At 52.0% G+C, this 43,730-nt stretch carries 32 protein-coding genes and 1 tRNA gene (1 of these 33 running past the window's edge); 23 read left to right on the top strand and 10 right to left on the bottom strand.

Annotated elements, in window-relative coordinates:
* A protein-coding gene (locus PLIM_RS07870; protein WP_013109781.1) for a hypothetical protein crosses the window boundary here: on the bottom strand, positions 1-547 show its 5' portion. It extends 122 nt beyond the left edge of the window; 547 of the gene's 669 nt are visible here — the first part of the coding sequence; it begins with the start codon at positions 545-547; its stop codon lies off the left edge, out of view.
* Positions 548-839: 292 nt separating this feature from the next.
* Here PLIM_RS07870 and PLIM_RS07865 point away from each other — a divergent pair.
* Positions 840-914: transfer RNA gene (locus tag PLIM_RS07865), tRNA-Pro, on the top strand.
* A gap of 119 nt (positions 915-1,033) precedes the next feature.
* On the opposite strand, the gene PLIM_RS07860 is transcribed toward PLIM_RS07865, so the two are convergent.
* The 4 genes from PLIM_RS07860 to PLIM_RS07845 are packed head-to-tail and all read right to left on the bottom strand — an operon-like array spanning position 1,034 to position 3,537.
* The gene (locus PLIM_RS07860; protein ID WP_041401376.1) at positions 1,034-1,849 is read right to left on the bottom strand and encodes an SIR2 family NAD-dependent protein deacylase; all 816 of its coding nucleotides are present in this window, start codon (positions 1,847-1,849) and stop codon (positions 1,034-1,036) included.
* 29 nt (positions 1,850-1,878) lie between these two features.
* Positions 1,879-2,328: an AAA family ATPase gene (locus PLIM_RS07855; protein ID WP_013109778.1), complete on the bottom strand. Its 450-nt coding sequence runs from the start codon at positions 2,326-2,328 to the stop codon at positions 1,879-1,881.
* A gap of 2 nt (positions 2,329-2,330) precedes the next feature.
* Complete coding sequence (locus PLIM_RS07850) at positions 2,331-3,107, bottom strand: tRNA(His) guanylyltransferase Thg1 family protein (protein ID WP_013109777.1); 777 nt, start codon at positions 3,105-3,107, stop codon at positions 2,331-2,333.
* On the bottom strand, positions 3,097-3,537 hold the full coding sequence (locus PLIM_RS07845; protein ID WP_013109776.1) for an AAA family ATPase: 441 nt from the start codon (positions 3,535-3,537) through the stop codon (positions 3,097-3,099). The genes PLIM_RS07850 and PLIM_RS07845 overlap by 11 nt, the downstream gene beginning before the upstream one ends.
* Before the next feature lie 455 nt (positions 3,538-3,992).
* On the opposite strand from PLIM_RS07845, the gene PLIM_RS07835 reads away from it, so the two are divergent.
* The 6 genes from PLIM_RS07835 (at position 3,993) to PLIM_RS07805 (ending at position 10,807) form a co-directional block, all read left to right on the top strand.
* Positions 3,993-4,310, top strand: a complete 318-nt coding sequence (locus PLIM_RS07835) for a DMT family transporter (protein WP_013109774.1) — start codon at positions 3,993-3,995, stop codon at positions 4,308-4,310.
* Between the two features lie 184 nt (positions 4,311-4,494).
* Positions 4,495-6,357 (top strand): SLC13 family permease, encoded by a 1,863-nt coding sequence (locus PLIM_RS07825; protein WP_013109773.1) that lies wholly within the window; start codon positions 4,495-4,497, stop codon positions 6,355-6,357.
* 110 nt (positions 6,358-6,467) lie between these two features.
* Positions 6,468-8,039: an AbgT family transporter gene (locus PLIM_RS07820; RefSeq protein ID WP_013109772.1), complete on the top strand. Its 1,572-nt coding sequence runs from the start codon at positions 6,468-6,470 to the stop codon at positions 8,037-8,039.
* Positions 8,040-8,136: 97 nt separating this feature from the next.
* Complete coding sequence (locus tag PLIM_RS07815; protein WP_013109771.1) at positions 8,137-9,345, top strand: M20/M25/M40 family metallo-hydrolase; 1,209 nt, start codon at positions 8,137-8,139, stop codon at positions 9,343-9,345.
* A gap of 213 nt (positions 9,346-9,558) precedes the next feature.
* A complete protein-coding gene (locus tag PLIM_RS07810; RefSeq protein WP_013109770.1) occupies positions 9,559-10,053 on the top strand; it encodes a DUF1269 domain-containing protein in 495 nt (164 codons plus the stop codon).
* 274 nt (positions 10,054-10,327) lie between these two features.
* Positions 10,328-10,807 (top strand): hypothetical protein, encoded by a 480-nt coding sequence (locus tag PLIM_RS07805; RefSeq protein WP_013109769.1) that lies wholly within the window; start codon positions 10,328-10,330, stop codon positions 10,805-10,807.
* Positions 10,808-10,872: 65 nt separating this feature from the next.
* Here PLIM_RS07805 and PLIM_RS07800 read toward each other — a convergent pair whose 3' ends face one another.
* From PLIM_RS07800 to PLIM_RS07785, 3 genes are all read right to left on the bottom strand, one after another.
* Positions 10,873-12,480, bottom strand: coding sequence for an MFS transporter (locus PLIM_RS07800; RefSeq protein WP_013109768.1), 1,608 nt, complete (start codon positions 12,478-12,480; stop codon positions 10,873-10,875).
* A gap of 85 nt (positions 12,481-12,565) precedes the next feature.
* Positions 12,566-13,558: a glutaminase A gene (gene glsA, locus PLIM_RS07795; RefSeq protein WP_013109767.1), complete on the bottom strand. Its 993-nt coding sequence runs from the start codon at positions 13,556-13,558 to the stop codon at positions 12,566-12,568.
* A gap of 362 nt (positions 13,559-13,920) precedes the next feature.
* Positions 13,921-15,510, bottom strand: coding sequence for an Hsp70 family protein (locus tag PLIM_RS07785; RefSeq protein WP_013109765.1), 1,590 nt, complete (start codon positions 15,508-15,510; stop codon positions 13,921-13,923).
* A 515-nt stretch (positions 15,511-16,025) separates the two neighbouring features.
* Here PLIM_RS07785 and PLIM_RS07775 point away from each other — a divergent pair.
* The 3 genes from PLIM_RS07775 (at position 16,026) to PLIM_RS07765 (ending at position 19,523) form a co-directional block, all read left to right on the top strand.
* Complete coding sequence (locus PLIM_RS07775; RefSeq protein ID WP_013109764.1) at positions 16,026-17,588, top strand: HEAT repeat domain-containing protein; 1,563 nt, start codon at positions 16,026-16,028, stop codon at positions 17,586-17,588.
* 64 nt (positions 17,589-17,652) lie between these two features.
* Entirely contained in the window at positions 17,653-18,465 is an 813-nt protein-coding gene (locus PLIM_RS07770) for an enoyl-CoA hydratase (protein WP_013109763.1), read from the top strand.
* 98 nt (positions 18,466-18,563) lie between these two features.
* Positions 18,564-19,523 (top strand): phosphate acyltransferase, encoded by a 960-nt coding sequence (locus PLIM_RS07765; RefSeq protein ID WP_013109762.1) that lies wholly within the window; start codon positions 18,564-18,566, stop codon positions 19,521-19,523.
* A 50-nt stretch (positions 19,524-19,573) separates the two neighbouring features.
* On the opposite strand, the gene PLIM_RS07760 is transcribed toward PLIM_RS07765, so the two are convergent.
* Positions 19,574-21,184, bottom strand: a complete 1,611-nt coding sequence (locus PLIM_RS07760; protein ID WP_013109761.1) for an arylsulfatase — start codon at positions 21,182-21,184, stop codon at positions 19,574-19,576.
* A 535-nt stretch (positions 21,185-21,719) separates the two neighbouring features.
* On the opposite strand from PLIM_RS07760, the gene PLIM_RS07755 reads away from it, so the two are divergent.
* The 13 genes from PLIM_RS07755 to PLIM_RS07695 all read left to right on the top strand — a co-directional run bounded on the left by PLIM_RS07755 (position 21,720) and on the right by PLIM_RS07695 (position 42,454).
* Positions 21,720-25,286 carry a transglutaminase family protein gene (locus tag PLIM_RS07755; RefSeq protein ID WP_013109760.1) on the top strand — a complete coding sequence of 1,189 codons (3,567 nt, stop codon included), beginning with the start codon at positions 21,720-21,722 and terminating at the stop codon, positions 25,284-25,286.
* A gap of 179 nt (positions 25,287-25,465) precedes the next feature.
* Positions 25,466-28,159 (top strand): circularly permuted type 2 ATP-grasp protein, encoded by a 2,694-nt coding sequence (locus PLIM_RS07750; protein ID WP_013109759.1) that lies wholly within the window; start codon positions 25,466-25,468, stop codon positions 28,157-28,159.
* A 47-nt stretch (positions 28,160-28,206) separates the two neighbouring features.
* Positions 28,207-29,121 carry a transglutaminase family protein gene (locus tag PLIM_RS07745; protein ID WP_013109758.1) on the top strand — a complete coding sequence of 305 codons (915 nt, stop codon included), beginning with the start codon at positions 28,207-28,209 and terminating at the stop codon, positions 29,119-29,121.
* 84 nt (positions 29,122-29,205) lie between these two features.
* On the top strand, positions 29,206-30,711 hold the full coding sequence (locus PLIM_RS07740; RefSeq protein ID WP_013109757.1) for a circularly permuted type 2 ATP-grasp protein: 1,506 nt from the start codon (positions 29,206-29,208) through the stop codon (positions 30,709-30,711).
* Positions 30,712-30,815: 104 nt separating this feature from the next.
* The gene (locus tag PLIM_RS07735) at positions 30,816-31,823 is read left to right on the top strand and encodes an alpha-E domain-containing protein (protein WP_013109756.1); all 1,008 of its coding nucleotides are present in this window, start codon (positions 30,816-30,818) and stop codon (positions 31,821-31,823) included.
* A gap of 465 nt (positions 31,824-32,288) precedes the next feature.
* The gene (locus tag PLIM_RS07730; protein WP_013109755.1) at positions 32,289-34,043 is read left to right on the top strand and encodes a HAMP domain-containing sensor histidine kinase; all 1,755 of its coding nucleotides are present in this window, start codon (positions 32,289-32,291) and stop codon (positions 34,041-34,043) included.
* A gap of 288 nt (positions 34,044-34,331) precedes the next feature.
* A complete protein-coding gene (locus PLIM_RS07725; RefSeq protein WP_013109754.1) occupies positions 34,332-35,348 on the top strand; it encodes a PstS family phosphate ABC transporter substrate-binding protein in 1,017 nt (338 codons plus the stop codon).
* A 219-nt stretch (positions 35,349-35,567) separates the two neighbouring features.
* Positions 35,568-36,599: a phosphate ABC transporter permease subunit PstC gene (gene pstC / locus PLIM_RS07720; RefSeq protein WP_013109753.1), complete on the top strand. Its 1,032-nt coding sequence runs from the start codon at positions 35,568-35,570 to the stop codon at positions 36,597-36,599.
* A gap of 41 nt (positions 36,600-36,640) precedes the next feature.
* Positions 36,641-37,660: a phosphate ABC transporter permease PstA gene (gene pstA / locus PLIM_RS07715; protein WP_013109752.1), complete on the top strand. Its 1,020-nt coding sequence runs from the start codon at positions 36,641-36,643 to the stop codon at positions 37,658-37,660.
* Positions 37,661-37,668: 8 nt separating this feature from the next.
* Positions 37,669-38,550, top strand: a complete 882-nt coding sequence (gene pstB, locus PLIM_RS07710; RefSeq protein WP_013109751.1) for a phosphate ABC transporter ATP-binding protein PstB — start codon at positions 37,669-37,671, stop codon at positions 38,548-38,550.
* Positions 38,551-38,624: 74 nt separating this feature from the next.
* On the top strand, positions 38,625-39,299 hold the full coding sequence (gene phoU, locus PLIM_RS07705; RefSeq protein WP_013109750.1) for a phosphate signaling complex protein PhoU: 675 nt from the start codon (positions 38,625-38,627) through the stop codon (positions 39,297-39,299).
* Positions 39,300-39,613: 314 nt separating this feature from the next.
* Complete coding sequence (locus PLIM_RS07700) at positions 39,614-40,321, top strand: response regulator (RefSeq protein WP_013109749.1); 708 nt, start codon at positions 39,614-39,616, stop codon at positions 40,319-40,321.
* A 663-nt stretch (positions 40,322-40,984) separates the two neighbouring features.
* The gene (locus PLIM_RS07695; RefSeq protein ID WP_013109748.1) at positions 40,985-42,454 is read left to right on the top strand and encodes a hypothetical protein; all 1,470 of its coding nucleotides are present in this window, start codon (positions 40,985-40,987) and stop codon (positions 42,452-42,454) included.
* A 608-nt stretch (positions 42,455-43,062) separates the two neighbouring features.
* Here the strand turns inward: PLIM_RS07695 and PLIM_RS07690 are convergent.
* Positions 43,063-43,548, bottom strand: coding sequence for a hypothetical protein (locus tag PLIM_RS07690; protein ID WP_196349544.1), 486 nt, complete (start codon positions 43,546-43,548; stop codon positions 43,063-43,065).
* Positions 43,549-43,730 lie beyond the last annotated feature (182 nt).

Raw genomic sequence — 43,730 nt, 5'->3', positions numbered from 1 at the left:
GCGGAACGCCATTGCTGTAATAAGCGTTTGATGAATTCAAAGATCTGGCCATCACGGGCTGCGACTGATTTGACCAGTTGGGCTGGTACTGGGGAACCCCTCTCGAAACCTGTCCGCCAGCTCCAAAACGATCATTCTGGCCCCAGTCCACAACAGTCGAAAGTCCACCCGACGGGTTCTGCATGCCCCAACCACCGGTATAGACCTGTTTCTGATCAGCCGACAGGCGATCCCAGGCCGGATTTCCAGTCTTTCCCGGCTTTAGACCAACCACGCCTGGCTGTGCCGGAAACAGCCCTGTCCGCCCCTGTTGTTGAGCTTGTTGAGCTACACGCCGCAGAGCCTGTTCGCGCACAACTCCAGTAGCCTTCTGGTCGGTAACCGTTTTATTGGTTGAAGTTGTAGCTGTCGCCGCAGCCTGACTCTTTGATTGTGAAACACTCGGAACCGATTGCCAGTAAGGACTTTGCGCCAACACTTCAGGCGCAGCCAGCAGATATCCTGCCAACAGCAGGCAGGCGAATTCTGAAATCTTCGATGACGACATGAAAACTCCTCTGAGCATCAGGAGGCCAGCTTCTTCACCAGATTATCTGGCCCCCTGCACATCTGCTGCAGACGATTTCATCGACAGACCAGGACACCCGGCAACTCACGTTTTCTCCAAGAACTGCACAGCCCCCCTGTCCTTAAAATCGACACCACCCTTTCGATTGATGAATCCGAAAGAATCGATACGATCGTTAAGGAGTGGGAACCCGACCGATTCACTGGCCCCGAACTGAAAGCGAATCCGGTTGTCCAATTTCCCGAGCATCGGGAAAGTTCCCCCAAGAAAACGGGATATAGCTCAGCTTGGCTAGAGCGCTACGTTCGGGACGTAGAGGTCGCAGGTTCAAATCCTGTTATCCCGAGTTGCTGCGCGCATAAAGACGAGAGCGTCAGAATCCGTGAGTAGAAAGAGAACGCGTTATTTGATCTCCATGGTCTTTTCACAACATTCTCCTCTCATCTTAAACTTCTGAGAATCGCTTTATTCGCAGTTAGAACCAAACGCATCTGAGATCAATTTTGGCAGCAGATCACCCGCTTTGCCCTTCAGCCAACAGCCTTCCATTGGCTGAGGATCGATACTAATCACGGTCGCACCAGAAGCGGCAGCAGTGCCGGGAAGCAAAGCGGCTGGGTACACAGCGCCCGAAGTCCCGATTGACAGCAGCACATCGCACTCCCGGGATGCTTGACAGGCCTTTGCCCAGGCTGGCTCCGGAAGATCATCGCCAAACAAAACCAGATTCGGTCTATGCCGCCCGAACCAGTCAAATGGATAATGCTTTCGAAGATTCCACAAGAATCTGATGACTGATACCTGATGATTTGCATACATATGGACGATGTCGGCGATTCGTGCGAGATCATTCCTGTCCAATTTCTGTACGATCTCTCCCGATGTGACATCGACCACTTCCATCAGTGATCCATGGATTTCCAGCACGGATGTCGAGCCTGCCGATTGATGCAGTCCATCAATGTTCTGGGTAACGACGGTCGTGGAAACTCGTTGCTGAATACTGGCCACAGCAGCATGCCCTGCATTAGGCTCAGATTTGGCGATGGGTTCAATCACGTTGAAGATGAACTGCGCCACGGAATGCCGATCGGTAAGCGCTGTCTGCAATAGCCCTTTCCATGTAGCAAATCGTTCCGGAGGAAACCGCTGCCAAAAGCCATCATTGTCTCGAAATGTAGGAATGCCACTTTCCGAAGAGATCCCAGCTCCCGTAAAAACCACGATCCTGTGAGCTTTACGCAATGCGAGCACAGCAGTAATCCAGTGGTCAGTATCCATTATTGACTTTCTAATCGAGCGTGCCTGTTTCAAGTAGGCAGTATCAGACGATGACACTCTATCCACGTCGGCGGCTCGCATTTTTCAGCCAGCCTGCGGATCACAGGCTCAGGAACAGACTTGCTTCGAGCTTTATTTTGTCGCAATAGCGTGTCAAACGCAGGTTCTAAGTAGACGATTTCGATACAGGCGTTGTAGTCGGCAAACAAATCTAACCAGCGACTGCGGGTCTGTCGCATCGTGTTTGTGGCATTGAAGGCAAACGATGTCCCTGCTCTCAAAAACTCTCGACAGCGTTCCTGGGCTTCCTGCGCCACTCGTCCCTGATTGTTAGTCGGGTCAACGCCAAGCTCACCTCGGATGTCGTACAACCAGACGACCGGTAACTCGCTGCGGTTTCTGGAGAGCCATGTCCCCTTCGACCCGAACAGATGGGGCGTGCGGGGATATTTGGTGAAATCACCGTGGGAAGTACCCATCGTCAGGCTCCTGGTGTTTGAGGTTTGGAAACAATCAACCGCACGAATTGGCTGTAGTCGTCTTGCATCGGTAGATCGAAGTCGGTGTGAAGCCGGCGCCGACGTGCCGTGACTTTTTCCTTTGTAATCGGGTTCATGGCAGGCCGATCGTACTCTTCCCAGTAAAATCCGACGCCCCGCTTCTGCCAGTTCGGGAGATCATTGAAGTTGATGCCGCTCTGGAACAGCAACTGGTTCTTCTGACTCACGGACAGGCCAAGCAGCCGTTTCGTGGCCTGCTGTTCGTTCTGGCCATCCTTGCGAAGCGTCCAGTAGCACCAGGCACTCAAGGCATTGCGAGCGGCGTCTTCGTTGCGCCAGCGGAAGTAGTCCACGACCAGTTCTGAAGTAGGCAACTGGGAAATCCGACAGTCGAAGCACGCGGGTTGCCTCAGCTTCAGTGAGAACTGGGCACTGGCTTCACCTGCCAGTAGCGAGTTGTATTTCCGCAGCTTCCTGCCGAAGAGTTGTTCTTCCAGATCGAAGAGCAGCGAGATCTCATCGCTTTGGGTGTAAGCGTACAGCACCCGGAAGCCGCAGTTCATCAACGACTCCGTGGTGGAGACCATCAGGTCACGGAATCGCTCGTCGAAGGGAGCCTCAAACGGGCAGACATCTTTGGTCAACCGGGTGAAGCTCCGACCATCGAGACGAGCGACCATGAACATGCCGGGCAGCACGCACAGGTCGGCAGCGGTCTCGAAGACCCTCATCTTGTTGTCGAGATCATCAAATTTCATGGTTCCACTCCTCGACGACGAAACCAGCTTGTGTCAGTCGCACATATTTCAGGGTGTCGAAACCTTCTCCAAATGCGGGAAGTTCCAGCTTCCTGGCTGTGGACAGGATGCCGATATCGGGCACAGGTTCGCTGCGCTGCTGATTTCGAGCCATGCATTCATCCGTTTTGGATCGGAAGTAGTATCCAACCACAGAAAAGTTGGCCGACTTTGCAGCGTCGATGTACTTCGCTCGCTCATCCCGAGTCGGGTTCGTGTTGTCGATGACAAACGGCTGCTGTGTCTCCAGACACATGGCCATCAGTCTGCGTTCTCGATTCCGAGTCCGCAAAAGATCAAGGCTGATGCGAACGTGCGTGGCGAAGAACCGTTCCTTGTAGAAGGAAGATTTTCCCGACGCTTGCAGGCCCATGAAGATAACGGCTTGCACGACTGACTTCCCGAAGCATCAATGCACACTCGGCTACATCCAACTGAGTGGGCCTTCCCTAGCTTCTTGATACTGTGTTGGGATGCCTATAGAAAATGTGAAATTGTTCCGTTCCGCAGACACGGCTTTTCTGGAGAGGTTCGCGTTAGGGAACATCGGGAAAATATTCGATGTGGAAATCGCCGTCCCTTCCGAACTAGATCAATCGGCAACCTGTGATCTGAACGAAGTAACCCACACAACCGGCCGCCATCGTTTTCCGGATAACATCCCGGTAGCGATGTTCACCCCTCTGACTCTGTTGAACGGCAGCTACTACATCCGAAACTGAAAGCTCGAGCCCTTTCACGACAGGCAGCGCCGGGATCGTTAAGCTCGCCTTGGCGATGATTTTGTCGGTCACTTCTTGAACATCAGCGCAGACTGTCTCAACACAATCGAACAGGAGAACAAGAATGGCCTGGTTGTATTTGATCATGGCTGGCTTACTGGAAATTGGCTGGCCTGTGGGTTTGAAAATGTCACAGGCACCAGAATCTCGCTGGACGGGGCTGATCACAGCCGTGCTGCTCATGGGTTTAAGTGGCTGGATGCTGTGGCTCGCGCAGAGGCAGATTCCGATTGGGACAGCTTATGCCGTGTGGACAGGCATTGGAGCAGCGGGCACATTCGCCATCGGAATTGCCTGGTACGGCGACCCCATCTCTTTTGGCAGAGTGCTGGGAGTCATGCTGATCATTGGTGGAGTCATCATCTTGAAGATGACCCATTAATGATCAAAGAGCATTTCAAAAGTATTTTCGATCGGCTGAACTCTGGCTTCTCCGGCTTTCGATTCACAGGCGGAAAGACTACCTTTGTGTCAGCCCTCAGTTTTTGTTTCAGTCCGCAGTCTCACAGTCAGACTGTCTTCACCTTCAAGTCCACAAGTTTCGTCGCATCCTTTGAGCTCCTCCCATGACGATTGAACTCGCAATAGTTTTAGCGCTGTTGATTGCCGCCATCGTGATGTTTGCCATCGACAAACCACGGATGGATGTTGTCGCCTTACTGATGCTGACACTGCTTCCCCTCACACAAATCATTACGGTCAATGATGCCCTGCGAGGGTTTTCTGACCCTAACATTGTGCTGATTGCCGCACTGTTTGTGATTGGAGATGGCTTAGTTCGAACAGGAGTTGCTCGAAATCTGGGCGACTGGCTCAGTGCGAAAGCCGGCAGCAGCGAAACCCGCATGATGGTTCTGCTGATGCTGGTCGTTTGTGGCTTAGGATCGACGATGAGTTCCACAGCCGTGACAGCGATTTTTATTCCTGTCGTTCTGAGAATCTGCCAAAGCACGGGAACTCCACCCAGCCGGTTAATGATGCCACTGAGTTGTGCGGCCCTGATCAGTGGCATGATGACCCTGGTGGCGACCGCCCCCAATCTGGTAGTCAACAGCGAACTCATTCGCTTTGCCGAACAGCATCAGACCGACAGCACTGGCTTTCGATTTTTTAGTTTTGCTCCCTTTGGAATCCCTATACTACTGGCAGCGATTGGCTACATGCTCATCGCTAGAAAATGGCTCCCTGCAACCAACCCATTTGATTCCAAAGCCGATACCAGGCAGCCCACGCTGGCCGGTTGGGTTGAGCAATATGAACTGGCCACACGGGAACAGCGAGTCCGCATCAGTCACTCATCGCCACTGGTTGGAAAGACGATTGAGGAAGTGGGCTTAAGAAATGCCGCCAGTGCCAGTCTGGTCGCCATTGAACGCGAACGCTCCGTCCTCCAACCCACGGCCAAAACAATCCTCCATGCAGGGGATGTTCTCCTCGTCGATTTTTACGGGCCCCCGGCTGACTCAGATGCTCTGAAGACTCAATTCGCCCTCGAACCCATGCCACTCAGTGGGCTCTACTTTACCGATCGTGCTCAGGAAATCGGGATGCTCGAAGTGATCATTCCTGTGGATTCCGAACTGGTCGGACAATCACTTGTTTCCAGTGAATTTCGCAGCCGCTCGGGATTAACTGCGATTGGTTTGCGTCGCAGCAAGGCGGCTGTCACTGAAAAACTGCGTGAAGAAACCCTGAAAGCAGGCGATACCCTGCTGCTGATCGGCCCCTGGAAAGCCATCCGGCATTTGACGAAGGACAGCAATTATATTGTTCCATTGAGGTATCCTTCGGAATACCATGATCTGCTGCCAGCACCGGGTAAAGCCCCTTATGCAGTGGTGAGCCTGCTCATTGTGATTGGATTGATGGTCTCCGGCGTGGTTCCTAATGTCCTGGCGGCACTGATCGGTTGTCTTATAATGGGTTTATTCCGCTGCATCACGATAGAAACTGCCTACAAATGCATCGACTGGAAGACATTGATCCTGATTGTCGGCATGCTCCCCTTCTCGATCGCTCTGCAGGAAACGGGGGGAGTCGAATTGGCAGCTGAAAGTTTACGAACAGTCACCAGCAGTATGGGGCCGCGTGGAGTGCTGGCGATCCTGTTTATGATCACCGCCATTTTGGGAATGTTCATTTCTAACACCGCGACAGCCGTCTTGATGGCACCTGTTGCATTAGCCATGGCTGCCGATATGCAAGCCTCGCCGTATCCTTTTGCGATGATCGTGGCCTTAGCTGCTTCAACAGCATTCATGACTCCCGTTTCATCACCTGTGAATACACTGGTGGTCACTCCCGGTAATTATTCATTCAGCGATTTTGTCAAAGTCGGTATCCCTCTAAGTATGATCGTCCTCGTCATCAGCGTCGCCATGGTTCCCTGGTTGCTGCCAATTTATCCGGCAGCTTCAGTCACGCCTTAGCAGCCGACAGAAGTTGACTGCTTTTTAGACATTGCGAATTTCGTTTACCGTTCATACCTATCGACTTGGTGTGTCATACGAATCTAGAACAACCGATACGGAACGTCGTCATGCAGCCATCAGGTGAAGTCGGCTCGAATCCACAAACAACACCTGAAAGCACCAAGAAAACCTCTTTACTCCAGCGAATGCTCGATATCGTTGAAGCCGTAGGAAACCGGGTCCCTCATCCCGCCGTGATTTTTCTGTTGCTGATTGCTGTGGTCGTGGTCGTTTCGCACATCATGGAAATGGCAAACGCTTCGGTCAGTTTTCAGGTTATTAATGAAAAGACCGATCAACTTGAAACAGAAACCTCGGTGGCCCGAAGTCTGCTTTCCAGTGACGGCATACGCTTTATCTACACCCAGTTGATTCCCAACTTCATGGGTTTTTCCGCTGTGGGACTCATGATCGTGGCCATGGTGGGTGCCGGGGTTGCTGAGGAATCGGGCTTGATACAGGCTCTGATTCGCAAACTCGTCATTCTTTCCCCCAAAGCCATTCTGGCCTACATCCTGGTCTTTGTCGGGATTCTTTCCAGTGTGGGTGCTGATGCTGGATATCTAGTTCTCATTCCCTTAGCTGGTACTGCTTTTCTCAGTATTGGCCGACATCCACTCGCTGGCCTGGCTGCGGGTTTTGCGGCAGTCGCGGGGGCGTTTACTGTCAATATGCTGATCAAGCCCCTCGATGCCGTCCTGACGGAGTTCACGAATGATGCCATTCATCTCGTGGATCCTTCACGGTCGATTGGATTGACAGCGAATCTGTGGTTCTCACTGGCTTCCGTCCCCCTGCTGACAGTCATCATTACATTAGTCACAGAACGAATTATTGAACCACGGCTGGGTGCTTATACGGGCGAAAAGCCCATAGAAAAGAGTGGCTCATTAACTCCGCAAGAGTCTACAGGGCTCCTCTACTCGTTATGGGCCATGCTGGGTGTCCTGATTTTTTTTGGACTGCTCACCATTCCGGCAGAAGCCCCGCTGCGAGACCCTGCCAGCGGTGCCATCATTGGCAACTCTCCGTTTATGAACGGCTTGATTGCCGTCATTATGGTCATGTTTCTTGCCACAGGCATTGCCTACGGCATCGGTGCCGGCACGATTGCTAAAACCAATGATGTTATCAATGCCGTCGGCAAATCAATCAGTAGTCTGGGCGGAACAATCTTTCTGCTGCTGATTATCAGCCAGTTTGTGGCCTACTTTAACTATTCCAATATGGGCACCATCCTCGCGGTGAATCTTTCGAACATGCTCAAGGATGCCAATGTCGGCCCATTCTGGTTACTGATGGGATTGATCGTCGTTGTCGGGCTGCTTGATTTTCTGATCACGGGAGCCATTGCCAAATGGGCGATTTTTGCACCGATCTTTGTTCCTGTCCTCGTCAAATTGAATGTCGATCCCGAAGCAGCTCTCGCTGCTTATCGAATCGCCGATTCGCCGATTAACATGATTACGCCCTTGAATGTTTACTTCGCCATGGTCGTAGGCTTTGCTCAAAAGTACGACAAGAATGCCGGCGTAGGGACGATTGTCTCCTTGATGCTGCCATATGTGATGTTCATCTTCGCGGGCTGGATACTTCTGTTTATTGCCTGGTATTTACTGGGAATCCCATGGGGTATTTAACTTTCCATCAGTTCAAGCCCTCTTTCGACGACATTATTTTCACTTATTGATAAACCATACTTTCATAGTCACATCATCAATCATTAAAGGATTATTCATGGCAAGTTTATCAGCCTACATTGAGCGATCATCGACAATTGACCTGCTCATGCGATTACTGGAAGTCCCTGGCCTGAGTGGTCAGGAAACAGCGATTTCTCAAGCCGTCCAGGCAGAACTGATTGCGGCTGGAGTACCCGCCACGAGCATGTTCAACGACGATGCTCACAGCCGAATTGATCTGCCTTGTGAAATTGGCAATCTGTTTGTCCATCTTCCAGGCACAAAGCCCGGCCCGCGAATCATGTTTTCCACGCACCTGGATACCGTTCCCATTTGCCAGGGTGCGAAACCAATTCTTAAAGAGGGCCAGATTTGTACTGATGGATCAACAGGTCTCGGAGGCGACAACCGAACTGGCTGCGCGGTTCTGATCTCGACTGTAGCCGCTCTATTAAAGCATCGGCTTCCTCACCCGCCGATCACTCTGCTGTTTACGATCCGTGAAGAAAGCGGCATTCAAGGTGCCCGCTACCTCGATACAAAAGCGGTGTCCGATGTCCAGATGTGTTTCAATTTTGATGGAAAAGTACCGGCTGAATTGGTCACTGGAGCCGTCGGCCAGGAAACCTTCTATGTCGAGATCACTGGCCTGGCTTCACACGCTGGAGTTGCACCGGAACAGGGCATTTCGGCCACATTGATTGCTTCGAAAGCCATTGCCGATGTGCATGCTCAAGGATGGTTTGGGAAAATCCAGAAGTCTGACGGCTATGGAACCAGTAACATTGGGATTTTTGGTGGCAAAAAAGGGCTGGCCGCCGGTGATGCCACGAATGTCGTTACGGACTATGTCTATTTAAAAGGCGAAGCGCGGAGTCATGACGCGGAATTCAATTCCCGGATCACTGCGGCTTATCAGGCGGCGTTTGAAAAGGCAGTGAATGAAGTTTCGACGATCGATGGTCAGAGAGCGACACTCAAGTTTACAATCCACAAAGCGTATCCTCCGTTTCATCTGGAAGATCACAGCCCGGTCGTTGTGCGTGCCATCGAAGCTGCCAAATCGATTGGTATGTCGCCGATCACAAAGTCCTCGAATGGTGGTCTGGATGCCAACTGGCTGGTGAAACATGGCGTGCCCACGGTCACCATGGGTGCCGGTCAGCATGAGATTCACACCATCAAGGAGTTTATCAATCTTGACGAATTCATGGATGGGTGTCTGCTTGCGTTGGCCATTGCCACGCAGTGCAGTCAAGAATGACAACACGTTGACGAAATCGATTGACGAGTTCGCTTCCCCTGAAAGGTGAACGATTCTTAATCCATCATGCTCACGCGGCTTGTCTTTTCAAAATCTTCTCTCCACACTGCTGAGAAGCGGCTTAACGCCACGCCGGGATGAGTAATGATCAATGGCATGAATTCGCCTTTGGCGAATTGACCGAGTAACTGACTGAAAACCTGGAGAACATCAATGGCATCATTAGTAGTAATTGGCTACGACGACGAACTGAAAGCTGAAGAAGTGCGTTTAGCCCTTCTGAAAATGCAGAAGGAATATCTGGTTGATCTGGCCGATGCAGTGGTGGCAGTCCGTGACGATCAAGGTAAGGTCAAGCTGCGTCAGATGTATGATCTGACCGCAGCCGGTGCCATCAGTGGTGGATTCTGGGGAACTCTGGTCGGGATGATTTTCCTCAATCCTTTATTCGGTCTGGCAGTCGGTGCTGGTGCTGGTGCGTTGTCGGGATCTTTGACCGATGTGGGTATTAACGATGGCTTCATGAAGCAACTGGCTGAAACTCTCAAGCCAGGAAGTGCAGCCCTCTTCGTACTGATTCGGCACATGACGGCTGATAAAGTACTGGCTGAAGTCGAAAAGTTTGGTGGCACTCTGCTGCAAACCAGCCTGTCGCATGAAAGCGAAGAGAAACTCCGGGCAGGTCTGGCTGCTGCATCAGGCCAATAACCTGCAAATCTTAAACAAGACGTAGTCTTCGAGGAGAGACCGTATAACCAGAGCTTCCCTCGTCCTGCGATCTCGAAACTGAGTCTGACATCTTCATGCCACGTCGCCGAGCGTCTACCTCTGCGACGTGGCTCTTTTTATTCGCCCTGGTTTCTCATAATCATCTCGACAGACACCGCGATATGATCAAGAGAAAACTGATCCTGTAATGATAAGCGTGAACAGGATCATCATCGACAACCCTTCTTAATTCGAAAATCAAGGGAAGGTTGACATGGATTCCAGCACTTTACGAGATTATGCGACAGTCATGGCGGCGCTGACCGCACTGCTCGTATTCATCCTCAATTCTGTTGTCATGGTGCGGAACAGGCGAATTTCCAATCTGGCACGTTTTATTGAATCACATGACCGCCTGTTTTCTCGCGATAGCTATCTGGCAACGAATGTTCTGGCTCTCGAACGCGGAGAACTGGTAAGAGATTTCTCTGACCAGGCCATGGAACGAAGATTCCATCTCATGCTTTTGGAAATTGAGCACATGGCTTTGCTGGCAAATCACCGTGCGGTTCCCAGACACACACAGGTCTATATGTTTGGATCCTACTCACGCCGACTCAGAGTTCTCTTTACAGAGAAAGAACGCCAGAGCATGTTCTGGGAACTCGCCATCAGGTTTCTTGATCAATTGGCAGAAGATACCGATCGATATGAAAAACTGACTCGTGAGCAGCGAGAACGATTTTGGCACTGATTGTTTTTTCGAGAACACATTCTGAACAGTGAAACTCAAGTCTCAGCACAATTGATATCACATAGCTAAGATTTTGCCTGATATCCCGGCAACCAGGCACAAGGAAAGATCGCCAATAAAGCCAGGCCCGAGAGGATAAGAAAACCGGTTTTAATCGCTCGCGTGCGAGCCGAAGCATTGATCACGAGGGCCTCTTTCATTTCTTCAGGAGTTGCCTGAAGGGTTGATAAGCGGTTTTGAAGCTGGACATCACTAAAGAAGTTCATATTGCCGAGATTGATCTGATCCTTTAATTCGGCCGAGATCACGGCATTATCGGTTTTCTCGATTTGAATGACCGACGTGAGCAACCCGACGAGCATGGCACCAGCCACTGCCGTCCCGACGGCAGCAGCCAGATTCTGTGTCACCCCTCGCAATGACCCGACATCGGCCGCCATGGACTTCGGGGCTGATGTCACCAGCACATTAAACAATAACGTGACCAATGCCCCCTGCCCGAGGCCAATAGTGATCAGTCCCAGAACCACAGGAAAAGCACTCCAGTCGTTCTGCACAACAAACGCCAGCCAGCCAGTCCCCAACGAAACGATCGTAAAGGCAACCTGTGCAATCACCCTCGGACTGAATTTCTGATAGAGCCGGACGATGAGAATGGCTGTAAAGAAGACCGTCAGCATGAAGGGCATCATGGCCATAGACGTCATCAGACTGCTGCTTCCCTGGACAACTTGTATGTATAGTGGGACTGTAAAGTTAATAGCGCCTTCCATACCCACAATGACAAACAGGGCAAAGATGGCTGCCCATTCACGGGGCGATCCCATCACTTCCAAAGCGAGGAGAGGTGTACGGCCAAGGCTTCCGCGACGGGATGTCCAGGCCAGAAACCCCAGACCAATCGTGATACCAACCGTAATCATCACGAGAGCTGGCGAGACTCCCAGAATATCAAAAGGAGCTGCAGAACTTGCCAGTAGCAATCCCCATGTGCGAATGTTATTCACACCAAAGCTGATCATGATGATCGCTGTGGCTGATAATAGCACACCAAAGATATCAATCTTCACTTCAGGCCGCGGAGTGGAAGGTTTCAGTTTTCGACTGAGAAAGAGGATTGCACATGCATGCAGGATCAGAATTCCAAATCCCAGCCTCCAGTTGATCGTCGCGACAAACCCGACGGTCACAAACGCCAGAACACCAGCGATCGCCCGGGCTGAGCCCAACCAGCCTACTGCTTCAGCCTGCTGTGCCCCCCGGTAATGATCAGCAATCAGCACGACCAGCGTTGGTACCAGTGCGGCACCTGCCATGCCTGCCATCGCCTGAGCAGCCAGCATGATTTCAGCCGTCGGACTGGAAACCATCACGATCATAGCCACCAGGAATAGAGTGACAGACGCCTGAAAGAAAATCTTCGATCCAAACCGCTGTCCCAACCGAGCACCAAGCATAATGAAGCCGGAAACACCCAAAGAATAGAGCACAATGGCTGTTCCCACTGTGGTCGGTGGTGTCTGAAAACTGGCGATCATCCCTCCCATCGAAACAGGGATGGCTGCCACGTTAAAAGACATTAGTGCCTGCCCCATGGCTATGACAATCATCGGCACCCAGGAATCTCTGACGGTCACCTCAGATACTTCCCCTGCTGCTGATTGTCCTGACATGGCGCTGTTCCTTTGAGAGACATTGATCTCGGAGTTGCAGTGGCGAACGTATTAATAGTACGCATTAAAACCCAATACGATCGGGTCAGACAGGTTTCGAGAGAAAGAGATCCATCCCCAGTTTTTGAGATAAGAACTTCGAAGCCAATTGGCCTCTGACACTGTTTCCCGCTGAATCCAGCCGTGGAGAGAAGGTACCTAATCCACCCTTCCCGGGAGAAACAGTCACAATCCCACCGCCAATCCCACTTTTTCCGGGAAGGCCAATGCTATATAGCCAGTCCCCTGAAGTCTCATAGAGACCTGCTGTCGCCATGACAGCCAGAGCATAATGGCAGACGGAAGGATCGACGACGCGTTCTTTAGTCACAGGATTCACACCACCATCAGCCAAAGTCGCTCCCATGATCGCCAAATCGGTCGCAGTGACATTCAGTGAGCATTGCCTGGTATAGAGATCCGTGGCTTCGGCAGGATCCATATAGATTCGGCCAAAACTTTCCAGCAATCGGGCAATGCCTTGATTTCGATGATTCGTTGCAGAGGCCGAAGCATAAACCTCTTCATTTAATGACAAATCTCTGCCGGCAAAGCGACAGAGTCCTGTGTAGATAAAATCCCACTTCTTATCCAAGTTATCGCCTGGCACCAGGCTTGTTGTCGCAATGGCTCCCGAATTCACCATCGGATTGGTACGACCAGAATTCCCCTGCTCGATTGCACCTAAAGAATTAAATGCCTGGCCTGTGGCGTTGACTCCAATTTTCTCCTGCATCGATTCGGCACCGAGGATTTCGCAAACCAGCGCAAAGACAAACGGCTTGGATACACTCATGATCGTGAAACCGTAGCCGCAATCTCCGACACTGCAGACTTCTCCCTGAGTGCTGACGACAGAGATCCCAAACAAATCGCTCGGCACGCGGGCCAAGGCTGGGTAAACCTGTGAGTTTTCTCCCGAGGTTTCGAGGCCGTAGCGGGAATGAGCCTGCTTCACCCATGATTGAACCGACTCCATCGGTGGTAACTGACCGGTCGAGACGAAGGGTGAAGGATCTGCCAGGTGATCACTGGACATGTGTTTTCCCAGTTGAAAATAGAAAAAGGGGAACCTTCTTGGGAGCAGCAGGAGGTATGGCCACAGGCTCAAGTCAGAGCCAAAGAAACCAAACTTGACAGGTGAAACATGAAATGGACGCTGATGCAAATGGCAACATAGATGCGAAGTCTAATCAATTGGTTTGAGAGAATGTGAAACAATTCTCGACGATGCTTCACAAGCTTTTCAAAATCGCTGTTCCGCATGTGGGCGCGGCTGGTGACAACATGCCTGCTCGCTTGATGGCAAGTTGTCAACGCTCGCGGCGGAGGCATCACCAGCACAAATGGGTTGTGGCGATTAGGCAGCAGCACCATGCTCACTTTCTCGTGAGACCACCCTTAGTCGACATGAAAGCTGTTCACCAACGACTGCATCTGGTCAACAGTCCCTGCTTCACTGTTGGAACTCCAGTGGATTTCGCAGGTTGCCTGGCGACCGCCAGTAAGTTCTTTGGCAACCACTGTAATGCGACGGTTTTCATCGTAACGGTAAGTCAATTCCACTGGTGAACCTACAGGGAGACTCTCTGGCAGACCGGTGATGCGAAAATCGCCAATAAAGGTACAGCCATCAATCTCCTTCGTCTCTCCTTCCAGCAGCCGCACCAGAATTCCTGCAGGATTCGGCGTGTTCGTCACGAACCGCTGCTTGAACTCACACGGCAGGGCTGTGTTTCGAGGGATCATGATGTGATTGAGCTTGCGGTTACGATCTCCGGGAGGAGTGATCTCAATCCCGAGTGAATGGGAATTCACATCGACCGCTTCCACTGATTTTAATCGCGAGACGACGGTCCCTGTTTGCCCAAGCACTTGACCCGTTTCGCGGGCCTGTAGAATGCCTGCATGAATAGCGGCTCCCTGGGCGACTGCTAACTGGGGATCCAGCACACGCACCGGGACACGACCGCACAGCTTTTCGAGCATGGCACTGACGCCGGTCATATAAGTCGAGCCACCGATCAACAAGACTTCATCAAGTTCCTGTGGGGCGACGCCGACTCCATCAAGCACGAATTCTGTGGTGTCTCGCGTTCGCTGCAAAAGATCGGCGGTGAGTCTTTCAAATTCTGCACGTGTGATCACGGGTTTAAGAGTTTTTTCTTTGAATGAGAATTCGAGAGCGGCCTGTGGCAACTCCGAAAGTGCCCGTTTCACTTCATCACATTCATCCGTCAACGCGAGGCGAGCCCGAGCATCATCACGGGGATCGAGCCGATAGTTGAGCCGAAATTGTTCGGCAATATGGTTAACGAGGCGCCGGGTCCAATCGAGACCACCGAGAAATGTATCTCCATCCGTTGCCAGAACTCGAAACTGCATGGCCGAGTAACGCACAACAGTGACGTCGAATGTTCCCCCACCCAGATCGTAGACAAGGATTGTTTTTTCTTTCTCAGGCACCCCTGACTGAAGCTTACCGAGATCCCCTTTTTGCCAGGCATAGGCGAGGGTGGCAGCCGTTGGTTCATTGAGCAGATCAATCACGTTGAGGCCAGCAATTTGACCGGCATTCATCGTGGCTCGGCGGCAGGGATCATTGAAATAATACGGGACCGTAATCACTGCATTTGTGACCGGGCCACCGAGTCTGGCCTCTGCATCCTGCTTTAATTTCATCAGAATGAGGGCCGAAAAGAACTCGGCATTCAGCGGATTCCCGTCGATGATTTTGGAATAGTCGGGATTCCCCATCTGACGCTTGATCCCCACAATGACCCGATCCGGGTTCACGGTGCGGATCCAGTCACCATGCGGGCCGATAACGACTTCGCCGTTGTCATTGATCACCACGACCGAAGGTGTGATCATTTGACCATCGGAATTCGGGATAACGACTGGCTGACCGTCAGCAGCCAAAGTCGCGATTCCAGAGGAAGATGTTCCGAGGTCAATCCCTACGGTCAATCCGTCGACAAATTGTGTCATGATGGTTGTACGTTTATCTGAGGACCCGGATTCGATCTGGCACTGCAATCTGGTTCTCAACCAGACAGAATTCTTTGTCAGAGCTTACAGAGTTCGATGTCCAGCCGAATCGATTCTGCGGGTTCGGCCGCCATGTTTCATCGATTCTTCACACTCTTTGCTGATCAAACCTGAACAATCCAAATTGGCAGGTCAGAATATCCAGAGCACCTTTCAGAAAATCTGCCGGTCGATCTGAGGGATCGACTTCGCGGACTGCCGGTAAGCTGGCGTACATAAAGTGAGAAGTGAGAACCTCTTCCGTGGAAAGATTTGCTCAATGGAACCCCAGACCGTTCTGGCTTTTCGTCCCATGAGAAGTTAACTTATGAGTGGTGTCTGCGTGGTACCGTCACCGTTTGACACTCTCTTTGCTGAAACATCCCGACCACATCTTTGAATTCCTCACATCTTGCGAAATTGGCTCGGCTCTCAGTTCCAGCTCTGAGCCCTATTGATGAGCGGAAAATAAAATCATGTCTCCACTGCTGCAACCACAGAGATTTCCAGCTGTAAATCCTATGACGACATCGTCACAGCCACCGAAACGAAATTCGCATCCGGCAGAGGGAAAGTATTCGGCAAGCGCACTAGCGGTCTTGTTGAGCGGGGCCATATGCCTGGCTGGCATGAGCAATGCCGATGCTCAACATGCGGCCCCCAAGACGAAATCGCGACCGGGACAGAGTTCACCTGCAGGTCATGGGAGTGGTTCGTCTTCTGCACATGGTGCTCCCGGGATGAGTGGGCGTCCATTTACACCGACGCCATCCGCGGTACCGAAGGTGATTCCAGGCTCAGACCGTGACAACCGCGATTGGGTTCCACCCGATCCTGAAAAACTGCCTGCAGATTATCGACCACCACTCAAGGCTCTGGAGATGACCAGGCTGGATAAACCTCTGGCCACTCAAAAAGAACTCGACGACCTCAAAAGAGATTTGAGTAAGTACCGCACAGTCATCACTAATGGTGATCTTGCCAGTGAAGCCGACAAAAACTTGCTGAAACGCGGAATTCGTTTTCGCCTGGCACAGCTTTCAGATCCACTGAATCGCGAAAATCTCCACAAATTCCGCGAAGAGTTGACTGTTCGCGATATGCAGTTTGCTGCCAAAAACAAGACACGTCCCGATGATATCCGGGCTTTTCGCACAGCATTTTGCGATGAGATCGTGAAGCAGGCTGTGCCACTTCTTGACAACAATTTCTACGTCCGGCTGCAGGTTGCCATATTGCTGGGTGAACTCGATATTCTCCCGAACGATCCACGAGGTGGTATACAGATTCAAGCCTACGCGCCGGCAGCCAAACCTCTTGTGGAAATTCTGAAAGACAGCAGCCAGCCGGAAGCCATCAAGACCGCTGCCGCCAATAGCCTGCATCGAATTCTGAAGGTTGGCCAGCCAGATTCCAATCTCAAATCGGAAATTGCCCAGGCGGCAGTCGATCAACTCCTCCCCATGGATACGCATTTCTGGTACCAGATGCGACTAGTTCAACTTCTCTCGGCTAATGACACAATCTACGACCGTGCCGAGCGAAAGCCGTATCTATGGAACACTCTGCTGTCGATCCTCAATGATCCCAAGCGAAACTGGCTGGTTCGTGGTGAAGCCGCACGCGCTCTTGGCCGAATTGCTTACGAACCGTCAGTCCCTGCTGCAAAAGTCACTCAATCATTGGCAAACTTCGGGGTAGAACTCGCTTCGGCAATGCAGTCAACTCCGCAGGATGAAGCGTTGCTTCGCTCAGCTTTCGTGAAGTTGTATCTGGCTTTCCAACCTTTGGACGACAGTGATCGCGACGCACTGAAACGAAACCCCGGCGGATTGCTCGCGAACTCCACTTTAGGCCCACAGGCCAAACCAGTGTATGAGCAGTTGATTCCCATCATCCGTGCCGCCATCAAGAAGCAGGCCATCCCTGGAGATGCTGTCAAAAATCTACAGGCTCTAGGGGGCGAAAAGCCAGCTGCACCACCAGCTAATGCTGCTGCCAGTGCTGCCGGTACTTCTTCTGGTAACACTCGAAACTGAATTGAAATGCTGCCCAAAAATTGTTGCATGACAATTTCGGGCAGTTTCCAGGGGATGGATCGCAATGCTCGGTGCCAGTTCTGGTGATGCGTTTGTCAAAGTTGAGCGCGAAGCGGCTGCACTTCGACTGACGCTCGCAAGACCATCACGTCGAAATGCCCTTTCGGAACTCATGCTGCAAGAACTCGAATTGCATTTGAGTGCGATTGCAGAAGATCGTTCCATTCGCGTTGTCGTACTCGCGGCAGAAGGCCCCGTCTTTTGTTCTGGCCACGACCTTGCAGAGATGCGGGGTCGAACAGAGGAGGAATATCGGCATCTGTTCGCTCGCTGCACGCGAGTCATGCTCGGACTCAGAAGGTTGCCTCAACCGGTGATTGCCCGCGTGCAAGGTTTGGCCACAGCCGCCGGTTGCCAGTTGGCAGCTGCTTGTGATCTGGTGGTGGCAGCGGATACTGCAGGATTCGCCACTCCCGGCGTAAAAATTGGTCTGTTCTGTACCACCCCCATGGTCCCACTCATCCGTGTGGTTCCGCCACGAGTGGCCATGGAAATGTTGCTCACCGGGCGAGTTGTTTCCGCTGCGGAAGCGCACAAAATCGGTCTGGTGAATCGAGTCGTTCCTGCTGATCAACTGGATGAGGCTGTCCAGGAATATGTAATGGCAATCAGCCAGGCCAGTGCGACGGCTCTCGAAATTGGCAAACGAGCCTTCTACGATCTGGCTGAGATTTCAGAAGTTGAAGCATATCACAAAGCCGTCGAGCTAATGACTCAGAATGCTCTCGCCTGCGACGCTCAAGAGGGGATTGGTGCCTTTCTGGAAAAGCGAACTCCTCACTGGCAGCATACCCGGCCTCACTTCCCCGCCGAATAATCTGGTGACAATACACGTCGCCCGTCATCTTACGGCCACAAGAATGCGTAAATCATCCCCAATCATTGACTGAGCGACTTCGAGGAGCGTCTGACTGCATGCCACTGCCATCTTTCGATGTGATGTTCGCTTATCTTGATCAACTCCAGCCTCGTATGCGTGTTGTTGCGGCTGGCGGTGCTGATGTGACTGTGCTCGAAGCCATGTCGTTGGCCAGCCAGCGCGGCTGGATCGAACCGGTGCTGACTGGCCCTGCTCCGAAAATCGAAGAACTGGCCCATGCTGCAGGGATCTCTCTCGATCAATTCCGCATTGTGGATGTGATTGATGCTCCGTCCGATTCTTCCGCTCCTGCTCAGGCTGCCACTGCCGAGATTCGCGCAGGTCGCGCTGATCTGCTGATGAAAGGCCAGATAGCAACCCCGGCGTTAATGAAAGCAGTGCTGGATCGCAGCCAGGGCCTGCGCACAGATCAAGTGATCTGCCAGGTCGTGCTGATGGAACTCCTGGCGGTCGATCGACGTTTTCTGATGACCGATACAGGGATCACCATTACTCCGAATCGAGAACAGAAACGGCAAATGCTCAACCATCTGGCCAGTGCAGCCCGAGGGTTACTCAAGTTCGACTCTCACAAAGCACAATCCAAAGAACCCATTCGCATGGGACTGATGGCAGCAACCGAAAAAGTCTCCGAGGCGATGCCAGATACTCTCGATTGCCCGGAGCTTTGTGAGATGGGGCAACAGGGAGCGTTTTCCGATTGTGTCATAGAAGGCCCGCTCTCTTTTGATATGGCCATGGATGCTCAGGCGAATTCTCGCAAGCAACTCGACCGGCAGATCGTGGGAAATGCCGATGCCATGCTCTTCCCTTCATTACAGGCAGCCAACCTTACGGTTAAAGCCATCATGTACACAGCCCATTGCCGGTTTGGCGGGATGCTGATGGGGACAACTCACCCGGTGGTCTTCATGTCTCGGGCCGATGAAACGTCGACTCGGCTGAACTCTCTGGCCTTGGCGATTTCTTACGCACTTACTCAGCGACGAACGTAATCACTCGACCTTGAGTGCTAACTGTAATTCCATTTCGAAGAGTTTGATGATTACTCTGTCGCCCCAGACTCTTGCTTGGAGCGATTCTTGCCCTGTGTTTTGGCCTTGGGAGCCCCCTTTTCGAGGACAGGCAGGTCACACTCCGGCATAGGAAAAATTTCATTCGGGGCGGTTTGAGCCTTTAAGACTTCGATCGCCTTAGTGACAAGATCAGGCCGGCTGTCTGCCAGATTTGTGCTTTCACCAGGATCAGAAACAAGCTGATAGACTTCCCAGGGCCCGGGCCGGTTGGTGCGAAGGCCGCGTCTGAGAACCTTGAAGTCTCCCAGATGCACACAGACTTGACCCGTATATTCGGCATAAACCCAAACCATCGGGTCGGGACGAATAAACTGATCTGGCGAAGTTTTGCCAGTGAGCAATGGCAGCAGGTTGACGCCATCTAAACCTTCAGGAAGAGGGAGTTGAGTGGCATTACAGAGAGTGGGAAACCAATCGGGAAAATAGCTGGGAGTGTTGATGGTCGTCGCAGGAGGGATCTGCCCGGGCCAGGAAACAATGGCAGGGACACGCAAGCCCCCTTCATAGATGCTTCCCTTAAATCCTTTGAGTTCGCGGGTGCTATTGAAGAAGAGAGGATCAGCTCCACCGACATGAAAATCGGGATTGGCACTGGCATGAGTCGCCCCGTTATCACTGGTAAAGACAATCAGAGTCTTCTCCAGCAGACCATGTTTTTCGAGAGAGGTGATGACGTCACCCACATGGTTATCGAGATCTCGAATCATGGCGGCGTAGGCTGCACGGGGCCTGGGATGTGGTAAATAACCGCCATCGCCTCGATAAACGCGTTCATCCCACTCTACCGGAAACTCTTCCACAATTTTCGGCGGTGGCTGCATTGCAACATGCGGCTCTGTGAACGGGAGATAAAGGAAAAACGGCTGCTGATGATGACGATCAATAAACGACAGAGCCTCTGCCATAATTAACCGGGGAGCGTAATTTTCTCCCTGGTAAGCCTCCATCGTCACTTCGCCTTCAGGTTGCTTTTTATGACCGGGAACCGGCTTTTCATTGTTGACAATACTCTCTGCATTCTTCCATAACGCTTTGGGAAAGTAACTGTGGGCCAGGGCCTGGCAGTTGTAACCAAAAAACTCATCAAACCCCTGTCGATTGGGTTCACCTGTACTGCCGACTGGCCCCAGACCCCATTTTCCAAAGGCACCTGTCGCGTAACCTGCCTTTTGAAACTGTCTGGCAATGGTGAGCGCTTTGTCACTCAATGGATGTTGCCCTTCAGTGAACTGGGGGAGTTTCACTTTGGCCTGCTGATTGCCACGAATTTCTGCGTGTCCCAGATGTTTTCCCGTCATCAGGACGCATCGTGAAGGGGCACATGTTGGTGCACCACTATAGTGGCGAGTCAGTTTGACACCCCGACTCGCGAGGCGGTCAATGTTGGGTGTGGGAATTTTGGATTGTCCAAAGCAACCAACTTCTCCCCACCCCAGGTCATCAGCGAGAATAAACACCACATTCGGCCGAGGAGATTGATGTGAGATCAAAGTCAGTTCATTGGCCCAGAGAGATTCAGCCGCCAACTGGATCAGCAATAACACACTCAGAGCTGCACGAATTTCAGGCAAGACGAACATAAGACACGATTTCCGTGGAGAAGCAATAAATTTTGTAAGTTGGCCGGGAAACAACAATCCAGGATATGCCCAAAATGCGCGCCACTTAATCATTAAAACGCCCGTTTTTATGGCACAGCACGATGCGATCGTTGAAATTTGACGTGGCTTTCACTTCTCATCAAAGTTTTCATGGCGTGAGCCTCATTTCACACCTCACAATGCACGAAAATTGCACTTGTTGCAAACTTTTGTTGGTAAGTGCCGATTTCCCATGACCAGATTTTCAGAAAGTTGATTCAGGAGCAAGTCGGTGCCTGTTTGTGAACTACTCTTACAGCAATCCTGGCGGCGGGCGCTCATTTTCCGTTCACCGCAAACAGGAATTGGATCGGGCCAGAAGATCGTTACGACTGAGTTTCATGTCAATTGAGTGTGGATTTGTACCCGGAACTTTCGCCCGAGCGTTTTCTACTGGGAATTAACTTTAAAGTGGGCCGAAACAACAAGGTTGTGCGGCACTCGAAACGAATACTGTAAGTAAAGCGCAGACCAAATGACGATCCGTGTCGCTCTTCATCACAAAACTGTCTACACCTACGATCGATTGGTATCGATGGCCCCGCATATTGTGCGGCTCAGACCGGCGCCTCATTGCCGGACACCAATTGTTTCCTATTCGCTCAAAATTGAGCCCAAAGACCATTATCTGAACTGGCAGCAGGATCCTCACGGCAACTTTCTGGCACGTCTGGTTTTCCCCAAACAGACCACAGAATTCAGTGTGAGCGTCGACCTGATTGCCGACATGACAGTCATCAATCCGTTTGACTTTTTCCTCGAAGAGTACGCCGAGCAATTTCCGTTCATCTACGAACCATGGCTCAAATCGGAACTGGCAGCCTATCTGGCGGTTCCCACAGCGACTCCAGCTCTCAAGGCCTACATTGAAACTGTCGATCAAAAGCCACAGAGAACGATTGATTTTCTGGTTGAACTGAACCGTCAGCTTCATCGAGACATCTGCTACGTCATCCGCCTCGAACATGGCGTTCAGTCTCCAGAAGAGACCTTAACTAAACGATCGGGTTCCTGCCGGGATTCTGCGTGGCTGCTGGTTCATATTCTGAGGCACCTTGGTTACGCCGCACGTTTCGCCTCGGGATATCTGCTACAACTGACTCCTGATGTCAAAGCTCTGGATGGCCCCTCTGGTGCCGAATATGACTTCACCGATCTGCACGCCTGGACCGAAGTCTATCTTCCGGGAGCAGGCTGGGTAGGACTGGATCCCACTTCTGGCCTGCTTTGTGGCGAAGGACATATCCCTCTGGCTTGTACGCCCGAGCCAGGTTCTGCGGCACCTATCACGGGAGCCATTGATCCTTGTGAAACGAAGTTCCATTTCGAAATGGAGGTCGTTCGAGTTCACGAAGATCCCCGAGTCACCAAGCCTTACACAGACGAGCAGTGGCAACGGATCATGCGGCTGGGGAACGATGTGGATCGTCACCTGAATGCAGCCGACGTGCGACTGACGATGGGTGGTGAGCCGACGTTTGTTTCCATCGACGACATGGAAGGCGATGAATGGAATACGGCTGCCATTGGACCAACGAAACGAATGCGGGCTGACGTCCTTTCTCGTCGTATTCGCGAGCGTTTTGCCAATGGAGCACTGATTCATTATGGCCAGGGAAAATGGTATCCAGGAGAGCCATTACCACGCTGGGCATTTACGCTGATCTCGCGGAAAGATGGGTTACCCGTCTGGCGTGATCGGAATCTCATGGCTGACGAAACGACCAAGTACGACTTTGATTTTGCGGATGCCCGACGGTTTATCGAACTGCTGGCTAAAAATCTCGAAGTCACGACCAGCACTATTGTGGATGGATATGAAGACGTGGCGTATTACGCCATGCGTGAAATGCGTTTGCCGATCAATGTCGATGTCTTCGACAACAAGCTCAAAGACAAGCAGGAGCGCGAGCGTATCGTGCGACTGTTTGAGCGAGGTCTGGGCAAGCCCACGGGTTGTGTCTTGCCATTGCGCCGTAATCGCTGGAACTCGACGCCGCATTGGGTCACTGCCGAATGGCCTGTCAGGCGCGATCAGTTCTATCTGCTCCCGGGTGATTCCGCGATGGGCTTCCGCCTGCCGCTGGATTCGCTGCCTTATATTTCCGATGAACGTCTTGGACGACTGGTCGATCGAGATCCTCTGGAACCATTGCCTCCACTTCCTGTCCCTAAAGCACTCCGGCGGGCAGCTCAGGCGATGATTCCTGCAACTCCGATTGGAGTCGCCTCGACCAGTGGAGCGAATTTGTGGTCGGCTCAAAACCTGGGTGAAGCGGCTCAGGATCGGCCTTCAACGGAACACTGGGGGTTTGGTGAAGGTGCGACAGTCTCTTCGGTCGCTCGCAAAACTCTGGCTCCTGGCAGTGACGGCGCCAGCAGTCTGCCGGCTGATCGATCTGGCGTATACTCGGGGCCACCTTCGAACGGGCATGATGGCCACAATGGTTCAAATGGAAATTCCGACAGCCATCAAGATTCACATTGGAAGCAGCCTGAACCATTCCAGATGAATGACAGCTGGGTGCGCACGGCTCTGATCGTTGAGCCACGCGATGGGCGCATGTTTGTGTTCCTTCCACCCGTTGAAACCGCAGAATGCTTTTTGGATCTCATCGCTGCAATCGAGGAAACAGCGGCAGAACTTTCCATGCCGGTCGCAGTAGAAGGGTACCTGCCCCCTTATGATCCTCGGCTTCTCGTCTGGAAGATCACACCTGATCCCGGGGTGATTGAAGTCAACACTCCACCTACGGAGACCTGGAATGACCTGGCCGAATTGACCACTGGCCTATACGACGAAGCGAGGCTGTCTCGACTGGGGACTGAAAAGTTCATGCTCGATGGACGACACTCGGGAACAGGGGGTGGGAATCATGTGGTATTGGGCGGTAAGACACCGGCTGATAGTCCATTCCTCAGACGTCCCGATCTGCTGCGCAGCCTGATTACCTACTGGAACAATCATCCTTCGCTCTCTTATCTGTTCTCGGGACTGTTTATTGGGCCGACCAGCCAGGCACCCCGCGTGGATGAAGGGCGAAAAGATACGCTTTACGAACTGGAACTGGCCTTCGAACAGATTCCCGATCACACATCCGTCCCTCCCTGGCTGGTGGATCGTATCTTCAGAAATCTGCTGGTGGATGTGACGGGGAACACGCATCGCGCTGAGTTCTGTATCGATAAACTGTATTCGCCAGACAGTTCCACCGGACGATTGGGACTGGTGGAATTTCGTGGGTTTGAGATGCCTCCACATGCCCGCATGAGCCTGACGCAACAGTTGCTGATTCGGGCCATTGTGGCATGGTTCTGGGAGGAACCCTATCGTCATCCGCCAGTTCACTGGGGAACATCGCTGCATGATCGATTCATGCTGCCACATTTTCTGGAAGAAGATTTCCAGTGTGTGATTGGCGAGCTGCAAAATGCCGGTTTTGCATTTGAGAACGACTGGTTCAATCCGCATCTCGAATTCCGTTGCCAGAAGATCGGCGAGATCTCTCTGGGATCGGTGCATATTGAGTTCCGCACAGCCCTGGAACCGTGGTATGTGCTGGGCGAAGAAGGTGCCCCCGGCGGAACAGCCCGGTATGTCGATTCTTCGGTCGAACGACTGCAGGTGAAAGTGAAAGGCCTCACTCCTGGGCGTCAAGTACTCACCGTGAACGGACGACGCATTCCACTCCATCCGACGGGTACAGAATCCGAATATGTGGCTGGCATCAGGTACAGAGCCTGGCAACCACCATCATGCCTGCATCCGACCATCGGGATTCATTCACCGTTGACCTTTGATGTCGTCGATACCTGGCTGAATCGCTCAGTCGGTGGTGCACAGTATCACGTGGTGCATCCGGGTGGTCGCGGATATGACGTCTTCCCAGTGAACTCCTATGAGGCTGAAAGTCGTCGCATGACTCGCTTCTACAAGATGAACCATACGGGCGGAGCCATGAAGCTTCCTCCGGAACACACCAACAGACACTTCCCATTTACGTTAGATCTGAGGCGTCCCACAGCACCCATGTTCATGTGATTCCTGCAGGAGCCTGCCTGTTGGTTGATATTGCACCATTTGGCATATTGACACGCAGGCACCGCTCATGTATCCACGCATCTATGAATTGGTTGTCACGGTGTGCATGACATCTCGTAGCTGCCGGAACAATGCGGCTTCCATTGGTTCGAACTCGTGCAAAAGATTGACATCGCGAGATGACTCAAGCCCCTGGAACAGTTCTGCGAACCGGACTCGCAGAAGGTCTTGTTGAAAGCTATCCGGTTGCCGAAGGAACTCACGACGAATATTTCATGAGTCGTGGGGTTCTTCGTGCCCACACAACTTCGCTGGTTGATGCCATCCAGGAGATGGGGCCGCTGGAATTGCTGCGATCTCGACAGCAGGCCCAGCGAACAATTCATGAAAACAGTGTGACTTACACTGCTCAGGGCGATACCGAACGGCGCAACAGGCCCTGGGAGTTTGATGTCATCCCCTTGATCATCCCGCCCGATCAATGGCAGAAGCTTGCTCGAGGATTGTCGCAGCGGGCCTACCTGTTGAACATGATTATTCGCGACCTGTATGGCGAACAGCGTCTGCTCAGCGAACGATTGTTACCACCACAACTGGTCTACTCGAACCCGCATTATTCGCGGGCTTTACATGATCTGCCAGCACCCGTGCAGCATCAGTGGTTACAGCTTTATGCGGGAGAACTGGCCAGGAATCCCGGTGGAGACTGGGTGATTGTCAGTGATCGCACAGAAGCACCCTCTGGGGTGGCTTACGCACTCGAAAACCGCATTGTGGGTTCGAGTATTTTCCCCAAAGTGTTTCGAGACCAGCGGGTGCAGCGTCTTGCGCCCTTCTTTATTGCTCTGCGTGAACTCCTGCAAAAGATGGCTTATGATCATCGCGATAATCCACGGATTGTGCTCCTGAGCCAGGGGCCATCGAACCCGAATTTTTTTGAAGACGCCTACCTCGCTCGATACCTGGGATATTCTCTTGTCGAAGGAGAAGATCTCGCTGTTCGCGATCAGCAGGTGATGCTGAAAACACTCGGCGGATTACTTCCCGTCGATGTCCTGTTTCGCAGGCTGGATGACCTCGATTGCGACCCTTTGGAACTGAAAGCGGATTCATTTCGCGGTGTGACGGGACTGGTTCAGGCCCTGCGAGCCCGGCAATGTGCAGTGGCCAATGCACTGGGGTGCAGTTTGCTCGAAACACCCGCCATCATGGCTTATTTGCCGCAAATTGCGCGGAACTGGCTGGGAACCGAACTGGATCTGCCATCGACTCAAACCTGGTGGTGCGGAGATCCCAAATCACTGGAGTATGTCAGGCAGCATGCGAATTCGTTGTGGATTCGTCCCGCATTTTCGCATTCGAACCTCCCTTCGGGACGCCCTGCAGAGCTCTCTCAATCTCAAAGAGACACACTGCTGGCAGCCATGAACCACAGGCCGCACCTGTATGTCGGGCAGGAAATCGTGCGTCGCTCGAAAGCTCCTGTCCTGCTCAATGATTCGTGGCAATCATGGCATGTGGGGCTGAGGACTTATCTCGTGGCATCAAATTCCGGGTATGTGGCTATGCCCGGTGGTTTAGTGCGATGCTCCCCATCATCTCACACGATTGATCAATCCGTTTCCTTGGGAGAGGGTGCCAAAGATTGCTGGGTTCAAAGTGATGGCCCGGTACCGCAGATCACATTGCTTTCGCCTCCCGGGGCGGCCATCACACTCAGACGAAGTGGCTCGGAACTTCCCAGCCGTGTGGCAGACAACATGTTCTGGGTCGGTCGATTTGCTGAAAGGGCGGAAAGCACTGCACGCTTATTACGAACCATGGTCAGCCGACTGACTGGTGAATCCGGGGGTAGCAATGTGCCGGATGTCGCGGTGCTGATGCGATGCCTGGCGGAAGGGGGTCAGATTGAACCCAGCTTCGCCCTGCAGGATTTCCGTCAGCACATGCCTGCCATTGAAAGTTTATTACCACCAGCGATTTTTGATGAACGTGAACCATTCAGCCTGAAATCGACACTCAGCCAGCTCAATCATGTCGCATCGCTGGTTCGGGAACGACTTTCTCTCGATAGCTGGCGAACGATCAACCGCCTGTACCGGGAGTTTCATCGCCGGCGCACCAATGCCGCTACCGATTTTGCGGACGTGCTTCAACAGCTCAACCGCTTGATTGGAGATCTGTCGGCCCTGAGTGGGTTATCGATGGAAAGTACGACAAGAACTCTGGGTTGGCGATTTCTGGATATCGGGCGGCGTATTGAACGGAGTATGCAGACTCTGGTTCTCGGGCGAAGCCTGTTAATCCCTGAATACATGAACTCTTCGGCTGTTCTGGAATCGATCGTCGAAGTGGCAGATAGCCTGATCACCTATCGCACACGCTATCTGACCCGCATTCAATTACCACCTGTGCTGGATCTGATTCTGACTGACGAAAGCAATCCTCGCTCGGTCATTTTCCAGATGCAGACATTATCCCAGCATATTGATCAGCTCCCCAGAGACAAAACGACACCACTGAGAACGACGGAACAGCGTTTGATTCTCAACGCCAACAGCCTGCTGCAATTGATCTCTGCAGAAGAACTTTCCAGTGCCAATCAACCCGATGTGCGAGATCGAATTGACCGCCGCCTGGCAAAACTTGCCCGTATTCTCCCGCAACTTTCCAATGCCATTACTCATCGTTATTTGTTGCACGCGGTTTCTGCACAACAACTGACAGATGTCCGGCCGCGAAAACTCAAGCCCGCCGAATGGAATATGAACACCACCTCCCGTGAGAAAACCAACGAGCGGGAGAAAATGATTGAGCGGGAACGAAGATCACTGGAAGACAACGATTTTATGCTGGATAACGAAAGCCTGTGATTTCAGGGTTTCAGGAACCATTTTCTTTTTGAAGATCAGCCAGGCGAATGGAATACCGCATTACCCACACGACCGACTACCGCTACACCGACCCGGTGGCTGTCTGCCATAATGTGGTGCATCTGGCACCACGAAACATGCTGACTCAACGGTGTTTCGATCATCGGGTCATCGTCAGGCCAAAGCCTGCTGCCATTGTTCGACGGACTGATTTTTTTGGGAACGTCGAGCATTACTTTGCCATACAGCGACCTCATCGACGTTTGATTGTAAAATCGATCAGCCATATTGAAGTGATCGTTAAGCCCCCCGTGATCCCAAGTCTGTCACCCTCCTGGGAACAAATGGTGCAACGATTGTGCCGCGCTGACGGGCACGACTGCCTTGATGCCATGCAGTTTTGCATCGACTCGCCATCGATTCACTCATTTCCAGCCCTTCGAGAGTACGCTGCTCTCTCTTTCAGCCCGGGAAAGCCCATTGTTTCAGCAGTTCTTGATCTCACGGCACGAATTTTTCATGATTTCAAATACGATCCGACAGCCACAACAGTGAACAGCCCTCTGGAAGAAGTTCTGGAGAGCCGACGCGGGGTCTGTCAGGATTTTGCACATTTGCAGATTGGTTGCCTGCGCTCGTTAGGTCTGGCTGCCCGTTATGTCAGTGGATACATCCGGACGTTACCACCTCCGGGGAAGCCCAGGCTGATTGGTGCTGATGCTTCTCATGCATGGTTATCGGTCTTTTGCGGTGAGATGGGATGGATTGATTTTGACCCGACAAATAACACGATGGCTTCCGACCAACATATCACCACGGCATGGGGCAGAGATTACACCGATGTCTGCCCCATCAAAGGCGTATTTATCGGTGGGGGTCAGCATACGATGGCAATTTCTGTGGATGTTATGCCCGAAGAAGAATTCGACACCGCGAGCGGTTATGCCGCTACCGCCGGGTAAAGACTTCTTTGCAAGTGATTTCGACTTGCCCATTGCTCAAAATTGTCCTCTTTAATCTTTGGCTAACTTCGCAGGATCGAATTCATGAATCCAGTGCTGGCGTCCGTTCCTGACGTAGCTCTCAGCTTTGCTGAGTACCAGACCGAGGGTTTTCACGACGAACTGTTTCTCGCGGATCAGACGCCAAGACCTGAAGCCGGCCCGATCATCCAAAGAATCAATTCGCTACCGCCGGGTGAGTTAATGCGCCGACAGGCGGCCGCTGAACGCCTTTTGCTGCAACTGGGCATCACGTTTAACGTCTATGGAGACAATCAGGGCGCCGAACGTATCTTCCCGTTCGACATCATCCCCCGAATCGTACCGGCCCATGAATGGGAATGGCTCGAACGGGGCTTAAAACAACGAATTCAAGCTCTCAACCTTTTCATTAACGATATCTATCACGATCAGCAGATCATCAAGGATGGAGTGATACCAGCAGAAATTCTGCTGGATGCGAAGAGTTACCGCGAGCAATGCCACGGGATCAACCCGCCGCACGGGATCTGGTGCCATGTCACCGGGACAGACCTTGTACGTGGAGGCGATGGGCAGATCTATGTACTGGAAGATAACCTGCGCTGCCCATCGGGTGTCTCCTATGTGCTGCAGAATCGCTCGATCATGAAACGGACATTCCCACAGGTGTTCGATCTCAGTCGTGTGCGTCCAGTCGGTGATTATCCGCTTCGATTACTGAGAACGTTAGAGCATCTTTCACCGCGGGATGTCGCCAATCCGCGCGTGGTGGTGCTCACACCAGGCGTCTTTAACTCAGCCTATTACGAGCATTCGTTCCTGGCACAGCAGATGGGTGTCGAACTCGTCGAAGGACGGGATCTGGTTGTTGCCGGTGAAAAGCTATACATGCGGACGACCTCTGGCCTCGAACAGGTTGATGTGATCTACCGTCGCATTGATGACGATTTTCTTGATCCGAAAGCCTTCCGGGCTGATTCCATGCTCGGCGTGGAAGGGCTGATGAATGTTTATCGTGCAGGACGGGTGGCGCTGGCGAATGCACCAGGCACTGGAGTGGCCGATGACAAAGTGATCTATGCGTATGTCCCGAAGATCATCAAGTACTACCTCAATGAAGAGGCTATCATTCCGAACGTCCCCACCTACATTTGCGAAAATCAGGATGAAAGAGCCTATGTCCTCGATCATCTGGATGAACTGGTTGTCAAGGCGGCCAATGAATCGGGAGGATATGGCATGCTGGTGGGTCCCCATTCAACCAAAGAGCAGCAGGCTCAATTCGCTGAACTGATTAAAGCCAATCCGCGGAACTATATTGCGCAGCCGACACTCTCGCTTTCGAGAGTACCAACAATCTGTGGAGATCATTTTGAGGGTCGGCATGTCGATCTCAGGCCTTACATCCTCTATGGTAAAGAAATTTTCGTGCTTCCAGGCGGACTGACCCGCGTGGCCTTAAGAAAAGGCTCACTCGTCGTAAACTCTTCTCAAGGGGGTGGAAGCAAAGACACATGGGTCATTGCCACCAATCAGGAACAGCTGACACCACAATCAGCGACCCCTTAAGGGCAGATTCAGGGTCTCCATGACCCACTCAGCAAACGATGAGACTCACCTTTAGTATTTTCAGAGCCTATTTTACAACTTGAACGCTTGCCGGAAGAACTGGAATGCTCAGCCGTGTTGCCGACGCGATCTATTGGATGAGTCGATACATTGAACGTGCTGAAAACCTGGCACGATTCATGGACGTGACTTTTAATTTAATGCTCGATTTACCGCAGTCTCATCAGAATGCGTGGGCGCCACTGGTCTATACGACAGGTGACCATGAGTACTTTCGTGAGAAGTATGGCGATGCGAATCAGAGCAGCGTGATTGAGTTTCTCGCCTTCGACCAGGACTATCCCGGCTCGATCCGTTCGTGCGTCAAATTTGCCCGAGAGAATGCCCGCTCTGTTCGTGAGACGATCTCCAGCGAGATGTGGGAGCAGTTGAATCTGTTCTACTACATGGTGCGGGAAGCTTCGGCAAACGATCGCATCAAGGCGTCTCCTCTCGATTTTTTCCAGGAGATCAAGCAGGCTTCGCATCTCTTCAAAGGAATCACGGATGCCACAATGTCCCGAGGGGAAGGATGGAACTTCAGTCGGTTGGGGCGTTTGCTTGAGCGTGCCGACAAAACCTCACGAATTCTGGACGTGAAGTATTACCTCCTGTTGCCGACAGTCCATGATGTGGGCTCGCCCACAGATGACCTGCAGTGGCAAGCGGTCTTGAGATCTGTCAGTGCCATGGAAATGTACTCGAAACAATTCCATGCGATCACGCCATCGAAAGTCGCTCAATTCCTGATTCTGGATCGCCATTTCCCGCGGGCGATCAATTATTCGGTCACCGGTGTCGAACATGCCTTGCATGCAATTTCGGGTACGCCCATGGATACGTTCCGCAACTCAGCAGAACAGCGCGTCGGCCAACTGCGATCCGAACTGGCCTATACCACGGTGGACGATGTGATTCAGCAGGGCTTGCATGAATTTCTTGATCTACTGCAGACGAAACTCAATAAAATTGGTGCTGCAGTTCATGAAACATTTATTGCCGTGAAACCCGTGGACACATCGGTTCAGTCGCAGGAAAATGGGTACCAGCGACAATCCATTTTCACTCGTTAACCTTGAGATCAGCACCCATCGGGCTGCTTGAAGCATCAAATCGGCCTCCAGGCATTTGCGTAGATCATGACTATTGCAGCCTATTCAAATGACCTTTATGGCGAATGAGATCTTTATAGTCCCATTGAATTCCCCGGGCCTTCTTTAGCCATCGCCTGAAATCGGTTGTCTTGACCTCAGCAAGCCCCCTGGATCATCCACCAGAACAAGTCGTTCTAACGATGGTCTCCTGGCGACTCGAATTGGCTGATTCTTCGCGAAGCGTTCATCAAAATCTCATGGTCTACGCTTCCCCAGTCGTCTGGCGTTGATTGTTGCCCTATCATCTGTGCAGAATCTGCATAGGCAGGGTTGCGCGATGTCGTGAGTGAAATCTCCCGGCGACGTTGAAATCGTCGTCACTCCTGAGACCCGCATGACGAGCATTAAAAGAACCACGGAAGTGTCTTTCAGACGGATGACCGCATGCTGACATCGCAACTCTTTTGGAGAATTTTCGCGATCTATGCGGGTTTGACGCTCTGCACGGCATTCGCATTTGCCTTAACACTCACTGCGGGTTATCGCGATCTGGCATATCCGCAAGTCGAAGCCCGGCAGATCGACAATGCACAAATCCTTTTACCACAACTTCGAAAAATTCCTGCCGCTGACCGATGGGATTTTCTGCGAACCATCAACGCCACTTCGGAAACAAGATTCGAAGTTTTGACGTTGGATCAAGCTCGACAGAAGGCCGATGCCGAACCGGAACTGGCAGATGCGCTTGCTCATCGCATTGGAGCTTCACGGCGGCCGAACGCGAATGCCCTGTTTCAGTTTTATGCGATCGAATTTGAGGCCCATGGCGAGACGCTGATTCTCCGCATGACGACGCCGCTCGACAGCGTGACAGAAAACCTTTCCTGGATCTCGGCTCGATTGTGGGCCACAGCGTTTACACTGGTGCTGATCGGATTGATTGTGACATACGTCATGGTCGCCCGAATCATTCAACCACTGGATCGACTGACCCACGCTGCCGAACAGATGGCCTTGGGAGAATCGCCCAAGGGATTGAATTTCGATAGCCAGAACGAAATCGGTACTTTGGCCCGCACCCTAAGAAACATGGATCGGCAGCTGGCCCAGCGATTCAGTGAACTCGAGAAACAAAGCCAGGAACTCGAAGAAAAACATGAACAACTGGCGACGGTCCTCCGCTCGATGATTGAAGGTGTCATTGCTGTTGACCGCTCAGAGCAGATTCTTTTTGCCAACGATACGGTGTTCCAACTGTTGGACGTTCAGCCGCAAAGCTTTATGCGCCGACCGATCTGGGAAGCCGTACGACATCCGCAAGTACAAAAAATTGTTCAAGCGGCACTCAGTGGTCAACCCTCGGAAAAGGTCGAGTTCGACGTCGCACGCACACAGCGAACGTTGGCCATGGTGGCCTCCCCCTTGCCCGGCGAACCGGCAACCGGTGCGGTATTGGTTCTGCATGACGTCACAGATCTCAGGCGTCTTGAAAATCTGCGACGAGAGTTTGTCTCCAATGTTTCTCATGAACTGAAGACCCCACTCACTTCCATCAGTGCTTATGCAGAAACCTTGCTCAATGGCGCAATGGAAGATGAAGAGACCTGCAGGACTTTCCTGCAGAGAATTGAGGAACAGGCCGAACGGCTCAACAAGCTGATTGCCGATCTGATTGCTCTGGCTCGGCTGGATTCGATTGAACAGGCCTTCGAGCTTGAACCAGTCAACGCCACTTACATCCTGCAAAAAAGCATTGACGAACATCAGGGTGTGGCCAAGAGCAAGCAGATTGAACTGATCTCGGTCGCTCCGAATGACGAGATGGAAGTCATTGCCGACAGTGATGGTTTCCAGACGATTATCGACAACCTGCTCGACAATGCGTTGAACTACACTCCTGCGGGCGGCCAGGTCACAGTCCGCTGGAGACGGGACGGTGAGTGGTCAAGAATCGATGTGGAAGATACCGGTGTCGGGATTCCTCGCGAGCATCAGGCCAGAATTTTTGAGCGATTCTACCGGGTCGATAAAGCCCGCTCCCGCGAGGTCGGCGGTACTGGATTGGGACTTTCGATTGTGAAGCACCTTTGCCAGGTTTTTGGGGGAAGTATCCGTGTCACCAGTCAGGTGGGCTCTGGCAGTCAATTCACGGTCCTGCTGAAGAACGGTCAAAACTCGAATGGCCAGACATGGATGTGAACTGCGAATTTGCTGTGCATTGCCTATCAGATGAAATACAAGCCCAATAATCCTGATTCAGGAAAACCCGAATTGGCTAAGCTTTTCCACCGAAAAAGGCTGGATTCAAAGGACAATCGTGTGGCCTCACTTGAACGCAACCCATTGCCGCACTTAAATTAAGACAATCTTAACAATAGGCTGGTTGGAATTTTCACAGAGAGTCCTTAGGCTCCCTCGGTCGTCGGAAAAACATATCCGGCATCAATTCTTGATCAACGATGAACATAGAAGACTGGAGCTGCTGGAATGCCATTTTTACGTCCCCGATATGTCTTGGTACTGATCGCGTTGTTTGGGACTGTGTGTGGCTCGCTGTCCGGCTGCGTCCAGAAGAAGTCAGCCGATCAAGCGGCTTCAACCAGCGAAAAGACTAATTCGTCAACAGAGGGGATGAATGCGGCAACGCCATCGATTTCGGGAACGATTGCCGTCGATGGATCCAGCACCGTCTTTCCAATCTCTCAGGCAGTGGCTGAAGAATTTGAAGGTAAGTTTCCAGAAGTGAAACTGACTGTGGCCATGTCTGGCACAGGTGGCGGCTTCAAGAAATTTATCGCGGAGGAAATCGACGTGACTGGTGCCAGCCGACCGATCACCGAGAAGGAAGCCGCTGAGTGCAAAGCCAAGGGAATCGATTACGTTGAATTTCAGGTGGCCATTGATGGCCTGACAGTGGTCATCAATCCTGCCAACACCTTCGCCGAATGCATGACAGTGGCTGAACTGAACAAGATCTGGGCCGCTGACAGCAAAGTTTCCAAGTGGAGTGAAGTTCGCGAAGGCTGGCCCGACGAACCGATCCAACTCTTTGGAGCCGACACAGCTTCGGGAACTTTTGATTACTTTACTGAAGTGATCAATGGGAAGGCGAAATCCAGTCGCTCGGACTATACGGCCAATTCGAATGATAACATCCTTGTTCAAGGCGTCGTCGATTCGAAGGGGGCTCTGGGTTACTTCGGGTATGCTTACTTTGCAGAAAACGCTTCCAAGCTGAAGGCTGTCAAAATTTCTGACGGCAAGAAAGCTGTGTGTGTTGAACCCACACCTGCAACGATTGAATCCGGCGAGTACACACCGCTCTCTCGACCACTGTTCATCTACACGACGAAAGCCAAACTGAAGCGTCCTGAGGTCGCAGAGTTTATTAAATTCCTGCTGTCAGAAAAGGGCGACCAGCTGGTTGAAGAAGTGAAGTACATTAAGGTTCCCAAATCGGTCAAAGAAACCATGCAGCAGCGATTGGCCGATGCTCTCAAGTAAGGCAGGCAGATCTCATAGGAATTGTCGTTAAAAAGATCAGAATGTGAACTGAAAAATGCGATCTTCTGGCCTGATCCTGAGGGTCTACTGGGCTGGAAGATCGAATTTTCGATTCCTCTGAAGTATGTTGTTGAGCTTACATGTCTTCGGTGCCGTGTTTGCTGATTGTTCAGATCAGCGTTCACAGCACTAGTGACCGATTAACTGAGTAAACGGCACATGTCTGTGGTCGAACAAAAGCCCGCGAGTACCGACTCGGTCATCGACCGCACGAATCTGGAGGCCTCCGGTCTGGCCTATCGCTTCACGTGGCATAGGCTCCGTGAAAGCTTCATTCAAATGTTGCTGTTTCTTTGTGCTCTCCTTTCGGTGTTAACAACACTGGCCATTATTTTCGTACTGGTCAGTGAGGCGATCTTTGGAATTCCCCCGGAAAAAGCCTTCTTTCAAGAGATCAGCCTCTCTCAGTTTTTCCTGGAAACCCGGTGGGCTCCGCAATACAGCCCCCCCGTGTTCGGCATCTGGCCACTGATCTGCGGAACGTTCCTCATCACGATCATCGCCGCGATCATTGGATTGCCGACTGGATTGCTGGCTGCTGTCTATCTGGCGGAATATGCATCACCACGCGTTCGTTCGATCGCCAAGCCAATTCTTGAACTTCTGGCTGGTGTTCCCACAGTCGTCTATGGCTATTTTGGCCTGAGGATTGTGACGCCATACGTCATACGGCCTATTCTCAAACCTGCCGAATTCTTTGGTGTCGACTGGCTGTGGAGTATTCCGGTCGATGGCTTCAATGCATTGAGTGGCGGGATTGTCGTGGGATTGATGATCATTCCGACGGTCTGCTCGCTCAGCGAAGATGTTCTTCGTGCAGTACCGCGAACCTTACGAGAAGCTGGTTACGCACTGGGTTCGACAAAGTTTGATGTTTGTGTGCGCGTGGTGATTCCATCTGCACTTTCCGGGATCATCGCAGCATTTCTGCTCGCTATCTCTCGTGCCGTCGGCGAGACAATGGCAGTGACGATTGCTGCCGGTCAAAAACCAACGTTAACACTCAATCCCCTCAGCCAGATTGAAACGATGACAGCCTACGTGGTGAATGTCATGTCGGGCGATACGCCAGTGGGCACGATTGAATATAAAAGTCTGTATGCCGTCGCTCTGGTGCTCTTTCTGACCACGTTGACGATGAATCTGATCTCCCAGCTGGTGCTTGCACGTTATCGTGAGGTGTACCAGTGAACCCACAGACCTCAGCACCAACATCCGCCGAGCCACCTCAAATGCCTCTTGAGAGCACGTCTGCCGGCACAAAGCTCATTGAAGAAAGTTTTGACTCGGAACTGGCACGCCGTCATCGGTATGGCATGATCTTCGAATGGGTCTGCTGGTTGGCCACGTGGGGATCAGTCGTCATCCTCGGCGTGCTGATTGCGACGATGGCCTGGCAGGCCATGGGATGGCTGACACCAAAGTTTCTCGTTTCGATGCCCCGTAGAAATCCGGCTGATGCAGGGATTCTACCGGGTATTGTCGGGACATTCTGGCTGATCCTGCTCACGGCAATTTTATCAGTCCCCCTGGGGGTTGGTGCTGCAATTTACCTCGAAGAATACTCTAAGCCGACACTGCTGACGAAATTCATTCAGCTGAATATCGCGAATCTGGCCGGTGTTCCTTCGATAGTTTATGGCATTCTTGGATTCACCGCCTTTGTGCGAATGTTCGGCCTCGCGAAAAGTGAGTACCTCATTAATCTGGGGATAGGAAGCCTGCAGCTGACACTCCCTTTCGGTCGCACAGTGATCTCGGGTGCATTGACACTGGCGCTCTTGAGCCTGCCAGTCGTGATCATTGCCAGCCAGGAAGCACTGCGATCCGTTCCACCGAGCCTGCGTCATGCTTCATTAGCTCTGGGAGCCACAAAGTGGCAAACCATCTGGCATCAGGTTCTGCCCTCAGCTCTTCCGGGAATGATGACCGGAGTGATTCTCGCCATGTCTCGAGCCATTGGTGAAACAGCACCGCTTGTGGCTATCGGTGCGGCAACCTACATCACCTTCACACCTGGGCGTCTCAATTCCGTCTCTGAAGCAATCACCAGGCCAGACAAGCTGGCTCAAGTTCCCTTTGATTCGTTTACCACAATTCCGATGCAGATCTATGGCTGGATCAACGAAGCAAAACCTGAATTCCAGCATGTTGCGGCGGCAGCCATTCTTGTGCTGCTTGTCATCCTGCTGATCTCCAATGGTCTGGCAATCTTTATTCGCCAGCACTTCCAGAAGAAAGTTCGCTGGTAGGGCAACTTATGAATCTGATACCACCACAAGCGGGCTTCGCACAGGCCACCACAATGCCTCAGCCACTCCAACCGCCAGTTGCGGGTCAAACTCATTCCTCGACGTCCACTGCTACGGTTTCTGATCATAAACAACAGAAGTTGAAGATCGAAACCCGACACATGAACTTCTTTTACGGCAGCCACCAGGCGCTATTCGACATCAATCTGAAAATTCCAGAACGTGCAGTCACCGCCCTGATTGGCCCTTCGGGCTGTGGCAAGAGTACTTATCTGCGGGCACTCAACCGCATGAATGACATCATCGAAGGCACCCGGCATACCGGGGATGTTTTACTGGATTCACAGGATATCTACGCACCACGTATCGATGTGGTGGCCTTGCGAAAACGCGTGGGCATGGTCTTCCAGAAGTCAACTCCGTTTCCGAAGTCCATCTTTGAGAACGTCGCTTACGGAATGCGGATTGCCGGCATCCGTAATCGCTCATTCGTGCAGGAAACCGTCGAGCGCTGCCTGCAACAGGCCGCCCTGTGGAACGAAGTCAAAGACCGGCTCAAAGATTCAGCAATGGCTCTCTCGGGTGGACAGCAGCAGAGATTGTGCATTGCCCGGGCCTTGGCCACGAATCCTGAAGTACTGCTGATGGATGAACCGGCTTCAGCATTGGATCCTGCTTCAACAGCCCGCATTGAAGATCTCATCATCGAGCTGAAGCAGAATTATACAATCGTCATCGTGACTCATAACATGCAGCAGGCCGCCCGTATCAGTGAGTGGACTGCCTTTTTCTGCCAGGGTCGCCTGGTGGAAGTCGGTTTGACGAAGCAACTCTTTTTCAAGCCTCGGGAAAAAGAGACGGAAGATTACATTACCGGTCGATTTGGTTAATCATTTCTGGTGTAACTGCATGTAAAACATGAATTATCAGTCCTTTTTCCAGTCAGTACTTAAGGGCGTGGTCTATGGCGATTCACCTCATTCGCGACCTTGATGCTCTGCATCGAAACGTGCTCACGATGTGTGCCCGCGTTGAGGAACTGATTGATTCAGCCGTCGATGCCCTGCACCGCCGGGATTACGAGAAGGCCGAGGAGATCCCGGCTCAAGATGACGAAATCGATCGCATGGACGTGCAGATCGAGGAGGAATGTCTCAAACTCCTCGCACTGCATCAGCCAGTGGCCGTCGACCTGCGACGAATTACGACCGTGATGAAGATCTCTGGTGAGCTCGAGCGAGTCGCTGATCTGGGGGTGAATATCTCTGAGCGTGCGCTTTCTATTATCCGTTGTGGTGAAGTCCACGTACCGGACGATTTTCGCGAGATGTCACATCTGGCACTGAGCATGCTGCATCGCAGTATCGACTCGTATGTGGACATGGATGTCAAGCTGGCCCGCGATGTCTGCCAGACAGATGATCGCGTTGACAACCTCAATAGAGAGATTATTCACGATCTCATTCTGCGGATGCAGCGGCAGCCACAACTTATTGAATTGCACATGCACCTTTTCAGTGTGTGCCGACAGATCGAGCGAGTTGCTGATCACGCGACAAATATTGCCGAAGATGTGGTTTATCTTGTCGAAGGTGAGATCATCCGACATCGCAACCGCTTGGAGACAGGCCCTGCGTAAGGCAACGCCATCGACAAGATCTCAGGTCACTGAAAATCTCAGGTCGTTGAAAAAATATGTCACGGGGAATTCGCACAGTCAGTTGATGAAGTTCTTGTGAATAAACACTTTCACCCACTTCCAGCGAGTGACGGCGAGAATCCTTCGGCTATTCTTACGCAAAAAAGATTTGAGGTATTTATACGGTAATCTTCGGAAGTTGCCTGCAGCTTAAATTGCCTGGCAAACGGAGAAATGTTTCTGGCTACTTGATTCTTCAGAATCCACTCATTTGACCAACGAGTTCTTGTCTCAGTCGTCATCATTGGGGTTGTATGGCCAAGCCGAAAGTTCTTTTGATCGAAGATGAAAGATCTCTGATCGATATTCTGACTTACAATCTTGAAAAAGAGGGGTTCGAAGTCACGTCGGCCTCTGATGGTCAGGATGGTCTGCGGCGAGCACAGGCCATGACGCCGGATCTGGTGATTCTTGACCTGATGCTCCCTGTGATCGATGGCCTTGAAGTGTGCCGTCAGCTACGCAGTGACCCAAAGCTACCGAACTGCAGGATTTTGATGCTCACTGCCCGAGCAGAGGAAGTTGACGAGATTGTCGGCTTCAACATGGGGGCGGATGATTATGTGGCCAAGCCGTTTAAAGTGAAGCCCCTGATTCATCGAATCAAGGCTCTGTTGCGACGATCTCAGGCGGGTGAGCAATCACGAGATGTGATTGTGACGAGAGGAATCGAGATTGATCGGATCAATCATACGGCTCGCCTGAATGGCGAAGAGTTGCATCTGACACCCACCGAATTTCGATTGCTCTGGACTCTGGCACGTTCACCTGGCCGACCCTTTGGCCGAAATGAATTGATGGATCGTTGCCGAGGTGAAGATGCCAATGCACTCGAACGAACGATTGATGTTCATGTGCGTTCGTTAAGACAGAAGCTGGGGGCACTGGCAGATATTGTGGAGACAGTGCGTGGAGTTGGTTATCGATTCCGTGCCGAGAACTCTGAAGTCATTGCCGAGTGAATTTTCTTCAACTTAATTTGGCAGCCCCTCTGTTGAAAATGTTGGATTAAGACCGACGCCACGAGTGGCTGGCATTTTCTGACAGAGTGCGACGGTGCTATTCCAGAGCTTGGCTTACGGATGGCAGTGCAGAGTACAGATACACCATCCATATGGCTCCTGCGAATGTCACTCTCCTTAGCAACGAGCCTGAACTTTCCAGGGATCTTGAACCGGTCTAACCGTACTTCCGAGCACTTTCGACCCATTGCCCGGTTCAGATTTACAGTGCAGCTTTAACGGTTGCATGGATTGCACCGTCCAGTGCTTACTGTAATTCAAGCAGTCGCGAGTTCCCGCCTCGATTGAGCTGCGGAATCGTGTGCTATGTTTCCCAGTGAGGAAGTAACCCGCTGGATGATCAATCACAGGCTGTGGTCAAAACAGAGTCTGTAGAATCGGTCTTGTGATTGATTCATGATCCGAAGAATCATTGAAAAGTATCAGAGATCAACTCGGCTCGTGTGAATTCGATTTCACCAATCGGATCAGATGATTTTTCTGAAAACGAAAGTTGTTTCTCGAAAGGCGATGAACGAAGTTCTCGACACAGCGTGTGAGAACATTCAAAGATTTGTTCGCTGCTCAACAGGCTAGCGCAGCGCACAACACGACAGGCATGTCATGCGGAATGAATCAGAACTTCCAGTCGATGAAGACCGACTGTTCGAAAATCTCGAGCAAGTTGAGAAATCTTTGTTTGAAATGGATTCATCAGCAGACTCTGTCGATCCGACCGACATTCAATCGACAGAGACGCCCAGTGCCGGGCAGCATTTCTCCGGTCTTCCCGCGAATTGGGAAAGGTCACCTGAGACGGCAGAGATCTCTGCACAAGACTTCGAGGATCTGATCCGCGCACGAACAGCCGAAACACCGTTGAGTGATCACTCTGTTGAGCAGACCTGGAGTGAGGACGTTCACCTTTCCTCGTTGGATCACCTCCCGGAAGGCCAGATCACGTCTCCCAAAATCACTACAGAACTCCAGATATCAAAGCAGCGCATGCATCCAGCATCGGTTGCAAATCCTGCCCATCGGGGTGTTGCCACTGAGCATGGACGTCACCGGAAAGAACGGTCAATCCTTGAGGAGCAGCAACGCGCGAACGAGCACTTCAAAGCTGCTGCCCTTTCGCGAATTCAATCCCTTGAAATCGAGCTGGAAAACAAGAACAGCCTGATCCAGGCACTCACTGAACGGCTGGAACAAGCTGCTGAACAGCTTGATCGACTGCATCGCACCGGGGCAGATCGGAAGGTTGTCAGCTCATCATTTGGTGCCAGTGTTGATCGACATGCCACATTAACGGCAGATATGCAAAGGTTTCTTGAACAGTGGGATGCCATGCAACCTGCTGTATTGCTGGGACAACTGGATTCTCGCCTGGCAGACATTCGGGATTATCTGTCCGACCAGTTTGAACAACTGAAAAGCCAAAATGCCTTCTATATGGGGTCAACGTCTCAGTTGTCATCGCTCAATGCAGCAGTTGACCAGACTTTAGATTCGCTGCTGGCTGACGAACAAACTGCTCATCACGAATCCTCATCTGAAGGAAACAGTGTTCTCTGGGAGAGTCTTAAATCGCAGATGCTCTCTGTCGATGAACCACCTGATACTTTCGAAGAAGGAACGAGTGGATCGGGTGTCGAATCGCTGGTTGAGACCGATTTTACCGAACCAGAAGTCCCACTCCCTTTTAACATCGAAGATTGCCAGCAACAGGAGTTTGAAACAGCGATCAATCAGCGCGACGCTTACATCAGTTGGCTGATTCGGCGATTGAGAGCCCGCGAAATCTCTGGTGGGCCACCCAACTGGGCTGCTCTGGAACACGCACCGACAGAACTTGTCGATGAATTGCGTTCTTTACAGGTTCGCCTGGAGGAACATTTACGCCTGGCTGAAGTCGAACTTTCGCTGGAGCGAGCCCGCTGTGCACGCGATCAGGCGAAGGTTCGTCAGCAGCAGGAAATCATGCGGGACAGACCCAATTCCGCTCAGAAGGAAGATCCCACACCAGCAGTTCACAATACGAAATCTGCCGAAAGACGCTGGCGGCGATTTCTTGGAACGCCACCCCGGGATTGAGTCGTTCGGACTTGCCGATGATAAGCAGGCAAGCATTTTGCCCCTTCTCCCGTTCCGACGGGAGAAGGCCGGGATGAGGGCAAGTTCAAATGTCTTTGGCGAGTGGTTAATGATTGACCTCATCGCGACGCGCTCTTGATCTCTTGCCATGGCGAGATAATCGGCGCTCGTGCGGAAGCGAGGCGAACAACTCACTCCCATCGGCCAACCCTCCGCGAAAAGCTCACATGTAACTCTCTCGGAGACGGCTGCACTCAAGAGATCTGTTGCAGGAGTTCCACAATCGTCAATAAACCTCAACAGCCCATGTTGTATTTTTGATTCAACGTTCAGCAATGGCAGAATTCCCGTGCTAAAGCTCGGGTTATCTTTTGACCTTCACTCGAAGAAAGCTACGTTTTCATGCGTCATTGAATTGCACATCCTGAGACGTTAGCCGCAAGCAAGGGTACTGCGACCTGCCGCCCCCCTGGGGGCAGTCGCTGCGTGGGCTCTTGGGCCGCGCCGAGAGCCCACGCTCTTCTGTCCATCGAGCGATTTCGTCCTAACGCTACCGTTTGATTATTACTTGTCGAGAAGACCAGATCCTGCAGTGCAGGCCAGTTGAATCAAACTGATCGACCTGCACTGCGATCGAGGCACTTCAGCGGCATCAGAAGTATTTCACCGCTGAAGAATGGGGTCGAATCGACGTAGCCTTCAAATTCCATGCGGGCCGAAACTGGGGCATCAACACTTACAGCTCGCGAAAGCACGTATAATCGGTGACCGGTCAGGGCTGCGTGATGAAATTCGAGGCCATAGATTCCACCGATTCCGAAATTGATCCCCATGCCTCCAAAATCGAGACGCTTGAGATAGTACGCACTCACCTGAGCCGCCACTTCCGTCCAGCGTGGCCCAGCCTGGATGGTTCCCTGACCAACAGTCTTCGCATTGATCTCAGAGGCAAAAGGGTTGTCTGCCAGATGCCGATAGCCCAGAATTTCCTGCCGATCATCATCGATGGAAAGGATTCCATCGAGCTGATGCATCTCAAAACGCTGAGGATTCACAGTATGAATTTGATCAGCGGTAATCAGATCTGGCAGCAAATGCCAATCACCAGGATCAGGTAATGGACTACGATGCACTGGATCTAGGGCGATACCAGGGCTACGACCAGAGAAATCTTCAGTCGATGAAACTGTCTTTTGCTGGCCCGTTGTCTGAATCATACCTGTGGTCCTGATAGCCCTTAAACCAATAATCCTGTGCAGTTCACACCGACTTGTCT

The organism is Planctopirus limnophila DSM 3776 (assembly GCF_000092105.1).
GTDB classification, from domain to species: domain Bacteria; phylum Planctomycetota; class Planctomycetia; order Planctomycetales; family Planctomycetaceae; genus Planctopirus; species Planctopirus limnophila.
Note: the sequence above shows the minus strand (reverse complement) of the source record. Positions and strands in the feature narration are given on the sequence as shown.

Coding starts and splice junctions, on each gene's coding strand:
- PLIM_RS07835 (WP_013109774.1), top strand. CDS start 3,993: ATGGCCTGGTTGTATTTGATCATGGCTGGCTTACTGGAAATTGGCTGG.
- pstC (WP_013109753.1), top strand. CDS start 35,568: ATGTCTGTGGTCGAACAAAAGCCCGCGAGTACCGACTCGGTCATCGAC.
- PLIM_RS07800 (WP_013109768.1), bottom strand. CDS start 12,480: ATGTCAGGACAATCAGCAGCAGGGGAAGTATCTGAGGTGACCGTCAGA.
- PLIM_RS07735 (WP_013109756.1), top strand. CDS start 30,816: ATGCTCAGCCGTGTTGCCGACGCGATCTATTGGATGAGTCGATACATT.
- phoU (WP_013109750.1), top strand. CDS start 38,625: ATGGCGATTCACCTCATTCGCGACCTTGATGCTCTGCATCGAAACGTG.
- PLIM_RS07770 (WP_013109763.1), top strand. CDS start 17,653: ATGCTCGGTGCCAGTTCTGGTGATGCGTTTGTCAAAGTTGAGCGCGAA.
- PLIM_RS07740 (WP_013109757.1), top strand. CDS start 29,206: ATGAATCCAGTGCTGGCGTCCGTTCCTGACGTAGCTCTCAGCTTTGCT.
- PLIM_RS07855 (WP_013109778.1), bottom strand. CDS start 2,328: ATGGGTACTTCCCACGGTGATTTCACCAAATATCCCCGCACGCCCCAT.
- PLIM_RS07815 (WP_013109771.1), top strand. CDS start 8,137: ATGGCAAGTTTATCAGCCTACATTGAGCGATCATCGACAATTGACCTG.
- PLIM_RS07750 (WP_013109759.1), top strand. CDS start 25,466: ATGACTCAAGCCCCTGGAACAGTTCTGCGAACCGGACTCGCAGAAGGT.
- PLIM_RS07805 (WP_013109769.1), top strand. CDS start 10,328: ATGGATTCCAGCACTTTACGAGATTATGCGACAGTCATGGCGGCGCTG.
- PLIM_RS07755 (WP_013109760.1), top strand. CDS start 21,720: ATGACGATCCGTGTCGCTCTTCATCACAAAACTGTCTACACCTACGAT.
- PLIM_RS07785 (WP_013109765.1), bottom strand. CDS start 15,510: ATGACACAATTTGTCGACGGATTGACCGTAGGGATTGACCTCGGAACA.
- PLIM_RS07765 (WP_013109762.1), top strand. CDS start 18,564: ATGCCACTGCCATCTTTCGATGTGATGTTCGCTTATCTTGATCAACTC.
- PLIM_RS07810 (WP_013109770.1), top strand. CDS start 9,559: ATGGCATCATTAGTAGTAATTGGCTACGACGACGAACTGAAAGCTGAA.
- PLIM_RS07775 (WP_013109764.1), top strand. CDS start 16,026: ATGTCTCCACTGCTGCAACCACAGAGATTTCCAGCTGTAAATCCTATG.
- PLIM_RS07700 (WP_013109749.1), top strand. CDS start 39,614: ATGGCCAAGCCGAAAGTTCTTTTGATCGAAGATGAAAGATCTCTGATC.
- PLIM_RS07820 (WP_013109772.1), top strand. CDS start 6,468: ATGCAGCCATCAGGTGAAGTCGGCTCGAATCCACAAACAACACCTGAA.
- PLIM_RS07850 (WP_013109777.1), bottom strand. CDS start 3,107: ATGAAATTTGATGATCTCGACAACAAGATGAGGGTCTTCGAGACCGCT.
- PLIM_RS07760 (WP_013109761.1), bottom strand. CDS start 21,184: ATGTTCGTCTTGCCTGAAATTCGTGCAGCTCTGAGTGTGTTATTGCTG.
- PLIM_RS07695 (WP_013109748.1), top strand. CDS start 40,985: ATGCGGAATGAATCAGAACTTCCAGTCGATGAAGACCGACTGTTCGAA.
- PLIM_RS07725 (WP_013109754.1), top strand. CDS start 34,332: ATGCCATTTTTACGTCCCCGATATGTCTTGGTACTGATCGCGTTGTTT.
- PLIM_RS07745 (WP_013109758.1), top strand. CDS start 28,207: ATGGAATACCGCATTACCCACACGACCGACTACCGCTACACCGACCCG.
- PLIM_RS07730 (WP_013109755.1), top strand. CDS start 32,289: ATGCTGACATCGCAACTCTTTTGGAGAATTTTCGCGATCTATGCGGGT.
- PLIM_RS07860 (WP_041401376.1), bottom strand. CDS start 1,849: ATGGATACTGACCACTGGATTACTGCTGTGCTCGCATTGCGTAAAGCT.
- glsA (WP_013109767.1), bottom strand. CDS start 13,558: ATGTCCAGTGATCACCTGGCAGATCCTTCACCCTTCGTCTCGACCGGT.
- pstA (WP_013109752.1), top strand. CDS start 36,641: ATGCCTCTTGAGAGCACGTCTGCCGGCACAAAGCTCATTGAAGAAAGT.
- PLIM_RS07825 (WP_013109773.1), top strand. CDS start 4,495: ATGACGATTGAACTCGCAATAGTTTTAGCGCTGTTGATTGCCGCCATC.
- pstB (WP_013109751.1), top strand. CDS start 37,669: ATGAATCTGATACCACCACAAGCGGGCTTCGCACAGGCCACCACAATG.